This window comes from Rahnella sp. NRRL B-41462 (assembly GCF_003263525.1).
Classification (GTDB): domain Bacteria; phylum Pseudomonadota; class Gammaproteobacteria; order Enterobacterales; family Enterobacteriaceae; genus Rahnella; species Rahnella aceris.
Genome location: NZ_JYDF01000028.1, coordinates 1 through 53,837, shown reverse-complemented (window position 1 = coordinate 53,837; position 53,837 = coordinate 1). Strand labels below are relative to the sequence as shown.

Below are 53,837 nucleotides of genomic sequence, written 5' to 3'. Positions count from 1 at the left end.
TCGCAGGGGAGGGAGCCGATCAAATCAAAGCTTTTCAACTGCCCATTCAATCCCGCTGGCGTATTCTTCCGGCAGCATCGGGACCAGTGCGTTGAGATTGTCTTTCAGCAGGCTGGCGCTGGCGTCGTTGAGATTCAGGTGTCCGACTTTACGACCCGGACGCACGTCTTTCTCGTACCAGTGCAGATTGACCAGCGGCAGGCTCAGCCATTTTTCTGACACATCCGTGCCAATCAGATTCACCATCACTGACGGTGTGCTCACCACCGGTTTCGGCAGCGGCAGACCAAGGATGGCGCGCAGATGCATTTCAAACTGACTGTAAGAGGCGCCGTTCTGTGTCCAGTGCCCGCTGTTATGCACACGCGGTGCCAGCTCATTGATCAGCAAACCTTCGCTGACCACGAAACACTCCATTGCCATCACGCCGACATAATTCAGTTCGTTCATGATCGCCGACAGCATGTTTTCTGCCTGCTGTTGCAGGGCGGCATCCGGCTGCGGCAGCACAACACTGGTGCGCAGAATGCCGTCCTGATGCAGGTTATGGGTCAGCGGATAAAACACGGTTTTACCATCGTGACCGCGCGCGCCCACCAGCGAAACTTCACCGGAGAAGTTGATACCCTGCTCAACGATGCATTCGCCATAGCAATCCTGCGGCAGCGTATTTTCTTCACCAGAACGCAGACGCCACTGACCCCGGCCGTCGTACCCGCCGACGCGACGTTTCACAATCGCCAGTTGGCCAAGCCGGGAGAATACCTGCGGCCATTCGGCGGCATCGGCCAGCAATTGCCACGGCGCAGTCGCCAGACCGAGCTGGTCGAGCAACTGTTTTTGCGTCAGGCGATCGGCCAGACGCGGGAAAATGTCGCGGTTAACGAACGCATTGTGCGTCGCCAGTTCGCGGGTCAGTGCCGTTTCCGGCCAGCGTTCGATTTCAGCGGTGATCACGCTTTGCTGATACGGCACGGCTTCCGGTTCAGCATCAAGGCCGACAGGATAGACGGCGATGCCCAGCGGTTCACCGGCCTGACGCAGCATTCGGCCTAACTGGCCGTTTCCGAGTACGCAAACCGGTTTCATGCTTCCTCCCGCGGGTCGGGATTATTCAGCACTTCGTCAGTTTGTGCGGTGCGCCACGCGGCCAGGTTTTTGGCAATCTCAGCATCGTGCAGTGCAAGAATCTGTGCCGCCAGCAATGCGGCGTTTGCGGCACCGGCTTTACCAATCGCCAGCGTACCGACCGGAATACCACGCGGCATTTGCACGATGGAATAGAGACTGTCGATGCCACTGAGTGCAGCACTTTGTACCGGCACGCCCAGCACCGGCACCAGCGTTTTCGCCGCCAGCATGCCCGGTAAATGCGCTGCGCCACCGGCACCCGCGATGATCACATCAAAACCGTTAGCGGAAGCCTGCTCAGCGAAAGTAAACAATTTGTCCGGCGTACGGTGAGCGGAGACGATATCGACATGGAAAGGAATATTCAGCGTTGTGAGGACGTCGGCGGCGAACTGCATGGTCGCCCAGTCACTTTTAGACCCCATAACGATGGCGATTTTTGCCGGGGTAACGTTGGATGACATGTCTGTAAAGCTCCTGTGATTCGGAAATAGAAACTGCGAGGGCGCAAATGATAGCACGCTCCGTGAGGGAGGAAAACGGTTGCGTCGCCGGAAAACGGCGCATTTTTGATGAGAAGTTGACGGCAGATTTGTATAATCCAAACCAATATATTAATGACAAACTTCATTGGAAACTGATTTATGACGCAGGCTTTACTGGCACCGATTTATGATTTTCTTCACTGTGAAACACCCGCTCTGTGGGTGGATGTGGCGCTGGAAAATCAGACGGTGATGCTGATCGACCACGCTAACTGTGAAAAGAAAGCGGCGGCCACGGCGATGAGCCTGATGACCAAATATCTGGATCGCACCGAGCTGCTGTTTTGTGCGGCGCGTCTGGCGCGTGAAGAGCTTCATCACTTCGAACAAGTGGTGGAAATCATGCAAAAGCGCAATATTACTTATACCCAGCTTTCCCCCTCGCGCTACGCCAGCGGTATGATCAAACATACCCGTCATCACGATGATCTGAATATTCTGGTCGACCGGCTGATTATCGGGGCGTACATAGAAGCGCGATCCTGTGAGCGTTTTGCCAAAATTGCGCCGCATCTCGACGAAACCTTGTCGCGTTTTTACACCTCATTGCTGCGTTCAGAATCACGGCATTTTGCCGATTATCTGGCGCTGGCGGAGCAATATGCCGGAACGGATATCAGTGAGCGGGTAGAGGAGTTTGGCAGAATTGAAGCGGAACTGATCCTCACGCCGGACGAACAATTCCGCTTCCATTCAGGCGTACCCGTTACCCTTCATACTTCGGGCTGCTGATGCGTTGACTGCACTCATTCACCCCGGTCACTTAGTCAGCTAAGCTCCCAGGGATTCATGAGCTTGTCGCCTTCCAGCAACTCAAATTATTTTGGGTAACTTTGAGGTGACTTAAAACGGAAAGCTGATCAGCTCGACGTTATCGGCGGTGACTTTCACCATCGAGCCTTCTTCGTGCCATGCGCCGAGTACCACGCGGTGGCCGGTTTTATTCCCCAGTGGCACATCATGAATTGCCGGACGATGGGTGTGACCGTGAATCATCCACTCCACGCCGGCCATCTGCATTTCGCTGACCACCGCCTGCGGGTTCACATCCATAATTTCCAGTGATTTGCCCTGGTTTGACGCCTTGCTGTTGGCGCGCATTCTGGCGGCAATCGCCAGTCGCCATTTCAGCGGCAGCATCAGGAACAGTTTCTGGATCAGCGGATTGTGGACTTTTTTGCGGAAGTTCTGATACGCGACATCGTCGGTGCACAGCGTATCGCCGTGCAGGATCAGGACGCGGCGGCCATACAGTTCCAGCACTTTTTTCTCCGGCAGCAACGTCATCAGGCTGTCGCGGGCGAAACGTCTGCCGAGCAGAAAATCGCGGTTGCCGTGAATGAAGAAGCAGGGCACACCTTGCTGGTGTAACTGATTCAGTGCCGCCGAGATTTCAGCGTGAAGCGGCTGCGGATCATCATCGCCAATCCAGGCTTCGAACAGGTCACCGAGAATGTACAGGGCGTCGGCCTGCGGCGCATCTTCACGTAGAAAACGCAGAAAACCGGCAGTGATTGCCGGTTCCTGTGCGCAAAGATGGATATCTGCGATAAAAAACGTGGTCATCCCGACGTTGATTATTCGCTGACTGTGACGCTTTTGATCACAACATCTTCTTTTGGAACGTCCTGGTGCATACCGCTGCGGCCGGTTTTGACGGCTTTGATCGCGTCAACCACGTCCTGACCTTCAACCACTTCTGCGAATACGCAGTAGCCCCAACCCTGTGCGTTTTTGCCACTGTGGTTCAGGAAGTCGTTGTCAGTTACGTTGATGAAGAACTGTGCCGTGGCGGAATGCGGATCGTTGGTACGCGCCATCGCCAGCGTGCCTTTGGTGTTTTTCAGGCCGTTGTCTGCTTCGTTATTGATAGGCGCATCGGTGTTTTTCTGGTTCATGCCTGGCTCAAAACCGCCGCCCTGGATCATGAAACCGTTAATCACACGGTGGAAAATTGTGTTGTCGTAGAAGCCTTTACGGCAATAGTTCAGGAAGTTTTCAACCGTGGCTGGCGCTTTGTCAGCGAAAGTTTTAATGACGATGTCGCCGTGGTTGGTGTGGAAAGTGACCATAATTATCATCCTGCTAATGTTGATGTGTGCTCTTAGTAAGAGCGGCTACTATAGCCTTTTCTTATACCATAACTCAAAAGTTGCCGTCAGCAGCGGCTTTGTGACGACTAAAGCCCGTCCGGCGGCCTTATGCCGTTTCGGTGAAATCATTTTCGTTATATTATACGCGTTAGTGTCGCTTAAACGCGCCAACGTCATTTTCTACGCCCAACACACGGAATAGCCTGATGCTGAAGATTTTTAATACCCTGAGTCGCCAAAAAGAGGAATTCAAGCCAATTCATGCCGGTAAAGTCGGGATGTACGTGTGTGGGATCACTGTTTACGACCTGTGTCATATCGGCCACGGTCGCACCTTTGTGTCTTTCGACGTGGTGTCGCGTTACCTGCGTTACCTCGGTTATGACCTGAAATACGTGCGCAATATCACCGATATCGACGATAAAATCATTAAACGTGCCGCTGAAAATGGCGAAACGTTTATGGCGCTGACCGACCGTATGATCGCCGAGATGCATGCTGATTTTGCTTCACTGAACATTCTCCCGCCGGACTCCGAACCGCGCGCCACGCAGCACATTCACGAAATTATCGATATCGTGCAGAAGCTGATTGACCGTGACCACGCCTATGTCGCGTCGAACGGTGATGTGATGTTCTGGGTGGAAAGTGATCCGGATTACGGACTGTTGTCCCGTCAGGATCTGGATCAGTTACAGGCGGGTGCGCGCGTCGAAGTCGAAGCCAACGTGAAACGCAATCCGATGGATTTCGTACTGTGGAAAATGTCCAAGCCGGGCGAACCGAGCTGGACATCTCCGTGGGGCGAAGGTCGCCCGGGCTGGCATATCGAATGTTCTGCGATGAACTGCAAACAGCTCGGTGCGCATTTCGATATTCACGGTGGCGGTTCTGACCTGATGTTCCCGCACCACGAGAACGAAATTGCGCAGTCAAGCTGTGCCCATGACGGCCCGTATGTGAATACCTGGATGCACTCCGGCATGGTGATGATCGACCGCGAAAAGATGTCCAAATCACTGGATAACTTCTTCACCGTGCGCGATGTGCTGAAATATTATGACGCTGAAAGCGTGCGTTACTTCCTGATGTCGGGTCACTATCGCAGCCAGCTAAACTACAGCGAAGAGAACCTGAAACTGGCGCGTACCTCAATGGAGCGTCTGTACACCGCACTGCGCGGCACTGACGCCGCTGCAACGCCAGCCGGTGGTGAGGCTTTCGTTACGCGCTTCCGTGCGGCTATGGACGATGATTTCAACACACCGGAAGCTTATTCCGTGTTGTTCGATATGGCACGTGACATCAACCGTCTGAAAACGGAAGACCTGTCTGCGGCCAACGGTCTGGCAGCGGAACTGCGGCAACTGGCAGGTGTACTTGGCCTGCTGGAGCAGGATCCGGAGCAGTTCCTGAAATCCGGTGCTCAGGCGGATAACGATGACGAAGTGGCTGAAATCGAAGCGTTGATTAAACAGCGTAACGATGCCCGCGCCAGCAAAGACTGGGGCATGGCGGATAAAGCGCGTGATCGTCTCAATGAAATGGGTATCGTGTTAGAAGACGGCGCGGCAGGGACCACCTGGCGTAGAAAATAGTCTATTCTTTTGTTCTTAATACTGAATTATGGCTCCCAACCGGGGGCCATTTTTATAAGGATCATGCTGTGACAACCCTGTTTCTGACCTATCAGCCTCCGTATGACTGGCAATGGATGACGGCATTTCTCGGCGCGCGTGCATTGCAGGGTGTTGAACAGCAGGATGGCGAATATTACCAGCGTACGCTGGCGGTGATGCACCACGGCGAACGGCTGACCGGCTGGTTGCGGTTGCGTCCGTTGCCTGAGCGAAATGGCGTTGAGCTGGAAGTGTCGGCGTCGCTTTCGCCGGTCACGGAGAACATAGCTGCCCGGGTGCGGCGGTTGCTGGATCTGGACGCGCAACCCACGCTTATCGCCGAGGGGCTGGGGGGACTGGCTGACAATGCGCCGGGATTACGCCTGCCGGGCTGCGTCAACCGTTTTGAACTGATGGTGCGCGCGATCCTCGGGCAACTGGTGAGCGTGAAAATGGCGGCGACACTGGCGACGCGGCTGACTGAAAAATGGGGCGAACCGGTGCGTACGCCGTTTGCCGCGCTGACGCATTTGTTTCCGTCTGCAGCGGCCATCGGGCAGTTAACGGTAGACGATTTACGGGGTATTGGTGTGCAGGCCAAACGTGCAGCGTGTCTGATTAATATTGCGCAGGCAGTGGATGAGGGGCGCTTGCCGCTGGATGACATCACCGATGTGCAGGACGGAATAAAACAGCTGCAGGCGATGCCGGGGATTGGCAACTGGACTGCCAGTTATGTGGCAATGCGCGCCTGGTCTGCGCCTGATATTTTTCTCGGCGGTGACTATCTGATTAAACAGCGTTTTCCGGGCATGACGCCCGCGAAGATAGCCCGCTATGCCGAAGTCTGGAAACCTTGGCGCACCTACGCCACGCTGCATTTGTGGTTCAATAATGAGTGGCAGCCGGGCACGCCGTAGGCGGGGATTAACGTGACACTTCTGTGCCAGACTGATGGTCTTCAGGGGGGATGGCACCGCTGGTATGTGCAGTGGCCGTTTTTTGCGCCGGTTCATATTTATAAACCCGCCCGCGTCCGTTGTGTTTGGCGATGTAGCAGGCCATATCCGCCTGTGCCATGTATTCGCTGCCGGTGATGTTCGCATCGTTTATTTGCGTCATTCCTGCGCTGGCTCCGATCCGGTAGGCATTTCCTTCCCAGATAAATTTGAAATCGTTGATTTTGTCCACCAGATGCTGCAGCGTTGCCAGCCCTTCTTCCTGAGGACAATCAAATAAGATCAGCGCAAATTCATCGCCGCCCAGCCTTGCCAGCCGGTCGCTGTTGCGGATGTTTTCCTGCATCAGTGCGCTGATCTGGCGCAGCAGTTCATCCCCTGCAGCATGTCCTGCGGTGTCGTTAATCGCTTTAAAATGATCCAGATCGATAAACGCCAGACCGTGAGGCTGACGTTGCGTTGCAGTCAGATTCAGCGCTTTTTTCAGGCTCGATTCGAAACTGCCACGATTCGACAACCCGGTGAGTAAATCGTGAGAGGCGCTGTAACTGAGTTTTCGCATCAGTTCGCGGGATTTACTGACGTCCTGTAGCACCAGCACAATGCCAATCGGTTCGTCTTTCAGGGTGCGCAGCGGTGACACTGCCAGCTGAACATCAAACAAAGCCGTGTGATGGCCGTGCAGAACCAGCGAACGCTCAACGGAAGAGTGCAGATTTTCATTGATATCAAACTGCAAAAGATCGTCGATAAGCGGCCCTCCCGCTCCTTTGCTGATGCGCACGATGCGGCCTACCGGTTGCCCCTGCGCCTGCTGTTCTTTCCAGCCAGTCATTTTCTCTGCGACCGGATTCATGAAAGTGATATTCATATTCCGGTCGTGGAGATCACCGCTTCATTGATCGAATTCAGCGTGATATGCAGCAGCTCTTTTTCTTCATGCAGCGCTTCCGAAAGGCGCTTGTTAGTCATTTCGGTGTGTTTAAGCTCGTTGATATCTTCAATCTGAGAAATGAAATACATCGGATTATGGTGTTCATCACGCACCAGAGATACGGCGAGGAATGCCCAGATAACTTCTCCGCTGCGGCGCAGATAACGCTTCTCCAGGGTGTAACTCTGGATGTCATCGTTCAGCAATTGCTGCAACAGCGCCAGGTCTTTGCCCAGATCTTCATGATAGGTAATTTCCTGGAACGTCAGGGTGGTCAGATATTCCGCCTCATAACCCAGCAGATGACACAGGGCTTTGTTCACCTGCAGCAGCTTGCCTTCCGGTGATACCAGCGTCATGCCAATTGCGGAATATTCCATGGCGTTTCGGAAGCGATTTTCACTTTGCGTGATGTGAGATTTTTCAGTACGCAACGCATGCATTGCCATCGCCATGGCATTCGCAGGCATCAGAATCAATAGCAGCGGCAGGAAAATCAATCCCTGAGGGAGCTGATCCGCCAGGTGCGGCTGAACGGAAATAATGCCGCTGGTATGCAGTAACGCAATCATCAGTGTCATCGAGAGGAAAATGATGAACGATTCCATACGGGGTAAACGGATGGCGGCCGATAACAGCGGAATGGTGATAAAGGCGAAAGTGTAAGGCAGCCATTTCAGGGCCAGAAAACCGGCCGCCAGCGTCAGGATCAACGTCAGAAGCAGTCCGAAAAGACGCGGCGAGGTGATCAGTTTAACCAGGTAGCCGCGATGGTAGATAAGCCCCAGCGGCGTGAGCGCGAGGATCGCTACGGCTTCTGACATAAACCAGGTGGTAAAGCGGCTTTGTAATTCTGCCGGAGAATGAACATGCAGAATAAACAACAGCATGATTAACGCGCTGACCAGCGGGCAGAAGATCACCGCGACGAAAAGGAATTTCATCCAGGAACTCAGCCCCGAAAGCGGATCCTGCGCCGGCAATATTCTGCGCAATAAATCCGCACACAGAGAAGCCTCAATAAGGTTGTTGAGCAGATAAGGCAGATAGCGAAAGAAGGGCGTACCGAGGATCGTATGTGATGCCGCGATGCCCAGTGCGGCGGCGCACAGCAGCGGGATCCAGTCGCGATAGCGATGGTGGAATAAAACAGGGATCAGCAATGCTGTCGGTAGCCACAATCCGGCGAGGCTGGACGACTTCTGAATGATACTCAAACAGGCAAAGGCCAGCAGGCAGGTTGAGATGCCTAAAAGTAAGCAGGATGTCCAGTTTGCCCGATTAGCCCCAGTTGAGGGCGGCTTGCTATTTTCCACGGTGAAAACCTTTTTCTGGCTGACGGAGCGTTGCAGGCAGTCGCAGTGATACTTATTGATTAATGTTATCAATGCACTACCGCAGGGCGAACTGCGGCAGGGGTTAATGAGTACCGGAAAATCAGCGCTAATGATTAATATAAATTCTACATTACGCTGTAATAGATAACGAATTTTCCGGCCAGAAAGCCGGAATTCATTTCGTTAAAGCAGGAAAATGGTGGCAAGGCCGAGGAAAATGAAGAATCCGCCAGTGTCTGTCAGCGCGGTAATCATCACACTGGATCCGACCGCAGGGTCGCGGCCCAGGCGTACCATGGTGAGGGGGATGACGACACCCATCAGCGCGGCCAGCAGTAAATTTAGCACCATCGCCAGTGTCATCACCGCGCCCATCTCCCAGTTGCCATAGAGCAGCCAGGTGACAATCCCCATTAATCCGCCCCAGACGAGGCCGTTGATCAGTGCCACGCCCAGCTCCCTGAACATCAGGAATTTCAGATTGCCGAGCTGAACATGGTGCAGCGCCAGCCCGCGGACAATCATGGTGATGGTCTGATTGCCGGTATTTCCGCCGATACCGGCGACAATAGGCATCAGCGCGGCCAGCGCAACGAGCTGCGAAATCGTGTGTTCAAACAGGCCGATCACACGGGAAGCCACAAACGCCGTACACAGATTGATGGCCAGCCACGCCCAGCGGTTACGCACGGCTTTGGTTACCGGCGAGAAAACATCTTCTTCAGGGCTTAAGCCACCCATGCGGCGTAAGTTACTGTCGGTGTCGTTATTGACGAAATCGACGATTTCTTCCACCGTCAGGCGGCCCATCAGTTTACCTTTTTTATCCACGACGGCTGCGGTGATCAGGTCATAACGTTCGAACGCGCTGGCGGCGTCTTCGGCTTTGTCCTCCGGTTCAAAACTGGTGAGATCGGTGATCATCACGTCGGAAACCAGCGTATGCGGCGCGTTCAATAAAATCGTGGTCAGCGGCAATTCGCCAAGCAGCGTATTTTTCCGGTCAGTAATAAAGACTTTATCGGTTGCCTGCGGAATTGACTTACGTGAGCGGAGAAAGCGCTGAACGGTGCCCAGTGAGACATCCGGGCGAACGGTCAGCAACTCGAAATCCATGATACGGCCAACGCATTCTTTGCTGAATTTCATCACTTCGCGGACTTTCTCTCGCTGGCGGGGATCCAGTGAGGTCAGTACGCGGCCAATCAGGTCGCGGGGCAGATACTCCGCCAGATAAACCTGATCGTCCACATCCAGCAGTGACATGGTTTTGAGCAAATCCTTATCGCTCATTTCTTCGATCAGACTGTCCCAGACGGTTTCTGAGACTTCCACCAGCGCTTTACCGCGTGCAGCGGGTTCGACCAGCCGCCATAGCGCCAGACGCTCACGGATCGGCAGTGCTTCCAGTACGTCCGCAACGTCCGCCGCGTGAAGACTTTGTACCCGCGAGGTCAGCTCGGCGGTGTTGTCCATCAGTTGTGCGCGGGTGACGTCATCAACATCAGGTTCCTCGCCCAGAATACTGTCGGCGAGGTCATCGGTGTTCAGAAGGAGATCGAGGATCCTGCTGCGGCTTTCAGCCAGTTTCTGGCCGTAATTCTTTGGTTTTCCACCAGACATTTGTGATCCTTAGTCCTTTGAGTAACGACAGGTTTTCAGCGTGCCGGTACAGGTTTTTGCCGGAGTCTGTTCCTGTAACTCCACAGTTTGCGTATCGGTCCGGGTTTGTTTTTGATTCTGATGATGTGAATACGCACCGATAGCGGAGTAGACCAGACGCCCGAACAAAATAATGAAGCTTATCGCTAAAACGATTTTCGTCATTCTGATGTTGGTTTTTCGAGACATAATTTAATCGCTTAAGTAAATCGTTGCTCCGGTGAAGGAATGAAGGTGTGCAAATGATAACGTTTACAATATATAACACATCTAAACAGGCAGCCAGATAATCGGATTAAGGGCAAACTCGCGGTTTAAAGGGGTATAAATCCATCAAACCTAAGACTTTTCGTTCTCCTTAAGAAGGATCGCATGAAATTGCCAAAAAATTTTATTTCATGCATCACGCGATGAATTTGTCTGAGATGAATTTTTGTCAAATCACAAAGATTGTGTTTATTGATATGCATCAAGGGATTTAAGATAAGTCACATTAGAATCCAGCCATATTTTAAAATTTATATCCCGGCCTCCGCTGTATTCTTTTTTCTTCTGCGTTTTTTCTGTGAGATGACGTTTTTACAACGATAATTGAGGACGGAACCTGTGGCCATCGTCATCGGACTGTCTGTCTGATGTCTATTACACCCTGAACCCTTCACTGCAGCATGAAGTTCATGCGCAAAACTTAGATGGACTTGATGCGTAAAAAATTTTCCTGGCAAGACATGCGCCATAAATGGTGGGGCCTTCCTGCGATTTTTGCTCTGGTGCTGATCCCGGTGACCTCGTGGCTTTCTCCGATGATTTCCCTGCCGGATGGCCGTACTTATCTCATTTATATGCCGATGGCGACCTGCGTCGCGTTACTGATGGTATTTGACTGGGCCGCATTGCCGGGCATCGTCCTGACGCTTTTCCTGCGCTATTACCTGCGGATTGGCTTCGAGATGGGGATGCTGATGACGGTGATTTATTTCGCCGCGCTGTCTCTGGCCTGGCTGGGCTATCGCTGGCAGGCGGGAAGTCGCTGGTCCGCACCGCTCGGTCTGATGAATCTGGCGAAAGCCCGGGTAGGCTGGTTGCTGATTTTCCTGACATTATTCTTAGTCATCGTGCTGCAAATTGTGATTGAAAGCGGATTGCTGCCCGATTATCTCGGCATGGCGACGCGGGACTTTTTCACGCTCAGGACCCTGGTCAATTTACAGGGGATGGTCCTTGGTATTCTGCTTAACTCGCATGTGATTTATCTGGTGATACGCATTATCCGCAAGCCGCATTATTTACGTGTGATCTGCACGAGGTTGCGTCAGGAAATGGCACCAGGCGTGAAGTTTGCTGAGATTATGCTGTGGTTTGCGGTTCTGGGGGTCATGGTCACGTTGTTGTGCCTGCCGGGGCTGAGTGAACCGTTCATGAAGATTTTACTCAGCGATTACACGCTGACGCTACTGTTTCCGGTATTGCTGTTTGGAGCCTGGCGCTACGGTTATTACTTTATCAGTATCGTCTGGACCGTCACCCTGACTGTGTTATTTGAATTTTATCAGGGGTTTATCTCCGAACACGGCTTTGTTCATAATCTGGTGTTCGTGTCCGCCCTGATGTTGGTCTATACGATGACGTTGTTGCTGATGGCGGCCATCGCCTCACGTCAGCGTCTGCTGATGAAAAAATCCAGCGCCGCCGCATTGCAAGATCCGGTGTTTGGTCTGCCAAACCTGCGTGCCTTCAACCGCGATCTGGCGAGCTATCCGCGCTCCATGCTGTGTTTTATCCGTGTTTCCGACATGGACGTGCTGAGCCGTAACTACGGCATGCAGTTGCGTATCCAGTTTAAACAGCAACTGGCGCACGGGCTGAAGCCTTATCTGCAACCGGGTGAGCGGGTTTATCATTTACCGGGTTATGATCTGGTATTGCGGCTTAACTGCGAAGATTCGGATAAAAAATTGCAGAATTTGCATGACTATCTGGAAGATTTTCGCCTGATCTGGAACGGCTTGCCGCTGCATCCCAATATAGGCTTATCGTACTGTACCGTGTTTTCGCCAGTGGAACATCTGCCGATTTTGCTGGGCGAACTGAGCGGTATTGCTGAAGTTTCCCTGACCACCGGGCAGCCGGAATCCAATAAAAACGACCACAGTCAGGTACAACTGGAGATCAGAGAAAAAGTCGACATGCTGCATAAAATTCAGCGGGCACTGGATGACGATCGCTTTGTGCTGATGGCGCAACCCATCTTCGGGGTACGTGGCGACAGTTATCATGAAATCCTGCTGCGTCTGTCTGACAGCGCCGAAGGAACGCTGATCACACCGGATAAATTCCTGCCGGTGGTGCATGAGTTCGGTTTGTCGTATCAGCTGGATATGTGGGTGCTGAAACATACACTGATGTTTATTAATCAGAACCGTGTTCATTTGCCGAGTCTGCGCTTTGCGGTGAATTTCACGCCCTCGACGCTGTGCCGCCCGACATTTAGCCGCGATTTTAAAACGCTGATGCTGGAATATGAGGTAGAACCGTTCCAGATCGTGCTGGAAGTGACCGAATCCCATCTGCTGCAGAACATGAAATATGCCGACCTGGCGATGCGGGAATTGCGTTCCTACGGTTGCCGCATTGCGATTGATGACTTCGGTACGGGCTACGCCAGTTACGGTCGTCTGAAGGCTATTCAGGCCGATATCCTGAAAATTGACGGCAGCTTCGTGCGCAATATGCTCACTGATTCGCTGGACGCCTACATTGTGCAGTCAATCTGTCAGGTGGCGCGCATGAAGCATCTGTCGATTGTGGCGGAGTATGTGGAAACTGAAGAACAGAAAATCGCGTTGCACGAGCTGGGTGTGGATTACATGCAGGGTTATCTGGTGGGTAAACCGCAACCGTTAAACAAACTACTGGAATTCCCGAACGTCTGACATTGAGCGATGTCCGGAAAGAAAAAGCCCTCTGCGCATCAGATGCCAGAGGGCTCTTTTATTGCAGCGAAACGGTTAGTTTTTCACAATACCGTCTTCTTCCTCAAGCATCAGTTTCCAGCCTGTCACGTCATCCCAGTAACTCTGTTCTCTTTCGAAATCCAGCTGAACCAGGTTGTTCTGAGCCAGATATCCGGCCGGGAAACGCAGCGTCCAGTGATTATCATCGGTAGATAACCGCAGGGATTCAGGCGTTGTCGTTGACTGACGCTGATTGTTGAGCAACGCCCCTAAACGCAGAAGCTGGATCAGCGGAATGTAGTGTTTCTTCTTGAACAGATTCAGGCGCGGCAGTTCTTCCAGCTTGATGGCTTTTCGGTGGAAACGGACCAGTGTGGCCAGCAGCGTTTGCTGTTCCTGATTGAAACCCGGCAAGTTGGTATTTTGCAGGATATACGAGGAATGGCGGTGCATGCCGGTGTGGTTAATGCTCAGACCGACTTCATGCAACATGGCGCTGAATTTCAACAGTGATTCCAGCTGCGGCTGCACCAGTTTGGTATTTTGCGCCAGCCACTGGGCATACAATTGCTCTGTGGTATCCAGCACACGGCGCGCCTGTTCACGGTCAATGTTGTAATGCTCAGCCAGACTTTTGGCAGTACGGGTACGGATATCCTGATGACGGAAACGGCCTTCCATTTCATACAGCACACCTTCACGCAGTGCGCCGTCAGAAAGACGCAGCTCTTTGATCGCCAGCGCATCGAACACACCGCGCAGAATGGCAAGCCCCGGCACGAACACCGATTGCCTGTCTTCCGATAAGCCTGGTAAATCCAGGGCACTGAAATGTTTAAAGTTCAGTACCGCTTCGGACAGCATTTCCAGCCGTTCAGGGGTAATTAAGCCGTCTTTTTCGCCCATCGCGACCAGCACTTCGTGTGCCGCTTTAATACTGCCGGAGGCACCCAAAGCATACTGCCAGCCCTGCAGGCGGTACTGCCATGCCAGAGTTTCCAGCTTTTGCGCAGCAGCGAGCTGGGCACGTTTGAAGTTACTGCGGCTGATTTCGCCATTGGGGAAAAACATCTGCGCAAAACTGACACAGCCCATACGGCGGCTTTCGGCCAGCAACGGCTCGAAGTCCTCTCCGATGACCAGTTCTGTTGAACCGCCACCGATATCGACCACCAGCTTGCGGCCTTTTTCAGGCTGCGTATGTTCAACACCCATAAAAATAAGTCGTGCTTCTTCCTGCCCGGAAATAATTTCAATCGGGTAGGGGATGACTTCTTTGGCACGCTTGAGAAATTCCTCGGCGTTCACTGCCTGACGCAGCGTATGTGTACCGACGATAGTGACGTTATTTTCCGGAAAACCCTGCAGGCGTTCGGCGAATAAAGCCAGGCAATCCAGCCCGCGTTGAATGGCTTCTTCACTGAGCACATTTTTACTGTCGAGACCATCGGCCAGATGGACGCGCTGTTTCAGGCGTCCCAGGACCTGCAGCGCGCCGTTAACGACGCGTGCAATGACCATATGGAAACTGTTCGACCCGAGATCAATCGCCGCAATTTCCTGTGGCTTGGCATTCAGTGGGCTGCTTTTAAGGGGCATAGTTGTGTAACGCTCCAGGGGTTCAGGCTTGCTGACTTTGTTGTTCCAGCTCTTTCAGATATTCATAAATCGCCAGTTGCGCACGGACTTTGCGGCGATTTCCGCGTGGAACATACCGGTTGCTCAGTTCTTTATCAATCACTCTGGCTTTTACTGTGTCACTAAACAGCAGCTCAAGGATATCCAGAACGCGCTGTTTCAAACGCGGATCGAGCAGGGCGACGGCCACTTCAATACGATAATCAATATTACGCGTCATCCAGTCGGCTGAAGACAGGAAGACTTTGGAATCGCCGCCATTTTCAAAGACATACACGCGATCGTGTTCCAGATAGCGGTCAATGATGCTGGTAACCTGAATGTTTTCGCTAAAGCCGGGTAAATTCGGCACCAGAGAACACATCCCGCGGATCAGCAGACGGATTTTCACCCCGACGTTAGACGCGACGTAGAGGCGGTCTATCAGCCCTTTATCCACCAGATTATTGATTTTTAGCGTAATTCCGCCTATTCCGCCCGCCTGAACGTTGGCAATTTCACGGTCGATCAAACGGTAAAGCATGTCGCGCGAGTTTTGCGGTGACACCATCAGATGCTCGAACGACACCGGGCGGTAAGGGTTTTCAATAAAGTTGAAGACGCGGCGGACCTCGTTGGTGATCCTCGCATCGGCGGTGAGCAGTGAATAGTCGGTATAAAGGCGCGCCGTTTTCTCGTTAAAGTTACCGGTCCCGATATGAGCATAGCGGACAATCTCGTCGCCTTCGCGTCGGGAAATAAGAAAGAGTTTTGCGTGTATTTTCAGGCCCGGCGCAGAGAAAATAACGTGCACACCGGCTTCAGTCAGACGTTTCGCCCAGTGAATATTGGCTTCTTCATCGAAGCGCGCCTGCAGTTCGACGACAACAGTGACTTTCTTACCGTTGTGCGCGGCGTGGATCATCGATTCGATAATGCGGGAATCTTTCGCCACGCGGTAAATATTGATTTTTATCGACAGCACGTTCGGATCGAACGATGCCTGACGCAACAGTTCCAGTACGTGCTCAAACGTGTGGTACGGATAATACAGCAGCACGTCTTGCTCGCGGATCGCCGCAAAGCCGTTGCGGAATTTATCGAACCACAAATGGCGCAGACGTGGCAGCGGACGGTTGACCAGATTGGCTTTGCCGACGTTCGGGAAGCCGATGAAATCTTTAAAATTGTGATAACGGCCACCGGCAATCACCGAATCATAATTGGAGATGCCAAGTTTACCGCGCAGCAGTTCGACCATTTCATCCGGCATATCACGCTGATAAACGAAACGTACCGGTTCGGCGGTCAGACGCTGTTTCAGGCTTGATGACATCAGCTCAAGCAGGCTCGATTCCATTTCCGTGACCAGATCATATTCGGCGTCACGGGTCATTTTCATGGAGTACGCGTTCAGTGCATCGTAATCGAAGAAGCCTTTGAAAATATCATCCAGACAATAACGCAGGATGTTATCCAGCAGGATCATAGGCTTACGACGGCGTGGTGCTTCCGGCGGCAGGTTAACGAAACGCGGCACTTTATCGGACGGGATTTCCAGCAGCGCGTAATGGATCTCTTCGCCACGGATAATTTCCACTGCCAGATAGGTGTAATCGTCTTTGAGGAATTGCACCAGATTGGTATCGTGGTTAATCAGAATCGGTGTGATGTACTGGCGCAGCTGATGTTTGAAGTACTGACGCAGCCAGGCTTGCTGGTTTTCAGAAACCTGGCGTTCGTTAATCAGGAAGATCTGATTACGCGCCATTTCCAGAAGCAAATCGTTGTAAAGACTGTCGAATTCCTGATCAATGCGCAGCACCTTCGCCTGAATTTTTTTCAGCAAATGACGGGACGCGCCCAGAAAACCTTGTTCTTCACTGATGAGGATCCGTCGTTTTAAATCGGCAAAACGGACTTTATAAAACTCATCCAGGTTATTGGAGTAGATCCCTAAAAAACGCATCCGTTCGATCAGGGGATTGCTTTTGTCAGCCGCTTCCTGCAACACGCGCTCATTGAAGGACAGCCAGCTTAGTTCTTTCTCAATATAAAGCTTTTCCTGACCCATTTTCACTCCGTTCATTTAGCTTGCAACCTGGCCCATACAGGCAAATTTGCCTGAAAACACCGCAATGTAGCTCAACATATTCTTCGTGTTGCCCGCCTTTTAAGCGGCCAGCGCAGCAGGAAGTCATCTGTGAGAGGGGCCTAGTGTCTACTATCAATATTGCGAAAGATTGACAGGAAAGTCCAACATAACAAGGGATGATTTCAGGAGAGTCTTTAACGGGGAGTCAAAAGAGAGAAAAGTGTTACCGATGAAGGACATTTGCATCCTTCACCGGTCATTATTTTACCGATTTATGTCGCGGTGGAATTAAACCGCGCTGGCGCCAATCAGGGATTCCGGTTTGACCTGAACAGGCTTGGTTTTGTATTTCGCCAGAAACTGCGGCTGGAAAATACACATGCGGATGGCGCTGCGATATTCGCCGTTCACAAAGAATTCCTGTTTCAGTTCACCTTCAAGCTCGAAGCCTAATTTGCTGTAAATGTGGATCGCCTTTTTATTTTCTTTATCCACGATTAAATACAGTTTGTAGAGGTTCAGAACGGAGAAGGCATAATCCATCGCCAGACGGACAGCGTCACCGGCAAAGCCTTTGCCCTGATGCTGCGGGTCGATGATGATCTGAAATTCCGCGCGGCGGTGAATATGATTAATTTCCACCAGCTCGACCAGGCCGACCGGTCCGCTTTCGTATTCAATAATAAAGCGGCGTTCGCTTTGGTCATGGATATGCTTGTGATACAAGTCGGTCAGTTCGACGAAAGCCTCGTAAGGTTCTTCAAACCAGTAACGCATGATGCTGGCGTTATTATCAAGACGATGAACAAACGACAGATCGTCCTTTTCCAGTGGACGTAATCTGACGCTGTTATGGCTAAACATGGGGTGTTCCTCAACTATAAAAGCCGTTTTATGAGGGTAACCTTCGTAAATATGAAATCGGAAACAACCGTGTTTCCGATGAAGGTCGCGCACAAACGACGTTTAAACGTGCGCCGGGATGTGCATTATATCGGACGAAATGTAAACAAATGTCAAATGACGGAAAATAAAAAACCGGCGCATGGCCGGTTTATAGTGAAATCATGATGCAGTGGTAGATTAATCTTCTGCATATCCGCGTTCAGAAAGCGGATTGTTATCCAGCAGCGCCTGACCCTTTTGCAGCGACAAACGTCCGTCAACGAACCAGCTGACGACCAGCGGATAAATGCTGTGTTCCTGCGTTTGTATGCGGGCAATCAGCTCTTCTTCTGTATCGTCAGCAAACACCGGGACTTTGGCCTGTAAAATCACCGGACCGCTATCGAGTTCTTCAGTCACAAAATGCACGGACGTACCGTGTTCCGCATCCTGATTTTCAATGGCCTGACGGTGGGTGTGCAGACCCGGATATTTTGGCAGCAGGGAAGGGTGGATGTTGATCATGCGTCCGGCAAAGCGCTGGACGAATTCAGCGGTCAGAATACGCATATAACCGGCAAGTACCACCAGATCAGGCTGGAAAGTGTCAATGGCATCCGCCAGTGCAACGTCAAATTCCGCCCGGTCCCGGTAAGCCTTAACATCCAGTGCATGCGCGGGAATACCGGCTAAACGGGCTCTTTCAAGCCCGTATGCAGCTGCTTTATTGCTGAAGACCGCACTGAGTGTTGCGTTAATTCGTCCCTGCTGGCAGGCATCAATCAGGGCCTGTAAATTGCTCCCCTCGCCCGATACCAGCACCACAATCCTTTTCATTTTGCTACCCGTCTTCAGTCAGTTGATTTACTGGTTTTATTCAATAACCACGCGTTCAGCGGAGTCAGAGGCTTTAATGTAGCCAATTTTCCACGCTTTTTCGCCATTATCGTTCAGTAATGCAATCGCCTGATCGGCCAGTTCTGCCGGAAGTGCCACCAGCATGCCCACACCACAGTTAAAGGTGCGGTACATTTCGTGACGGCTGACATTACCGGCGGTTTGCAGCCAGGTGAAGACATCCGGCCACTGCCAGCTTGATTCGTCGATAATCACCTGCGTGTTGTCCGGCAATACACGTGGGATATTTTCCCAGAAGCCGCCACCGGTCAGATGGACGATGCCGTGAACATCCACGTTTTCGATCAGGTTCAGAATCGATTTCACGTAAATTTTGGTTGGTGCGAGCAGGTGATCGGCCAGCGGTTTGCCTGCCAGATCGGTGGTTTCCGGGTCAGTCTTACTGACTTCCAGAATTTTGCGCACCAGAGAATAACCGTTGGAATGCGGGCCACTGGCGGCCAGGCCGATCAGCACATCCCCGTCAGCCACTTTGCTGCCGTCGATGATTTCTGATTTTTCCACCACACCCACGCAGAAGCCTGCCACGTCGTAATCTTCGCCGTGATACATGCCCGGCATTTCAGCGGTTTCACCGCCGACTAACGCACAGCCAGACTGTTTACAGCCTTCTGCGATACCGGTGATCACGCTGGCGGCAGTATCGACGTCCAGTTTGCCGGTGGCGTAATAGTCGAGGAAGAACAGCGGTTCAGCGCCCTGAACGATTAAATCGTTGACGCACATCGCGACCAGATCGATACCGATAGTATCATGGCGTTTCAAATCCATCGCCAGACGCAGCTTGGTGCCAACGCCGTCGGTACCCGAAACCAGTACGGGTTCACGATATTTTTGCGGCAGCGCGCAGAGGGCACCAAAACCGCCCAGTCCACCCATCACTTCAGGGCGGCGAGTCTGTTTTACTACACCTTTAATGCGGTCTACCAATGCGTTACCGGCATCGATATCTACGCCTGCGTCTTTATAGCTGAGAGAGGTTTTGTCGGTCACTGCGAAGTCCCCACGGCGGTTTGGGTTGGTGGTTGAAGAATAAAGCGGGGCAATTCTAACAGTGGAAGCAAACGTTTGCGAGCGCCTTATTCGATGATGAGTTTTAGGCTGTCTATACTCTAACCGGGTTACTGATGATCCAGATCAGGCTATTTGGTATGGCGTTCAAAAAAAATGGCGTTATAATCTCGCGATTTTTTTTTGCAGCTCAACCACCTTAGGAGAATAAATAATGAAGATCGTCGAGGTGAAACACCCGCTGGTGAAACACAAGCTGGGCCTGATGCGTGAAAACGACATCAGCACGAAACGTTTTCGCGAACTGGCTTCTGAGGTGGGAAGTCTGCTGACGTATGAAGCGACTGCTGATTTAGAAACTGAAAAAGTGACGATCGAAGGCTGGAATGGCCCGGTTGAAATCGATCAGATTAAAGGCAAGAAAATTACCGTAGTGCCTATCCTGCGTGCCGGTCTGGGCATGATGGAAGGCGTACTGGAACACGTTCCGAGTGCGCGTATCAGTGTGGTCGGCGTGTACCGTGATGAAGAAACCCTCAAGCCTGTGCCGTATTTTCAGAAACTGGTTTCTAACATTGAAGAACGTCTGGCACTGGTGGTTGATCCGATGCTGGCGACGGGGGGGTCTATGATTGCCACCATCGACCTGCTGAAAAAAGCCGGCTGCCAGAGCATTAAAGTGCTGGTGCTGGTTGCCGCGCCGGAAGGGATCGCTGCTCTCGAAGCCGCACACCCGGACGTTGAGTTGTACACCGCCTCGGTGGATCAGGGACTCAACGATAAAGGCTACATCATCCCGGGGCTCGGCGATGCGGGCGACAAGATATTTGGTACGAAATAAATAAGCGTTTAGCCGACTAATCAGTCGGCTTTTTTTTGCTCGTCATATACAACATCACACCATTGAGAGGATCACATTCATGACCCGTCGTGTCATCGGGGTAAGCGAACGTCCGCCATTGCTGCAGACGATTCCCCTGAGTTTCCAGCATCTGTTTGCCATGTTTGGTGCCACCGTTCTGGTGCCCATTCTGTTTAAGATCAACCCGGCAACGGTGCTGCTGTTCAATGGCATAGGGACTTTGCTGTATTTATTTGTCTGTAAAGGGAAAATACCGGCTTACCTTGGCTCGAGCTTCGCGTTTATTTCCCCGGTGCTGTTGCTGTTACCGATGGGGTATGAGGTGGCGCTCGGTGGTTTTATTGCCTGCGGGCTGTTGTTCTGCCTGGTGGCGCTGATTGTTAAGAAAGCCGGGATTGGCTGGATTAACGTGATATTCCCGCCTGCGGCGATGGGCGCAATCGTTGCCGTCATCGGACTGGAACTCGCGGGCGTGGCGGCGAATATGGCGGGTCTGTTACCTGCCGAGGGCGCGGCGGTGGATTCCACCACCATTACCATTTCGCTGGTGACACTGTCTGTGACCATTCTGGGGTCCGTGCTGTTCCGTGGTTTCCTGGCGATTATCCCGATCCTGATCGGCGTGCTGGTGGGTTATGCACTGTCGTTCTTTATGGGGGTGGTGGATGTCTCAACGATCGAGAATGCGCACTGGTTCGCGCTGCCAACCTTCTATACGCCACGTTTTGAATGGGTCGCCATCCTTACGATCCTGCCTGCGGCGCTGGTGGTTATTGCCGAACACGTCGGGCATCTGGTTGTGACGGCAAACATTGTGAAGAAAGATTTACTGCGTGATCCGGGCCTGCACCGTTCGATGCTGGCAAACGGTTTGTCGACCGTATTGTCCGGTTTCTTCGGCTCAACGCCAAATACCACGTACGGTGAAAACATCGGCGTCATGGCCATCACCAAGGTATACAGCACCTGGGTTATTGGCGGCGCGGCCATTCTGGCTATTCTGCTTTCCTGTATCGGCAAACTGGCGGCAGCCATCCAGGCTGTGCCGGTACCGGTGATGGGCGGCGTTTCATTGCTGCTTTATGGTGTGATTGGTGCATCCGGTATCCGCGTGCTGATTGAATCGAAAGTGGATTACAATAAAGCACAAAACCTGATCCTGACCGCAGTGATCCTGATCATCGGTGTCAGCGGCGCGAAAATCCACATTGGTGCAGCGGAGCTGAAAGGCATGGCGCTGGCAACGATCGTGGGCATTTTCCTGAGTCTGCTGTTCAAAGTTATCGAGATTTTCCGTGGCGAAGAACAGATCATTGATGTTGAAGATGAGCGGGAAAATCCGCCGGTCTGATCTGCACGTTTTTAAGTGAATCCCTGACCGGCGGGTGTATTGCCAGCCGGTCAGGTGCTCGGATCGCAAGCGGTTGCACCGGGCACAGTTCATTTCACAACGGATCCTTGCTAGAATTCGGCAGTTCCTTTTATTGACGTGACAACATCTGCGGTCATTATACCGCTTTGGTTGAGGTGCTTCTGAATACGCCGGCACAGCTTTCTTTGCCACTTTATCTTCCCGATGATGAAACCTTTGCCAGTTTTTATCCGGGGGAAAACCCCTCTCTGCTTTCTGCCATTCAGAGCGCATTGCATCAGGAACACGGCACTTATATTTATTTCTGGTCACGCGAGGGCGGCGGCCGCAGCCACTTGCTGCATGCAGCCTGCGCCGAATTATCACAGCGCGGTGAAGCCGTCGGTTATGTGCCATTAGACAAACGCGCGTATTTCGTGCCTGAAGTGCTGGACGGTATGGAGCACCTGGCGCTGGTGTGCATCGATAATATCGAAGGCATTGCCGGTGATGATGAATGGGAAGCGGCTGTTTTCCATCTCTATAACCGCATTCTTGAAACCGGCCGTACGCGCCTGTTTATTACCGGCGATCGACCTCCGCGTCAGCTCAATCTCAGCCTGCCGGATCTGGCTTCCCGTCTCGACTGGGGGCAAATCTACAAACTTCAGCCGCTTTCCGATGAAGAAAAACTTCAGGCATTGCAGCTACGCGCTAAACTGCGCGGGTTTGAACTGCCGGAAGACGTGGGCCGTTTCCTGCTCAAACGTCTGGATCGGGAAATGCGTACGTTGTTTATGACCCTGGATCAGCTCGATCGCGCTTCGATTACGGCGCAGCGGAAACTGACGATCCCGTTCGTGAAAGAAATTCTCGGGTTGTGACAGGAAGGGATGTCCGGGTTCGTTAGCACTGAACCCGAACTGAAAGCGCGGGGTTATAAAATCTCTTTGACCTGTTCCGGCGGACGCCCTAAACGCGCTTTGCCGTTGGCCACCACAATCGGACGTTCAATCAGCCGCGGATGATCGGCCATCACCTGTAACAGCGCGTCCTCGCTCAGACTGGTATCCTTCAGATTCATGTCTTTATAAATCTGCTCACCCTTACGCATCAGTTCACGTGCTGAGCTGAAACCCAGCAGGCCGATCAATTCTTTCAGCTTATCCACTGACGGCTGCGTTTCCAGATACAAAATCACTTGCGGTTCAATGCCTTCTGCTTCCAGCAACTTCAGGGTTTCACGGCTCTTCGAACATGCCGGGTTATGATAGATTGCGACGTCGTGTTGCATAAAATTCCCTCCATTTTGGCACTGAAATCAGCCTTTCTGATACTGACGGAATCGCTGCTGCAACTGACGAAGCTGGTCGATTCGTGCGTCATAACGGGCCTGTTCCAGACTGCCTAATTTTTGTAATGCGCTGGCATTGCTCAGCATTTCAATCGCCTGATCCAGACGTCCGACTAATGCCACGCTTTCCGCACGGGCAGCCAGTTCCTGCGCACGTAAACCCTGGGCGGCAGCGGCCTGAGACAACAAATCCCAACCATTCGGATCACCCGGATAATTGAAAGTATAGCGGTTGAGGATTTTCATGGCATTGGCCGGTTTCGCGCCTTCGAGATAAGCATTGGCCAGATTGAGTTGCAGCACGGCGTTGGCACTGCTGGCCGCACCGGCCTGCTCCAGACGCGCTATCGCCTGCGGCGCACGTTTGCTGTCGATATCATTATCGGTGGCTAAATCGAGTAACCATTCGTTGCCCGGATTCTGAGCCAGCAGCGGTTCAAGGATCGTCCGCGCCTGATCGTATTTTTTGGCTTTATAAAATTGCAGTGCATGGCCGTATTTTGCCGCCAGTTGCTCGCGGATATTGCCATTGCTCAGTTTCAGCAGATAGTCGTCACTCAGCGGGAAGCTCTCTGAACCGTACATCCCCAATATGCGTACTTTCGCCAGGGTATAATCTTGTGAAGATTGCACAATCGGGTGCGGCATCTGGTTGGCGCGGTTACGGATATCGGCCAGACGGCTGTCGGGCAACGGGTGCGTCAGCAACATTTCCGGCGGACGGGTCGAGTAGCTCGCCTGATCTGCCAGTTTTTGCAGGAAGGCGGGCATCGCCTGCGGATCAAACCCCGAACGCTGTAAGACCTGAATGCCGATACGGTCGGCTTCCTGCTCATTGCCCTGCGTGAAGCTGATCATGCCTTGTTGCGTACCCGCCAGCGTGCCGGTCAGTGCCGCCATGCCCATTTGCGGGCTGGCCATCGCCAGTAGAATTGACCCCAGCGCCCCCACCCAGGTGAGCGGCGCGTTACGTTGCTGGTCTTCCATCGCACGCGCCAGATGGCGCTGGGTCACGTGGGAAATTTCGTGCGCCATGACGGACGCCAGCTGGCTTTCGTTATCGGTATAACGGAACAGTGATGAGTGAAGTACCACATTGCCGCCAAAGAAGGCGAAGGCATTCAGCTCATCATTATTGACGATGAAAAAATGGAACGGCGTGCGGACGGAATAGGCATGCGCCACCAGCCGTTGCCCCAGTTCGTTGATGTATTGATTGAGCAGTGGATCGTTAATCAGCGGCGTGCTGGCGCGCATCTGACGGACATAAAAATCGCCCATCTGTAATTCCTGATTAATACTGAGCGTGCCGCCCGCAGTGGTGCCGATGTCCGGTAATTGGTCGCTCACCGGCGGGGCTAACGGCGAGTTAGGGCTTTTTACGGGGCTCACGGGGGTTGACCAGAATGAACTGTCATCCGCACCGGCGGGCGGTATGGAACCCGCCAGCAGGCTGCCCAGACACAGGGCAATCACCCTTTTTTTCAACCGCATGACCATAAACATTTGCTTCCCAATAAGTTAACCGCGATACCGATGAGCTTTGCGAGCCTTTCTTCTGCGGACAGTCAGTCAGACCATTATTTTCTTGCGCTTTTCTCTGCGCTGGTCTCTATAGTAGCTATCCGCGTGAGAGTTTAAAACACTCCGAAGCTACAGTCGTGTGACAACGAATTTTTTAAATAGTTACTTGTGTCTGAGCGCGCAGGGAACGAACAGCGCGTAGATGCCAGACCCGAAATTACAGGAGCGTTTTATTAATGTTGGATATGTTATTACAGTGGTATCGCCGTCGCTTTACCGACCCGCAGGCTATCGCGCTGCTGGCGATTCTGGTCGCAGGATTCTGCATCCTCTATTTTCTCAATGGTATCCTTGCGCCGCTTCTGGTGGCGATCGTACTCGCCTATTTGCTGGAATGGCCGACGGTGCGTCTGCAACATGTCGGGCTTTCGCGCACGCTGTCGGTCAGCGTGGTGCTGATTATTTTTGCCGGTATTTTGCTGCTCGGTATGTTTGTCATTGCCCCGGTGACCTGGCAGCAGGGTGTGAACCTGATGACCGATTTACCGAGCATGCTGAACCGCTTTTATGATTTCGCCGCAACATTGCCGAAGCGTTATCCGGCGCTGGTGGATGCGGGCATCATCGATATGATGGCGGAAAACATGCGCAGCAAATTATCCGGGCTGGGTGAGTCAGTAGTGAAATATTCACTGGCCTCGCTGGTCGGTTTACTGACGCTGGCAATTTACCTGATTCTGGTGCCGATGATGGTGTTCTTTCTGCTCAAAGATAAAGAGCAGATGCTGAGTGCCGTGCGTCGCGTTCTGCCCCGCGATCGCGGGCTGGCCGGACAGGTTTGGGTGGAGATGAATCAGCAGGTCACCAACTATATTCGCGGCAAAGTGCTCGAAATGATTATCGTCGGAGTGGCCACGTATCTGGTGTTCTGGGTGATGGATTTGCATTATTCGCTGCTGCTGGCGGTGCTGGTCGGCGTATCCGTTCTGATCCCGTATATCGGCGCGATGCTGGTGACCATTCCGGTGGTGATTGTCGCGATGTTCCAGTGGGGGCTGGGCGCGGATTTCTGGACGCTTTTCGTCGCCTATCTGGTGGTGCAGGGGCTGGACGGTAATGTGATCGTGCCGCTGTTGTTCTCCGAGGCCGTGAACCTGCATCCGCTGGTGATTATTCTTTCTGTCGTGGTGTTTGGCGGTCTGTGGGGATTCTGGGGGGTGTTCTTTGCCATACCGCTGGCGACGCTGGTCAAAGCCGTGGTTCACGTCTGGCCGGATGAATCACTCAACGAAACGGTCTGATTTTTTCTGCTTACCGCACCCAATAAAAAAAGCGCGTCTGCGCTTTTTTTGTCTCCACAATCTGACCGTGTCGGCTATTTACCGTTGAGGTAGGCCATGACGATGTCATGGTGATTGGTGGTTTTGAAATCGTCGAACACTTTCTCGACTTTGCCATTGCCGTCGAGCAGGAAGCTGATGCGATGGATGCCGTCGTAGGTTTTCCCCATAAAGGATTTTTCACCCCAGACGCCAAACTGCTCACAGACCTGATGATCTTCATCGGACAACAAGGTGAAGTTCAGCAACTCTTTCTCAGCAAAACGCGACAGTTTTTCCGGTTTATCGGTGCTGATCCCCAGCACTTCCACTCCGGCATTTTTTAACTGATCCATGTTATCGCGCAGTCCGCAGGCTTGTACGGTACAGCCCGGCGTCATGGCTTTAGGATAGAAATAGACCAGGACTTTCTGTCCCTGGAAGTCGGCCAGATTAATTTGTTCACCGTCTTGGTCGGGCAAACTAAATTGCGGCGCAGGGTCACCGGCTTTCAGTGGGCTCATTGTCTTTCTCCATATCTCTTAGCGATTACTGCAGTTTATCTTCATTCTCAGAATAACTAACCACGTTAATACTGCCTTGCGCTTTCAGTTCTGTACATAGCTGATGAAACGCCTGCTCAATAATTGCCGCATCGGTATTGGCTGCGCTGTGTGCCGTTATTTGAATCGATAACTGCGCCGGCGTGGCGGCATCTGCCGGGCGCGTTTTTGAGGCAAGTTCGGCGATATTCATCTGATGCGTATCGAATAAATCGGTAAAACGTTCGATCAGATGCGGAGAGTCTTTCACCTCCACTTTCACCCAGACCGTAGCAGGCATTGGCTGGCGTTCATGTGCACTGGTTCGCTTCATCACGATCAATAATTCCAGCTCTGCGCCTTTTTGCGGCAGGGTGGATTCGATCAGTGTAATCGCGTTCCAGCTTCCGGAAAGCAGCATGATAAACGTAAACTCATCACCGAGCATCGCCAGACGGCTGTCTTCAATATTACAGCCGCAGCTGCTGACCTGACGGGTAATGGTGTTGACGATACCCGGACGATCAGCGCCTAAGGCGGTGATCACGAGATAATGTTGTTGTGGCTGCGGCAAAATAGGTCTTCCTGTCGTGCTTGGGAGTATTCCCAAGGTAAACATAAAAAAAACCGCCGGACAAGCGGTTACCGCTCGTTGATTGCTTGCTTTTGCAGTGGTGTCAAAAGTACCATGAGTGACCTGTTTGTGGAGGGGAAGGTCAATGTTTACGGGAAGTATTGTTGCACTGGTTACGCCGATGGACACCAAAGGTGCTGTCGATCGCGCGAGTCTGAAAAAACTGATTGATTATCATGTGTCCAGTGGTACTGCGGCGATCGTTTCCGTTGGCACGACCGGCGAGTCGGCCACGTTGAGCCATGAAGAGCACGGTGACGTGGTCTTACAGACGCTGGAACTGGCTGATGGACGCATCCCTGTTATCGCAGGCACTGGCGCAAACGCGACTGCTGAAGCGATTTCTCTTACGCAACGTTTTGAAAAAAGTGGCGTTGTTGGTTGCCTGACAGTCACCCCTTATTACAACCGTCCGACGCAGGAAGGTCTGTATCAGCACTTCAAAGCCATCGCTGAAAATACCTCTTTGCCGCAAATTCTCTACAACGTGCCTTCACGTACCGGCTGCGATATGTTGCCGCAGACTATCGCGCGTTTAGCAAAATTGAAGAATATTGTTGCTGTTAAAGAAGCAACAGGGAACTTAAGTCGGGTTAGTCAGATCCAAGTGCTGGTTGATGATGAAGATTTCATTTTGCTGAGCGGCGATGACGCCAGCGGTCTGGACTTTATGCAACTCGGTGGTAAGGGCGTTATTTCCGTCACGGCTAACGTAGCTGCCCGTGAAATGGCCCAACTTTGTGAGCTGGCAGCGCTTGGCAACTTTGCCGAAGCGCGTCGCCTGAATCAGCGCCTGATGCCTTTGCATCAGAATTTGTTTGTAGAAGCAAACCCAATCCCGGTGAAATGGGCCTGTAAGGCACTGGGGTTGATGGCAACCGATACGATGCGTCTGCCTATGACGCCGTTAACAGATGCTGCCCGTCCGGTCGTGGAAGAAGCATTAAAAAGCGCCGGTTTGCTGTAACTCTTAGGAAGATTTGATGGCCTCTTTATTTGACAAGAACAGTTTCCAGATGACCCGATTGCAGAAAACGGCCGTAGCAAAAGTGGTCGGGGTTTCCCTGATCATGCTGCTGGCCGCCTGTTCAAGCGATCAACGTTACAAACGCCAGGTAAGTGGCGATGAAGCCTACCTGGATGCGTCAGGTCTGCATGAGCTGAAAGCGCCGGTCGGGATGATTCTTCCCGTGCAGAACGGAACGTATGAAGTTCAGGCAGGATCAATGCAGGGCGCCGTGGGCAAACAGCTCGACATCCGTCCACCATCCCAGCCACTGGCGCTGCTGAGCGGTTCCCAGACGCAATTCTCTGGCAACAGCAGCACCGTGTTGCTGGAAAATACCGCGCAGAACCGTGATCTGTGGAATAACGTCGTGAAAGCGGTTGAGCAAAATAATTTCAAAATTGCCAACCGTGATGATGCTAACCAGACACTGACCACCGATTTCGTTGACTGGAATCGTGCGGATGAAGACTTCCAGTATCAGGGGCGTTATCAGATCAGCGTGAAACAGCAGAGTTACCAGTTAGCACTGACGGTGAAAACGCTTGAGCTGAAACAACAGGATAAACCTGTGACCTCTTCTGCTGAAATCCAGCGTTACAACAGCCAGATGATGAACGCCATCACGGCGAACCTGGATAAAGTGCAGCAGGATACTCAGGCACGCCTCGACAACCGTCGTGTTGGTGAGATTGATGTTCAGAGCGGTGCAGATGATACCGGCCTGCCGGTGCTGATTGTTCGTGAGAGCTACGGTGTTGTGTGGGATCGCCTGCCAAATGCCCTGACAAAAGTCGGCATGAAAGTGACCGACAGCAGCCGTCCGCAAGGCACATTGTCTGTGACCTACAAACCGCTGAATGACGATGCGTGGCAGACACTGGGTGCGAAAGATCCGGGGCTGACTTCCGGTGATTACAAACTTCAGGTTGGCGACCTCGACAACCGTAGTAGTTTGCAGTTCCTTGATCCAAAAGGACATGCTCTCAGCCAGTCGCAGAACGATGCGATGGTGGCGGTCATGCAGGCCGCGTTTAGCCAGAGTAACGCAAAATAATACCAAGGGGCTCCGGCCCCTTTTTACATCTGTTTTTTCCACTGGAGTAAGTAAAGATGCAAAAGTTAGCTGAGTTGTATCGCGGCAAGGCGAAAACCGTCTACACCACCGAAAACCCGGACCTTCTGGTACTGGAGTTCCGTAACGATACGTCAGCACTGGATGGTCAGCGTATTGAGCAGTTCGACCGTAAAGGCATGGTTAACAATAAATTTAACCATTTCATCATGGCTAAGCTGGAAGAAGCCGGTATTCCTACTCAAATGGAACGCCTGCTGTCTGACACCGAAGTGCTGGTGAAAAAACTGGATATGGTCCCGGTTGAATGCGTGATCCGTAACCGTGCTGCTGGTTCGCTGGTAAAACGTCTGGGCATTGAAGAAGGTCTGGAACTGAACCCACCGTTGTTCGATTTGTTCCTCAAAAATGACGCCATGCACGACCCGATGATCAACGAATCGTATTGCAAGACGTTTGGCTGGGTGAACGAAGAAAACCTCGCGCGCATGAAAGAGCTGAGCTACAAAGCCAACGACGTGCTGAGCAAACTGTTTGATGATGCCGGTCTGATCCTGGTCGACTTCAAACTGGAATTCGGTCTGTTCAACGGGGAAGTGGTGCTCGGTGATGAGTTCTCTCCTGACGGCAGCCGCCTGTGGGATAAAGAAACCCTGAACAAAATGGACAAAGACCGTTACCGCCAGAGCCTGGGTGGCCTGATCGAAGCTTACGAAGAAGTCGCTCACCGTATCGGTGTGAAACTGGACTAAGCTGCACGTTATTTTTTTAGCCAGACTACGCAATCGTTTACGCGGTATGCACTAAACGGGTGATGGCCTCCGTCACCCGTTCTCTTTCCTGCATTTAATTTTCTTGTTTTAACACTGATTCCTTTCATTTAATTCCTCCGCCACTAAACTTACGTCCTTTCGCAGATGGTATTAACTGCGTGTGCTGGCTAGTCTTAAAAAAACAGGTTGGAGGTATCTATGCGTTGGCAAGGGCGTCGCGAAAGCGACAATGTAGAAGACAGACGCGGACAGGGATCTAACGGCGGCGGTTTAGGCGGCGGAGGAATGCGCCTGCCGATCCGTGGCAAAAGCGGTATCGTGATCATCATCGTGGTGCTGGTGGCCGGGTATTACGGTATCGACCTCACTCCGCTGATTGACGGCGGTCAGTCCGGCGGCATGCAGCAAACACAGTCACAATCCATCAGCCCGAAAGATGACGAGCAGGCAAAATTCACCTCGGTGATCCTCGCTTCGACGGAAGACACCTGGAAAGAGATTTTCCAGCGGCAGGGCATGACTTATCGTGAACCCAAACTGGTGATGTATCGCGGCGCGACCCGCACCGGTTGTGGCACCGGCCAGTCAGTGATGGGGCCGTTCTATTGTCCGGCGGACAGCACGGTGTATATCGATCTGTCGTTCTATCAGGAATTGCAGAACAAACTCGGCGCGGGCGGTGATTTTGCGCAGGGCTATGTGGTGGCGCACGAAGTCGGCCACCATGTGCAGAATTTGCTGGGCACCGAACGCAAGGTTCGCGAGATGCAGCAGGGCGCGTCGCAGACTGTGGTAAATCAGTTGTCGGTGAAAATGGAATTACAGGCTGACTGTTACGCCGGTGTCTGGGGGCACGCGATGCAGCAGCAAAATGTTCTCGAAGAGGGCGATCTGAAAGAAGCGCTGGATGCCGCGCAGGCCATCGGCGATGACCGGTTGCAACAGCAAAGTCAGGGGCGCGTGGTGCCGGACAGCTTCACTCACGGTACTTCCCAGCAGCGTTATACCTGGTTCAAACGCGGCTTCGATACCGGTAATCCGGATCAGTGTAATACCTTTGCCAGCCGCTGATTAAGTGGCAGGAAGCGCTGGTCTGCTGCTAAAAACTGTTCAATAATCAATGACCGATCCAGAGAGGCTCCCCGGGCCTCTCTTTCATTTTCATGTTGAACCGCTGGGAATGCCATGGCTTTTCTCGATCCAACCCTATTGATCTTACTTGTTTTCGCTGGTCTGGGCATTATCAGCCACAACAGCGCCGTCACCATCGCAATGTTCTTCCTCCTCACGGTGCGTATTACGCCACTGAACAGTTTTTTTCCGTGGATAGAAAAATACGGCCTGACTATCGGCATTATTATTCTGACCATTGGCGTGATGGCGCCGATTGCCAGCGGAAAAATCAGCGCCAGCACCATGGTGCATTCTTTCCTCCACTGGAAATCTATTGTCGCCATTCTGGTGGGTGTGCTGGTGTCGTGGCTTGGCGGACGTGGCCTGACGCTGATGGGTACGCAGCCGCATCTGGTGGCTGGCCTGTTAGTCGGCACCGTGCTGGGCGTGGCGTTGTTTAAAGGCGTACCGGTCGGGCCGCTGATTGCTGCCGGTCTGTTATCGATGATTGTCGGGAAAACCTGACATGTCTGCGACGTTGCTACAGCAGCAGATGCAGCGGCTGGGTGTCCGGCGTTTGCTGGTGTTCAGTGGCGGGACGCAGTGGTGTGAACAACAGGCTGTTCTGTTCGCTGCCCAAAGTGCCGGTGACTGGCTGTGGCTGAGTGATTCACCGCCTGATGGCGTCACATCCTGCCCGCCTTCAGTTGCGCAGACGTTGCTCGGACAGGACATTTTTCACGGTGTGTTTGATGCGCGTTATGGCCTCAATGCCGAGGCGCTGGCGGTATTTTCCGGCACATTGAAAGCCGGAAGCTGGCTGATTCTGCTAATACCGGAATGGAACGCCTGGTCTGACACGCCGGACGCGGACAGCCTGCGCTGGAGCGAACAACCGCAGGCGATCCCGACGCCGCGTTTCATCCGCCGTTTCCGATCTTTGCTCGAACAAGATCGCAACATTACGGTTTGCCGGCAGGATCAGCCTTTTGATATCCCCCCGCTGCCAGCAGCACCCGACTGGCTGCCACCCGACGGTCAGCCCACCGCTGAACAATCGCAGATTTTACAACAACTGATGCAGGCTCAGTCCGGCGTATGGGTGCTGACGGCTGCCCGTGGCCGTGGCAAATCGACGCTGGCGGGAATGCTTGCCAGACAGTGGCCGGGCACCTGTTGGGTAACCGCACCGGCGAAAGCCTCAGCCAGCCAGATTCTCAATCATCAAACAGAGTCTGCCCGCTTTATCGCGCCGGATGCGTTGCTTTCATTATGCCGCGAAGGCGCGGTAACGGACATTGACTGGCTGATTATCGACGAAGCGGCGGCAATTCCGACGCCGATGCTTTCGGAAATTATCGCGGCTTTTCCGCGTGTGTTACTGACCACTACGGTTCAGGGATATGAAGGCACCGGACGCGGGTTCTTACTTAAATTCTGTGCATCCCTGCCGCGGTGGCATGACCTGCGTCTGAATTCCCCGGTCCGCTGGTCATCATCCGACACGCTTGAGCCGTTTATCAGTCAGTTATTGTTGTTTGACGAGCATTTGCCTGTAGCAGAACAGACGGGCGGCACATCAGAAATTTTCTCCATTGATGCCGACGACTGGCTGAGTGAACCGGCGCTGTTAGAGGAATTCTACGGCCTGCTGACCAGCGCGCACTACCGCACGTCGCCGCTGGATCTGCGGCGTTTGCTGGATGCGCCGGGCATGACATTCAGTGCGTCACGACAGAAAAACACCCTGACCGGCGCATTATGGCTGGTGGATGAAGGCGGGCTGAGTGCTGAACTGGCGCAGGAAGTCTGGGCGGGCAGGCGACGTCCGCGCGGTAATCTGGTGGCGCAGTCTCTCGCCGCGCACGCGGGTTTCCCCGAGGCTGCCGTTATGCGTTCACGGCGTGTCAGCCGGATTGCGGTACATCCCGCGTTTCGCCGTCGGGGTATTGCCCGTGATTTGTTAGCAGCGCAAAAACAGCAGGCGGGGCTGGATTTCCTGTCGGTGAGTTTTGGCTACACGTCAGATCTGGCGTCATTATGGCAACAGGCCGGATTCCGGCTGGTGCGCGTCAGTATGCAGAAAGAAGCCAGTAGCGGCTGTTATGCCGCGATGGCGATATTACCGCTGAGCGCGGCGGGGCAGGCACTGGCGGACAGAGCCGTGCATCAGCTTGACCGTGACTGGCGCTGGCTGGCGCCTCAGATGGATTTAACCCTGCCGCTCGATACCACTGCGGATACGCAACCCGATGATGCCGACTGGCGCGAACTGAACGGATTTGCGTTCGCCCATCGTCCGCTGGAAAGCAGTTTACCGGCGCTCAGTCGCGTGCTGTTGCACAGCACTTTGCCACTGACGGCGTTGCGTGCGCATCTGCAACAGGGGCAAAGTGTCGCGCAAGTCGTCATGTCGCTGAAGCTTTCCGGCCGTAAAGCGCTGGTTTCGCGCTGGCGTGAGGAGACACGACAGGCGCTGAAAGCCGCGGGAATGGCTGAATAAATCAGCGGTTTCATTGCAAAAAATGGAAAGACTCGTTCAATAAAACCCGATTTCACTGACCGGCGGGCGGCGTATAGTGAACTCATTAAATGACAACGGGAGAGAGCAATGAGCTCAGAACAAATTATCGTCCAGCAGCCGGAAGAAATCGCTAACCAGCTGATTTTATTATTTCATGGCGTGGGTGATAACCCGATTTCTATGGGCGAAATCGGTAAGTTTTTCGCTGTTTCATTCCCGCAGGCGCAGGTGATAAGCGTCGGCAGCCCGGATATTTGTGATTTTGGCCGGGGCTTCCAGTGGTTTTCCGTGCAGGGCGTGACCGAACAAAACCGTCAGCCGCGAGTGGATGCCGCAATGCCAGCTTTTGTGCAGATTGTCCGTGACTGGCAGCAAAAAACCGGCGTTACGCCGGAACACACCACATTAGTCGGCTTTTCGCAGGGCACCATCATGACGCTGGAATCGACGAAAGTGGAAGAGCATCTGGCGTCGCGCATTATCGCGTTCAGCGGGCGTTTTTCAACGCTTCCGGAAAAACCGATTGCCGCCGGTACGGTGGTGCATTTCATTCATGGCGAACAGGATCCGGTGATTAATCCGTTCCAGTCGAAAAGTGCGGCAGAACGTCTGAAATCATTGGGCTGTGAATGTACGCTCAATCTTCAGCCAGGTATGGGACACGGGCTGGATTCGCACATGATTAATACGGCGATAGCGCATTTGCAAAATTACGAACCGAAGTCGCATCAGCACTGATTTTATTGCCACTTTTATTGAAAAACGCCCCCGGCTGCATCACAACCGGGGGCGTTTTTTTAATGTCTGACTGAGGCGATTATTTGCGGTTTTTACGCATAAAATCATCCATGAAGTTCGTCAGCTTTTCTGCCGCTGGCAGTGACAGGGCGTTGTAGATAGAGGCACGGATGCCGCCAATCGCACGGTGCCCTGCCAGACCTGAGAAGCCAGCTTCCTGGCTTTCGGCCAGGAATTTCTTCTCCAGATCCGCATCCGGCAACTTAAACGCAACGTTCATGTGTGAACGGTCGGCTTTGCTGCTCCAGCCATTGTAGAAACCGTCGCTGTTGTCGAGCATTGCATACAACAGTTCTGCTTTATGGCGGTTGGTTTGTTCCATATTTTCCAGACCGCCGACGTCGTTAAGCAGCCAGCGGGTGACCAGCAGCACCACATAAATCGCAAATACCGGCGGCGTATTGAGGTTGGAATGAGATTCCACCTGGCGGCGGTAATTCAGGAATGATGGCAATTCGTCAGATGACGCTTTCACCACGGTATCGTGCACCAGCACGATAGTGACGCCCGCCGGGCCGATGTTTTTCTGCGCATGAGCGTAGATGACCGAAAACTTATTGGCATCGCACGGTTTGGACAGGAAATCGGAAGACATATCGCAGACGCGCGGTACGTCGTCGCGGCCTAAAACGCGCTGAAACTGTAACCCTTCCACTGTTTCGTTCGAGACATAATGCAGATAGGGCGCATCAGGCGAGAATGCCAGTTCTTCGTCAGAGGGCAGACGGTTGAATCCGCACGATTCGCCGCTCCACAGCACTTTTACCGGCCCTTCGCGACGCGCTTCGGTCACGACTTTACTGCTCCAGTAACCGGTATCCAGATATTCTGCCGCCTGCTTCTGACCGCGCAACAGCGTCATCGGCACCATCGAAAACTGCTGCGTTGCGCCACCCTGCAGGAACAGGATATGGAAATCTTTCGACAAGCCGAGCAGGGTGCGGATGTTGTTTTCGGTTTCCTGCACAATGGCGGCAAACCAGTCTGAACGGTGGCTGATACCGAGGATCGACAGGCCGACTTCCGGCACTTCTTTTATCGCGGCTTCAACCTGAGTGAGAACGGTTTCCGGCAATGCGCCAGGGCCACCGGAGAAGTTCAGGGCGTTACGTGAAATCATGTTTATTCTTGTCCTTTAAACGCATCAGCAGAGGTGTCGGTGTGCGCAAAGGCACGGGATAACAGCAACTCGCGGCATGCTGTTTTAACTTTATTCATGTGGATTTTTTTGTGCGGGAACATCACTTCCAGATCCATTGCGTGCACCACCATCGCCGGATCAATTTCAAACACCAGCAATTCGCCGTCCGGTGTTTCGCTGCAATCGATGCCGAGATAGTCGAGCTGCGTGGTGTCATAAATCGCTTTCAGCGCCTGCTGGTGGCGGGTGGCAAATTCGTAGAAGTTGTTCAGGAATGCGGCTTCTTCTTCACGCTTTTGGATATCTTCGTACATAAAAGCGTTAACGTAATGCACCATCCAGTGGGATGAAATCGCCATATGACAGGCATACGGCACGCCGTCGATCAACGAAATGCGGTACTTACGGAACTGACCGTCTTCATTGCTGTAATCAATAAACTGCGACAGGAAATAATCTTCAACCTGCACGCGGGTCAGATAATCAGCCAGTTCTTCCTGACCGGTGATTTTTTCCAGACCGTGACCACCGTGCGAACCCGCAGGGCGCAGGATCACCGGATAACTGCTGTCAGGCAGCGCAGCGTGCAGCGTGGTTTCTCCGGCAGCGACGGCAGATAACGCCGCAAACGTCATCGCATGCGCCTGGGCAATGGCTAAACCCGGTTGGTTTTGCAACAGGCGGCTGGCGGTTTGGCGTTCAGAACTCGGGATATGCTGTGGCGCATTGATCACCGGCACCGGCCAATGTTCCGTGACATCTTCCAGTTGCTGCAACAGGAACAGATTTTCGGTAGTGGCGCTGATGCCGACCATCAGTAAATCATGTTCAGGGATCGGGGCTTCAAAAGGGGCTTCGGGCGTGATGTAGTAATAAATCAGCTCGATGTCGCTGTTTTCCAGCAGGCAATCCAGCGGCACATTCGCGGAAAGCGTACCGGGCACCATGAGTATCAGTAAGCGTAACTTCGCCGGTTGTAGCGCGGGGCAAAGGGTATAGACCTGCTGCATCGCCAGTGCCTGATTCTGAATCGTCAAACCCAGTTCAGTGCGTTGCAGGCACAGCATGACAGTGGAAAGGTTCATCCACAATACGGCGTCATCCGGGGTCTGTTGCGCACGGGTGATCAGTATCTGCGCGATGTCAGACCATTCCTCGCCCGCGATGCTCATACGTAGAAACGGAGCCAGACCCAGAAATTTCGACGCGTCAAAGCGTTCAGGCACTGCCTGATCCGCCCGGGTAATAGGTAATGTTTGCAAAGACTTGTTCTCTCCGTGCATCAGTTTCATGTTGAATGATAACGGCAGGAGGTAAAGTCAATCGGCGGAGAATCGCTAGATTATCCGCGACTAATATTGATTAAAAGTGAGATGCTACCGGGGTGGGATTACTTTTTCTTTGGCCAGTCGTCATCTTTATCCCACTCGGCATTGTTGTCGCGATGCGGCGGGATCTCAGGTTTATCTTTCAGGAACTTTTTCACATCAACGCGGTTCAGCTCTTTGATGCCGCTGATAAACATGCCGACCAGAATGATCAGAACGATCCACCAGTAATCTTTAATCCACTCCATGGTGTACTCCTTAAAAGGGTGAGAGGGCGATAAATCGCGGGAAAAGAGTGTCCATTTGCCCGGCTAACCAGTCTGCAGCAGCGACGTCTTTTCCGGTCCAGGAACTGATCAACACCTGCGGCGTAAGCTGTTTTTCACATTCTGCCGCCAGCGGGCGGTAACTCAGATGCCAGGGTTCGACAGCCACACCGCCTCGATCTTCCGCATACGGCCGGTAAAAACCATATTCTGTCATATGCGCTGACATCCATTGGTTCAGCGGATAAAAATACCCGCCTTCTTCATATTCCCACGGCTCCAGTTGCAGCGTCTTACCCGCCGGTAACAATGAAGGATCGTACACATCCAGGTCACTGCCCCAGTGGTGACGGCTTGCACCCGGCAGCGCAGACCAGCGCAAAATCAGCTCGCAACGTTCTGCTGTCGTCAGCGCGCTGACATCCACCGGCTGACTGTTCTTATCTAATACTGGTCGCTCGCCGCGAAATTTGCCATTCCAGATAGCCAGTTGCCGATCGAAATCACGAAAGGTGCTGGCCGGTTGCAAGTCAAAACCTGCTTCACGGGCTGCCAGACGCATTTTTTCGAATGCCTGCGCCGCTTCCTTCTGCAAACGATGCGGCCCGTCGCCGATAATCACCAGATGTGCAGCGGAGCGCCCGGTCAGCATCTCGTGAGTGATCATGCGACTAATTGTTCCATGATGCGCTGATACATGCGGCTGAGCACTTGTAGATCAGCGGCATGGACGCATTCATTGATTTTGTGGATAGTCGCGTTGACCGGCCCGAGTTCAACCACCTGCGCCCCCATCAGCGCGATAAAACGCCCGTCAGAGGTACCACCGGTAGTTTGCAGTTCCGGCGTGATTTCACTGTAATGGCGCACCGCATTGACTACGGCATCCACCAGCTCACCGCGTGATGTCAGGAATGGCTGGCCGGAAACCACCCAGTTCAGGGTGTATTGCAGGTTATGGCGATCCAGTAATTCGGCGACGCGCTGTTTGATGATGGCATCAGTCAGCTCGGTGCTGAAACGGAAGTTGAACTGCACATAAAGTTCGCCCGGAATGACGTTGTTGCTGCCGGTGCCCGCGTTGATATTGGCAATTTGCATGCTGGTTGGCGGGAAGAATTCGTTTCCGTTATCCCACACGGTGGCGACCAGCTCATTCAGCGCGGGCATGGCGCGGTGTACCGGATTATCCGCCAGATGCGGATACGCCACATGCCCCTGAACGCCATGCACATGCAGGTTGGCGGTCATGGAACCGCGACGGCCATTTTTCACAATATCGCCGACGCGCGTGGTGCTGGAAGGCTCGCCGACCAGACAGTAATCAAGGCGCTCATTGCGTGCCATCAGCGCGTTGACCACTTTGACGGTGCCGTTGACGGCGCTGGCTTCTTCATCAGAAGTGATGAGAAAAGCCAGACGACCCTGATGATGGGGATTGGCGGCGACAAACCGCTCTGCTGCCACTACCATCGCCGCCAGTGAGCCTTTCATGTCTGCCGCGCCGCGACCATACAGCATGCCGTCGCGCAGCGTTGGCTCAAACGGGCCGGTAACCCACAGCTTATGATCGCCGGTAGGGACCACATCGGTATGCCCGGCAAAGGCCAGGGTTTTGCCTTCACCACGTGTCGCCCAGAAATTCAGGGTATCGCCAAAATGCATCGGCTCAATGTGAAAACCAATGGCCTCAAGGCGGGCAATCATAATCTCCTGGCAACCCGCATCGTCCGGGCTGAGGGAAGGGCGGCGGATTAACTGTTGCGCTAAATCGAGAACCGGACAACTCATGTTACTTCACCTGTGCAAGGAATTGCTGATAGCTTTCTGGTTTGAATCCCAGCAGAGACTGGCCGTCTGGCGCCAGTAAAAACGGACGTTTGATGACAGCCGGATGTTCGAGCATCAGCGCTTTGGCGCTGGCTTCGTTATCACAGGCTGCGCGTGTGGCCTCATCGAGCTTGCGCCAGGTGGTGCCACGGGTATTGAGCATCGCTTCCCAGCCTTGTTTATCTAACAAATTCTGCAGCAACGCGGCATCCAGCCCTTCGACCCGATAATCATGAAACTGGCATTCAACACCGTTTTCTTCCAGCCAGCGGCGGGCTTTCTTAACGGTGTCGCAATTTTTTATGCCGTAGAGAATAAATGAGTTTTGAGCTGAAGTTGTTGCCATAGAAAAACGTAACCTGTCAGTAAAATAAGCGCTTTTTAGCTGCGCTGATAAGTGGCGTCAGAGAAGGACACATAATGAGGCAAAACGCCGGCAGGATCCAGACGGGGCGGGATTGTGATCGCGCTTAAAAATTAGTCACGGAGTTTTTGCATGGTCAAAAAATAAACGTATACTGCCAGCGTCCAATCAAGGGGAGTAAAATGTTAGAGCAAGAATTAGGTCACTGGAAAGACTTTATCGACCGTATGTTGAAAGCGTAATTGCCCACATCGTTACCGACAAAGCAAAGAAAAGATTTATTCTCAGTGCAGCACGTCATTATAAAAAACGTTTGTTCAGGAAGACCATTACGTTGCATTTAGCGACGATTCTCACAGCCAGTAAATCATGAATAAAAAAGGCGTTAATGTGAATTAACGCCTTTTTTGTTGCCTGCGATCCGGCGTTTTTACCGGTGTTCGGCGGGGACTGTTTCCACGATATCAGCAATTACCGGTGCAGTGTGTTTGCCCGGGAAACGACGGCGAATCAATACAAAGAACAGCGGTACGAAGAAAATCGCCAGCACCGTGGCGGAAATCATCCCGCCGATCACACCGGTACCGACGGCGTGCTGGCTGCCTGAACCTGCCCCCATGCTGGTCGCCATCGGCAGAACGCCGAAAACAAATGCCAGCGAGGTCATCAGAATCGGACGCAGACGCATTCTGGCGGCTTCGAGCGTGGCCTCCAGCAGTTCCTTCCCGCGAACATTCAGGTCATTGGCAAATTCGACAATCAGAATGGCGTTCTTCGCTGACAAACCGATGATGGTCAGCATACCGACCTGGAAATACACATCGTTTTCCAGCCCGCGCAGCCAGGTGGCAATCACCGCGCCGAGCACGCCGAGCGGCACCACCAGCATGACGGAGAACGGAATGGACCAGCTCTCGTACAACGCCGCCAGACACAGGAACACCACCAGCAGGGAAATCGCATACAGCGCCGGTGCCTGAGAACCTGACAGTCTTTCCTGATACGACAGACCTGTCCATTCCAGACCAATACCCACCGGCAACTTCGCGACCAGTTTTTCCATGTCATCCATCGCAGTACCGCTGCTGATGCCCGTTGCCGGTTCACCGACAATTTCCAGCGCGGAATAGCCGTTGTAACGCTCAAGACGCGGCGAACCTGTCAGCCATTTCGACGTGGCGAAAGCGGAGAAGGGCACCATGGTTCCGGCGGAGTTTCGCACATACCAGCGGTCAATATCGTCCGGCAGCATGCGGTATTGTGCAGCGGCCTGCACGTAGACTTTCTTCACACGGCCACGGTCAACGAAGTCATTGACGTAGGTTGAGCCCCACGCGGTACTCAGCGTGCTGTTGATATCAGAGATAGCCACGCCCAGCGCCTGCGCTTTCACCTGATCGATATCGATCTGCAACTGCGGGCTGTCATCCAGACCGTTGTGACGCACGCGGGTCAGGTTGCTGTCTTTGGATGTCATGGCCAGCAACTGATCGCGCGCCGCCATCAGCGCATCATGACCAAGCCCGGCGTGGTCCTGTAATTCCATATCAAAGCCGGTGGCGCTGCCCAGACCGTTGATTGCAGGCGGGCTGCTGGCGATCACGCGGGCTTCGGTTATCTTGTTAAACGCTTTGGTCGCCCGCTCAATCAGTGCAAAGGAAGAATCGTCGGTGCCGGTGCGTTCATCCCATGGCGTCAGGCGCACGAACATACGCGCAACGTTTTGCCCGTTACCGCCGGGGCCAGCACCGATGGTTGAGAACACCGAAAGCACGTCTTTCTTATCTTCAGTCAGGAAATACTTTTCGACCTTTTCCACCACTTTTTGTGTCTGCTGCAGCGTTGAACCCGGCGGCAACTGAACCTGAACAGTGAACACGCCACGGTCTTCCATCGGCAGGAAGGAGGTGGGCAGTTTGATAAACATAACGGCCAGCAAGGCGACCAGTGCGGCATATCCCAGCATATAACGCAGGCTGTTACGCAGAACCCTCGCCACGCCATTTTCGTAGCGACGCGCGTTGCGGTCAAACATGCGGTTAAACCAGCCGAAGAAACCGCGTTTACCGTGATGATGTCCCTGCGCGACAGGTTTGAGAATGGTCGAGCACAGCGCTGGTGTCAGCGTCAGCGCGACGAACACTGACAGCACCATCGCCGAGACAATGGTGATGGAGAACTGACGGTAAATCGCGCCGGTAGTGCCGCCGAAGAATGCCATCGGCACGAACACCGCCGACAGCACCATGGTGATACCGACCAGCGCACTCTGAATTTGTCCCATCGATTTTCGCGTGGCCTCTCTGGGGCTGAGGCCTTCTTCACTCATCACGCGCTCGACGTTTTCCACCACCACGATGGCATCATCCACCAGCAGGCCGATGGCGAGCACCATCGCGAACATCGTCAGAGTATTGATGCTGTAACCGAACTGATGCAGCACGGCGAACGTCCCCAGCAAGACCACCGGCACGGCAATTGTCGGGATCAGCGTAGCGCGGAAGTTTTGCAGGAACAGATACATCACCAGGAACACCAGCACGATCGCTTCAAACAGCGTTTTCACCACGTCGGTGATCGCCGCTTTAACAAACGGCGTGGTCTCGTAAGCGATTTCGGCTTTCAGACCGTGCGGATAATAGTGAGAAAGCTCATCAAGGCGCGCACGGACGGCTTTGTCGGTTTGCAGTTCGTTGGCACCGGACGCCAGTTTAACGCCCATCCCTGACGCAGCCTGTCCGTTATAACGGCTGAGCAGGGCGTAGTTTTCCGCGCCGAGACCGATGGTGGAAACATCCCCAAGTTTGACCTGCGAACCGTCCTGATTCACTTTCAGGGTGATCTGGCGGAACTGTTCCGGCGTCTGTAACTGTGCCTGGGCATTAATGGTGGCATTCAGGGCCTGAAAATCCACCGAAGGTGCGCCGCCGAGCTGACCGACAGCGACCTGACTGTTTTGCGCTTTGATGGCGGTGACCACATCGGCGGTGGTCAGCTGGTAATTATTGAGCTTGTCCGGATCCAGCCAGATGCGCATCGCGTACTGTGAACCGTAAGCATCAATGCTGCCGACGCCGGGCACGCGGCTCAGCGGATCCTGAATGTTGGACGCCACATAGTCGGCGATATCCTGCTTATCCATGCTGCCGTCGGTGGAGACAAACGCCACCATCATCAGGTTGGTATCACCGGTTTTTGACACCGTCACACCCTGCGTCTGCACGTCCTGCGGCAGGCGTTTCAGCGCCTGCTGCAACTGGTTTTGCACCTGTTGCAGCGCTTCGTTGGGATCGGTACCGGCGGTAAAGCTCAGGGTTATCTGCGACTTACCGTCATTACTGCTTTGCGATGACATGTACATCAGATTATCGAGGCCGGTCATGTTCTGTTCGATAATCTGGGTAACGGTATTTTCTAATGTTTGTGCTGATGCGCCGGGATAGGTTGCAGAAATCCTGACGTTTGGCGGAGCCAGATCGGGATACTGTTCAACCGGCAGAAAATAGATAGCGAGTGCGCCGGACAAGGAAATGATGATCGCTAAAACCCAGGCAAAGATTGGGCGATCGATAAAAAAGTTAGCCATGCTTCAGGAACCTCGTTGTCACTCTGGCGTGAGTAACTAACATCAGCAAACAAACAGAACGTCAGTAATCTGACAAAAAAATCCCCTGAGCGCTATTTTCTCATAGGCAGTCTCAGAGGCGGAACCGTCCCGACGGGACTGAGCAAGTGTTAGAGTGGAGTTCTACGTCAATGCACTTTACCTTCTCATGTCGCATAAAACGTGGAGAAATAAAGGAGATAATGTAAAAAAAACCTCCCTGTACACAGGGTTATGCCGCAGACAGATTCGCTGATACCGTCTACGCTTTGACAGCCTGCTTTTTTATGACACGCATTCGTATGTCCACACTGGAGCCGTTCAGATGAGTTTGATGTTAAATTCGGTTTTCGCCCGTCGTCTCTACCTTTGCTGGTTGCTGGACTCTGAACAAAAACCGAACGTACCAAAACTGATGGAAATCACCGGCTGGCCGCGCCGCACCTTGCAGGACGTACTGAAAGCGCTACCGGGTATGGGTGTCGAACTGGAATTTGTGCAGCAGGGTGTGCGCAATAATGACGGTTATTATCAGCTTTCCGGCTGGGGGCCGCTGGATGCGAAGTGGGTTGAACGCCATCGGGAACAACTGCTTAATGCAATTGAGCACGGCTGAATCTGGCGTGCGCGGTGTAATGCCGCTATGATGTCTGGCTTCTCTCACCCTCTGAGCGGAGGCACGCTTTATGTCATCTGATGACAAGTCATCCCGGATCGAAAACGTTCAAAACCAGTTACTCTCTGATAACTGGTATGTTCTTCGCAAATACACCTACGATTTAATCAAACGTAATGGCGAACGCCAGCCGCAATCCCGTGAAGTGTATGACCGGGGAAATGGCGCGACTATTCTGCTTTATAACCGTCCTAAAAAAACCGTTCTGCTGATCAGACAGTTCCGTATGCCGACCTACGTCAATGGCAACCCGACCGGTATGTTGCTGGAAACCTGCGCCGGTTTGCTCGACAACGATTCGCCGGAAGATTGCATCCGTAAAGAAGCCATTGAAGAAACCGGTTTTGCAGTGGGCAAGGTAGATAAACTGTTTGAAGCCTATATGTCGCCGGGCAGCGTGACCGAAATCGTGCATTTTTTCGCGGCAGAATACGATGAGTCGCAGCGTCAGAACGCCGGTGGCGGCGTGGAAGACGAGGACATTGATGTGCTGGAGGTGCCGTTTACCGAGGCGCTGGCGATGATCAAAGATGGGCGCATCAGAGATGGTAAAACCATTATGTTGCTGCAATATGCGCAGATTCAGGGCTGGCTGGCGTAAAGATGACCGGCGAAAATGCATCTGAGGCAAAGGCACCCGCGGGTGCCTTTGTTATTTCAGTGTTCCAGGTTTATTGCGGTGCTGCCCGCGTGGCCTTTCATGGCAGACCATGGCAGAACGGACCATTCCGGGCCTTCGCATGAACGCATGACACGGGCAAACGTCGGATCAAAATACAGCCCTTTTTGCGTGAAATACCAGGCCGGGAATTGCCAGACCGACGGGTCTGAATAATCACAATCGTCTTCGCTTTCTTCCGTCGGCTTTTTCATCTGTTGCGGATAAGCCGCAGTCAGTTGTTTCACCAGCCACGGCGCCCATTTCTTATCGCGGTACTGCGCGAAGGTATCGAAATCCACATCGTTTTTACCCGTAAGGGCGCGATCTTCAGCATTCAGATAGTGGAACGGTGCGCCATCGCCCACCCAAATCACATCTTCCAGCGTCAGCGTTTCTGCGGTTTTGGCGTTCAGGTTGATCGGCGCTTCGCCGAAATCAGGATGCGCACCGCCGCAGTCATAAGAGGTAAATACGCTGATGCTGACCACATCGGGACTCATGAACTTCGGCGTCACCGTTTGCTGATATTCTCCCTGACCAAAACGGCTTGCCCCGAGCATACAGGCATGCCAGCCGCTGACTTCCTGCCATAGACGGGCGCGCAGCTTCTGGTTAATGGCTGGTAAACTGGCTTCCGGATAACCGGAGACAATCTCAAAGAAACTGATTTTTGATTGCGGTTCCGTCCACCATTGCAGCTGATAGCCCATGAAGTTTTCGTTTTTGCCCGCTTTCAGTTGCAGCGCGGATAAACGCAAATACTCGTACGGATCGGTGTGGATCAGCGAACTGAGATAGCCGTCGTCCGTGGCGGCTGCCGGTAACTGCGCGGGTTGCAGCTTAACCGGCAGTGTTTTGCCCTGCGGGTTGGTCCAGTTGCCTTGCCAGTCACCGTTTTCATCTTTGGTCAGCGTCAGTTCAGGGCGCGGTGTATCGTCGAAATCATCCAGACCTTCCTGTAATTTCAGTTCCTGACCATCCAGCGCTCCGTTGAGCGGCAGATCCAGACGGTATTTTTGGTAGAAATACCGTCCGGTCACTTCGTCAGGTTTATTTAAATCGAGTTCGACGACAATGCTGGTTTTACCCAGTGTGCCGGCGTACACCACCGGAGGCTCTTCAGCCAGCGCCGGCAGTGATAACAGCGTTATCATCAAAATCAATAACTTCATCCGTATCTCCCAGAGAAATGATCTTCATCCTTTTCGCCATTATTGTTTGTTTTTGGCTCAGCCAGTGTACTGAAAGTTTCCCTGCGTCACCATTGCGGCTTCTCGTATGTCATGAAAAATTATTGTCTGCCGCAAACCCTGCGGGTGGAGTATCTCTTTATAATTTCGGGTAAAAAATGCTGCATTGAAGGCAGTCTCCTGGCGAGGGTTACGCTATTATCAGAAAGATAATTTCGAACAGAGCTGAAACTTATAATGTGCAGATGGATAACCGCCCCTTTATGCCTGCTGGCCACCATGCTGGCTTTTAGCGCCCAGGCTGAGCCGTTGCAGGCTATTTATAACGACTGGCAGGTCAGCTGTGACAACCTGAATCACTGCGTCGCGCGTAATTCGCAGGACGGGCAGGAACTGGTAATGAAAATCACCCGTGAAGCCGGGCCGGAAGGGAAATCCTCCGTCAGCATTGATTACCAGCGTAACAGTGATGAGCAGACGACGGATGCGCCGGTTGCCAGCCGCTTGCAGATGAACGGTAAGACACTGAGTTTTAATCACCGTGAATGGGATGTCAGTAAAAAACATCTTTCCACCACTAACCGTCTGGTGGTGAATGATTTTATTGCCGCGATCCGCGAAGGCAGCAGTATTCAGCTGGCAGTGAAAGCTGACCCGGCTCAGCCCGTTAAACCGGAAGTTTCACTGAAAGGGATCAAAGCCGCGTTGCTGGCCATTGATGCGCAGCAGGGGCGCGTTGGCACCAAAACGGCCTGGATTAATCGTGGTGCGAAACCGGCGAATACCGTGCCGCCCATTCCTGCCACGCCGGTTCTGCCGCGTTTCAGTGAACCGCATGCATTATCCGAAACTGAGATTTCGGCCATCACGCAGAACGCCGCCGCCACCATTGAGAATAATGATTGCAGCCTCGACCCTTCCGAACGGGAAGTGCATATTTTCGCGCTGAGCAACGATAAAGCCCTGATGACTGTCAACTGCGACATGGGCGCGTATAACCTGTATGCGCTGGGCTTCCTGGTTTCGCGTCAGGCGCCTTATAAAATGGACAATCTGGCGCTGAATATGCCGTTCAAACTGGGCGAAGATGATGATTCGCCGGAACTGATCAACGCTGATTTCGACCCGAAAACCGGTATGCTCTCGACTTACGATAAAGGGCGCGGCATCGGTGATTGTGGCGTGTCTTCACGCTGGGTGTTTGATGGTAAACAGTTCCGGCTGGCGGCATTTGCCTCTGAACCCAGTTGTGACGGTTACAGCAGCGGTGGCGAATGGCCGGTGTTGTGGGTGACGCAGCAGTAATTTGCCTTCGGCCTGTTCACTCTGCCGATAAATAAAAAAATGCCCTGTGAGCTTTCGCTTGCAGGGCATTTTCTTTTGTCGTGCAACGCTACCGGAAAGATTATTCGGACGCTTTCACCACGACTTTGTTGCTGGCGAACTCGACGTTCATATCAGCAACGATTTTGCAGCGCTTACGGGTTTCGACTTTACCGTTGACCTTAACCTGGCCTTCGGCAATCACTGCTTTCGCCGTACCGCCGCTGTCACACCAGCCCATAAATTTGAGCAGATCGCACAGTTCAACGTGCGGGTGTTTTTCGAGAAAGAAAGTTTCCATGTATTCCTGACTTTTTGTGTAGTGCAAAGGGTTTAAGACTTACTGGCGCTGACGTCATGATATTCCTCGCACGCCTGCAAGGTATTCTGAATCAGCGTCGCGACCGTCATCGGGCCAACACCGCCCGGCACCGGTGTGATAAAGGAAGCTCGCTCGGCGGCGGCATCATATTCCACATCGCCGACAACTTTACCACTTTCCAGACGGTTAATACCGACATCAATGACAATCGCGCCCGGTTTAATCCATTCGCCGGGAATAAAGCCCGGTTTACCCACAGCGACAACCACCAGATCGGCATTCTCAACATGATGGCGCAGATTTTTGGTGAAACGGTGGGTGACGGTGGTGGTGCAACCGGCCAGCAGTAATTCCATGCTCATCGGACGGCCCACAATGTTGGATGCGCCAATCACCACGGCGTTCAGGCCGAAGGTTTCAATACCGTAACGTTCTAACAGCGTCACAATGCCGCGCGGCGTACAAGGGCGCAGCGTCGGCGCGCGCTGGCACAGACGGCCGACGTTATAAGGATGGAAGCCATCGACGTCTTTATCCGGATGAATACGTTCCAGCACTTTGATGTTATCGATACCGGCAGGCAGCGGAAGCTGAACCAGGATGCCGTCGATTTCGCTGTCGTTATTCAGTTTTTCGATCAGGTCCAGCAACTCACCTTCCGTGGTGGTGGCGGGCAGATCGTAAGAGCGGGAGATGAACCCGACTTCTTCACAAGAACGGCGTTTGCTGGCGACATAAATCTGTGACGCCGGGTTTTCACCGACCAGCACCACGGCCAGACCGGGCGCACGCTTTCCTTCAGCCAGTCGTTGTTGAACACGCGCTGCAACTTCGCTTCTGACTTGCTGCGCAATCGTTTTACCGTCAATAATCTTTGCTGCCATCAGGGAATAAATCCATTAATTAATAAATGCAGGGGGATGCGCCTATTTTGTCAGAAGCCGCGGGCGCTGTCAGGCGTTGAATGCGAATAACTTGTTATCTGCGGATGAGAATTTAACCTGCGACAGTGGCGAAAAAAGTGTCTATTTTAGGTATGACTCTTTTTAAATCATAAGGAAAGAAACAAATGACACGCAAAGTGGGGATCATCGGTGCCGGTCATGTGGGCGCTGACGTTGCATTCTCTCTGGTCACGCAGGGGCTGTGTGACGTGATTGTCTTGCTGGATGAAAACGAACCTAAAGCGGCCAGTCAGGCGCTGGAGTTGCGGGATATGGCGTCGCTGACGACCTCACGCGTGCAGGTTATCGCCAACGACTACAGCGAACTGCATGATGCTGATGTGCTGGTCATCGCCGTCGGCCCGAAAACCTTGCTGCGTGAAGATCGTCTGGAAGAACTTGCTGAGACCCGTGCCGCCGTGCGTGAAGTGATCCCGCGCGTGATTGCCAGCGGCTTTGGCGGCGTGATCGTCAATATCACCAATCCGTGCGATGTCATTACTCAGATTATTCAGCAGACCAGTGGATTCCCTGACGCACAGGTGTTCGGCACCGGCACCTCGCTCGATACCGCGCGCATGAAACGCGTGGTCGGTGAGTTCTTCGGTTTCGATCCGAAAAGCGTCACTGGCTACGTGATGGGCGAACACGGCGAATCACAGTTTGTGGCCTGGAGCACCGTGACACTTGGCGGCTGTCCGGTGGCAGAACTGGCAGGCGACCGTGACGTCGACTGGGCAACAATGAACGACGCTGTGCGCGGCGGTGGCTGGGAAATCCTGCAAGGCAAGGGCTGGACCAGTTTTGGCATCGCTACTGCAACAGCGCGGCTGGTGGATGCCATTTTGTCCGACGCCCGCAGTGTCTGGCCGGTGTCTGCCCTCGATGAACAACTGGGCGTTTATATCGGCCAGCCAGCGGTGATTGGTAAAAAAGGTATCGTACAAACATTACGACCGGAACTGACGGCTTACGAAGGTGTCGCTTATCACGCGTCTGCCCGCGTGATTGCTGCCGCGCTGAAATCCGAAAAATAGCCGATACTGATCACATAACGTTGCAAGACAGTCCGGGAATATCGGCAAATTGTTCAGGCATTAAGCAGTGAGTTCGAAAGCCATTGACTCATCCCGGTCTGCCCGTATAATCCGAACCCGCAACGCTCCCGAAAGGGACAAGCAATGCGCCCTTAGCTCAGTTGGATAGAGCAACGGCCTTCTAAGCCGTAGGTCACAGGTTCGAGCCCTGTAGGGCGTACCATTTCAAGTCAACACACCTCTGCTGAATTCGCCTTTTCTCCTTTATACTCCCTGAAATTACTGAATTTTTCTGTCCCGGGTTCTATCGAAGTCAACTCAGTTATACCCAAATCAAGTGGTATTGTAAGTATCTCTGCTTTAGTTCCACGCGCTTTTTGAGATTTCCGGTTTCTCAGCCATAAGCCGATATTCTTCCCGCGTCCAGGGTTGTTTGCCTGTGATTTGCGTAGCGATATGTTCGAGAAGCTGCTGTGTGGGTGCTTTCTTGCCAAAGCTCATCAGTGACAGAGGGAGAATAAGCAGAATAGCTAATGGAGTGAATGTGAAATAGCGCATGTTGCGGTCGTGTTGTGTATATAAAAAGGTTACGCTGCAAAGACTGCCGAGAATTAATCCTGAGATCACTTCGCTGACGGAATGAGCATGCAGTGCGAGCCGGCTGATACCCACCATAATGGCAATGAAATACCCAGCAGTAATCATCAGCCTGCGTCCGTCAGGTTGAAAACGTTGGCCTATCAGCCAGAACATGACCGGCCATAAAGTGGCTGACATCGTGGTATGCCCGCTGAAGCCTGTAAAATTAAATGTACTGCTGCCAATGCCCCAGGCGAGAAACAACAGCTTTGAGATGCTCACCGCGAGGCCAGAAATACCCAGTATAATCAGCCAGATTAATGCTGTGACTGGGTTGTCAGCCTTCCATAACATAAATAAAGCGAGGGTTATTCCGGTTGGCAAAATGAGCATGCTGTCGCCAAAATAGGTCAGGATATTCCAAAGCAAAACGTAGCCCTCGACGATAAATAGTAAATTTTTAAAAAGAATCAATCGGTAAGTGTATCAGCAGGTTTTTTTTACCAAAAGGGATTAGCTTCTCTCATTTAATTTTCAGACTGCAACCCGATTTATTTCTGTAGGGTGAACTCACCCTTGGAGTATCAGCCGCATATTCTGGCGCTGCGATAAAAGTATTAAAGAAACGCAATGAAGACCAGGCAGAACTTATCGCTACTTTGTCTGAACGTTTGAAAGCGAACGAAACAACGCTTGTCATCTTTCTGCATGTTGGGATGTGTGAGCGGGGCTATATGCGGTAAGTTAATGATTTATTCCATGGTTCTTAGAGATTCTAAGCCGCAGGTCACAGGCTCGAGCCCTGTAGGGTTCAGGTCAATAGACGTCAACTGACGTCTATTTTTATGCATGAAATTCAGTGGGTTAGCAGGTTTTAGCGCTTCATGGTTCAAGCTGATTTTACCTATATCAACCGACATCAAGTACTATCTGTTGGTACATGTGTTGGCATCGTAAACATCCCCTCAAAACGTACGACTAGCCTGTGCCCACACCCGGGGCGTGCGATCCGTGTCGCTTTGTGCATCGGCATTACCCAGTTTCCATGCCGCGACCGCCATCAGATGCCAGTTGCCGGCAGACAATGTCGAGCCCACACCCGTAGCAGAAAGGCTGCGGTGATTTTCGCCGTCAGCCCAGGTGTCTTTGTTCAGCCGTACTTCGCCATGATCGACGAAGGTGAACAACTGCACCATCTCGGTCAGTGCGTATCGCAGTTCGGCGCTGGTCACATACCCCTGGTCACCCTGCGCTTCGCCTTCCGGATAAGCCCGTACGCCATACGCGCCGCCGAGGCTGATTTTTTCAGAGGAATCAAGGTTGCCGTCAGTCCATTGGCCCTGGAACTGACCATAAAGACTGATCCGATCCGTCAGGCGCTGCAGGCGCACGATGCCAGGATTGATCTTCTGAAAGGTGCCGCGAGTCCTGGCTGTGAGATCATCCAGCACTTTGTCTTGCGGGTTATCCAGCGTCAGGTTGCCCTGGCTCCAGGCCAGCGAGAATGCATTCGAACCGCCACCCAAAAAATTGTCGCGGGAGTTGCCGTTGAGACTGGCAGTCACGACATGCGACTGTTTGTGACTTTTATAGTCGTAAAGATCGATGTCATCTCTTAAGCGTTTGTCATCGAATTGCAGTTGCGCAGTCAGGCTGAAATCCCGGAGGCGAATCAATGGCTGCTGCACAAACACGCTGGCAATCTTCGCGTTACCCGAAGCATCAAGATTGTCAAAGTTCCTGGCTAACTGATAATTCATGTACGAGTAAGCGACACCGACTTGCGTCGCCCACGGACCGATCGGCAACTGATACGCCGCCCGGAAGTAATGCTGATCTTCATCAGAACCCATGATCCGCATGCTGGCCTGATCACCCATGCCTGACGGGCTGGCGAGGTTCAGCGTACTGCCCAGACGGTATTCACCGGTGAAGCGGTTGCCATAGTTGTCCAGATCCACCTGACCCGAAACCATCGGCGCCGAGCGGGCATCGACCACCAGGTCGCTGGCACCCACGGCGGTACCGGGTTTCAGCGTGGACCGGACTTCAACGCCGGGGATTTCCTGAAGCAACAGCAGACTGCGTTCCAGAGGGCCGGCGCGCACCGCTTCACCGTTTTTCAGCGCGCGGAGCGGCGCAGCCAACGTGCCGTCGCTGATGCGCGAAGCGTTATTAAGCTTCACTTCGCCAAAATGACCTTCGAGGACGGCAATGGTGACGACGCCATTCTCCACGTCCTGAGCCGGCAAATAAGCCCGTGCCAGCGGGTAATTTTTCTGTCGATAAAACAGGGTGATACGCCCGGCCGCAGCCTGCAACTCACCAAAGCTGACCGTGCGATTTTGCAGATCAGCCAGCAATGGCAGCAGATCGGCGCTGCTGATCGCCTGATTGCCTGTCAACCTGAATTGCGCAACCTGCATCGTTGGCCCGCGGGCAGTCGGATGAGTGTCCGGCGTGTCGGGAAGGTTCAGTTCCAGCGTCTGGCGCGGCGGTAAAACCGGCGGTTTAGTTTGGATCTCACGGATTGACTGACCCGCGTCCGGCACAATTTCAGCCCGGGCCGTACTGGCAGTTAACGTCAGGAGAGCCAGGGCAATGGGAGTAAGACGGATACGCATAAATCAAAGTCCTTCCGGAAGGCGCAAGCCTTGCTCAATTACGCTATAGAGGCCGTCGGACGGCAACTGCACCGCCAGAGACGTGGTGGGGGTCGGCAATTTACGCAGAGGTTGGGTGGTCACCGCCGCTATGTTTTCGGGGGCACTGAGCAAGCTGAGCAATTGGTTTAGCGGCGTTACACCGATGTTGAACGTACCGTCAGTGAAAGCGATGGCGTAATTGCTGTTGTTTAGCGAGCCTTGTTCAATCCTGTACTGACCGGCTGTTTCGCCAGCACTGCGCGTCAGATTGCCGTTGAGGTGGTCACCGTTAACCAGATTTCCATTGGTGAACCAGGTCAGTGCCGGGTCGCTGGTGTTGACGATTTTGCCAAGGTTGTTAGCAATAACGGCCAGGGCGCGGGGAGCGACGATCCATTGGCCATCGGATGTTTGAGTCACGCGGTAATTGCCATTGGTCAGTACGCCCTCCACGCGCACCACATGGGTGCCGACGTTGGTGGTGCCGCTAATGCCTGTGCTGCTCAAACCGCTCAGTACCGACACATCCTGGCCGTTGACCAGGCCGATGGCGCTCAGGGCTGGCTGAACAGGGGTCGCGCCGTACGTTGAACTGCCACTGCTGGCCGCCACGGTGATGTTTCTGGCATTGACAGTTAAGTTTCCGTGGCTTGCAAGTGCGACCAGGTAACCCTGCAAACCGCTTAAAGTACCCTGGCTTGCCAGGATGGCGTAACTGCCTGCACCCGCAGTAGCCGCTGTTCCCGTTGAAGATATCGCTAAAGTGCCCGCTACCACGTTAGCCAGGGTATCGGCTGCAAATGCTCCTGTAACCCCGGCACTTACTCCAGAGGTTGTATACGCAGAGCTGACATCTGCCGTATCACCATAGGTCTTGCTGACATTTGCCGGGGTGTAGGTGACCGTCGGTTGATAGCGGAACACGTACCGGTTACCGGTTACGGAGCTCGCCGGAAGGGTATTAATGCTGGCATTCCAGATAGCAGTATTGTTGCTGTTCAGTCCGGCAAAGGTACCGGTGGCGGGGGTATTGGAATAAATCACCCAGTGGTGTCCGCCGACAGTTGAGGCGGTAACGGCATGACTGCCCGCGTTGTTAATAAAGGCACCCGTGGCGGATAACACCACATCAGACCCGCTGACATGCTCGCCCAATGCGATGGTCAAATCCCCTGCGACGCTCACGTTGCTGTTGCCGACCGCGCTCAGGGATTGGTCAAAAATGAAACTCCCGGCCCGGGTGAATTGCACATTCCGGTGGCGTTCAGAACCACTGGCGATCGAGGGTAAAC

Annotated in this window: 48 protein-coding genes, 1 tRNA gene and 1 pseudogene; 20 read left to right on the top strand and 30 right to left on the bottom strand. The window is 53.1% G+C overall.

Annotated elements, in window-relative coordinates; translation table 11 throughout:
* Window positions 1-24: 24 nt before the first annotated feature.
* Window positions 25-1,089 carry a 5-(carboxyamino)imidazole ribonucleotide synthase gene (gene purK / locus UC14_RS08245; RefSeq protein WP_112197539.1) on the bottom strand — a complete coding sequence of 355 codons (1,065 nt, stop codon included), beginning with the start codon at window positions 1,087-1,089 and terminating at the stop codon, window positions 25-27.
* Window positions 1,086-1,595 carry a 5-(carboxyamino)imidazole ribonucleotide mutase gene (gene purE, locus UC14_RS08240; RefSeq protein WP_013576579.1) on the bottom strand — a complete coding sequence of 170 codons (510 nt, stop codon included), beginning with the start codon at window positions 1,593-1,595 and terminating at the stop codon, window positions 1,086-1,088. The genes purK and purE overlap by 4 nt, the downstream gene beginning before the upstream one ends.
* 180 nt (window positions 1,596-1,775) lie before the next feature.
* On the opposite strand from purE, the gene UC14_RS08235 reads away from it, so the two are divergent.
* Entirely contained in the window at window positions 1,776-2,408 is a 633-nt protein-coding gene (locus UC14_RS08235) for a tRNA-(ms[2]io[6]A)-hydroxylase (RefSeq protein ID WP_013576577.1), read from the top strand.
* A 111-nt stretch (window positions 2,409-2,519) separates the two neighbouring features.
* Here UC14_RS08235 and lpxH read toward each other — a convergent pair whose 3' ends face one another.
* Window positions 2,520-3,242: a UDP-2,3-diacylglucosamine diphosphatase gene (gene lpxH, locus UC14_RS08230; RefSeq protein ID WP_112151702.1), complete on the bottom strand. Its 723-nt coding sequence runs from the start codon at window positions 3,240-3,242 to the stop codon at window positions 2,520-2,522.
* Window positions 3,243-3,253: 11 nt separating this feature from the next.
* Window positions 3,254-3,748 carry a peptidylprolyl isomerase B gene (gene ppiB / locus UC14_RS08225; protein ID WP_013576575.1) on the bottom strand — a complete coding sequence of 165 codons (495 nt, stop codon included), beginning with the start codon at window positions 3,746-3,748 and terminating at the stop codon, window positions 3,254-3,256.
* A gap of 227 nt (window positions 3,749-3,975) precedes the next feature.
* Between ppiB and cysS the strand changes: the two genes are divergently transcribed.
* Window positions 3,976-5,367, top strand: a complete 1,392-nt coding sequence (gene cysS / locus UC14_RS08220) for a cysteine--tRNA ligase (protein ID WP_013576574.1) — start codon at window positions 3,976-3,978, stop codon at window positions 5,365-5,367.
* 68 nt (window positions 5,368-5,435) lie between these two features.
* On the top strand, window positions 5,436-6,308 hold the full coding sequence (alkA, locus tag UC14_RS08215; RefSeq protein WP_112197538.1) for a DNA-3-methyladenine glycosylase 2: 873 nt from the start codon (window positions 5,436-5,438) through the stop codon (window positions 6,306-6,308).
* Window positions 6,309-6,315: 7 nt separating this feature from the next.
* On the opposite strand, the gene UC14_RS27050 is transcribed toward alkA, so the two are convergent.
* The 4 genes from UC14_RS27050 to UC14_RS08200 all read right to left on the bottom strand — a co-directional run bounded on the left by UC14_RS27050 (window position 6,316) and on the right by UC14_RS08200 (window position 10,469).
* The gene (locus UC14_RS27050; RefSeq protein ID WP_232829657.1) at window positions 6,316-7,218 is read right to left on the bottom strand and encodes a diguanylate cyclase domain-containing protein; all 903 of its coding nucleotides are present in this window, start codon (window positions 7,216-7,218) and stop codon (window positions 6,316-6,318) included.
* Entirely contained in the window at window positions 7,215-8,498 is a 1,284-nt protein-coding gene (locus UC14_RS27045; RefSeq protein WP_232829656.1) for a PAS domain S-box protein, read from the bottom strand. The genes UC14_RS27050 and UC14_RS27045 overlap by 4 nt, the downstream gene beginning before the upstream one ends.
* Before the next feature lie 303 nt (window positions 8,499-8,801).
* Window positions 8,802-10,241: a magnesium transporter gene (mgtE, locus tag UC14_RS08205; protein WP_015690293.1), complete on the bottom strand. Its 1,440-nt coding sequence runs from the start codon at window positions 10,239-10,241 to the stop codon at window positions 8,802-8,804.
* A 9-nt stretch (window positions 10,242-10,250) separates the two neighbouring features.
* Window positions 10,251-10,469, bottom strand: a complete 219-nt coding sequence (locus tag UC14_RS08200) for a YfgG family protein (protein WP_013576570.1) — start codon at window positions 10,467-10,469, stop codon at window positions 10,251-10,253.
* 512 nt (window positions 10,470-10,981) lie between these two features.
* On the opposite strand from UC14_RS08200, the gene UC14_RS08195 reads away from it, so the two are divergent.
* Window positions 10,982-13,213: an EAL domain-containing protein gene (locus UC14_RS08195; RefSeq protein WP_232829655.1), complete on the top strand. Its 2,232-nt coding sequence runs from the start codon at window positions 10,982-10,984 to the stop codon at window positions 13,211-13,213.
* Between the two features lie 75 nt (window positions 13,214-13,288).
* On the opposite strand, the gene ppx is transcribed toward UC14_RS08195, so the two are convergent.
* The 5 genes from ppx to purM form a co-directional block, all read right to left on the bottom strand.
* Window positions 13,289-14,833, bottom strand: coding sequence for an exopolyphosphatase (gene ppx / locus UC14_RS08190; protein WP_013576567.1), 1,545 nt, complete (start codon window positions 14,831-14,833; stop codon window positions 13,289-13,291).
* Window positions 14,834-14,855: 22 nt separating this feature from the next.
* On the bottom strand, window positions 14,856-16,925 hold the full coding sequence (gene ppk1 / locus UC14_RS08185) for a polyphosphate kinase 1 (protein ID WP_112197536.1): 2,070 nt from the start codon (window positions 16,923-16,925) through the stop codon (window positions 14,856-14,858).
* Window positions 16,926-17,234: 309 nt separating this feature from the next.
* Window positions 17,235-17,810 (bottom strand): spermidine N1-acetyltransferase, encoded by a 576-nt coding sequence (gene speG / locus UC14_RS08180; RefSeq protein WP_013576564.1) that lies wholly within the window; start codon window positions 17,808-17,810, stop codon window positions 17,235-17,237.
* Between the two features lie 219 nt (window positions 17,811-18,029).
* Window positions 18,030-18,668, bottom strand: a complete 639-nt coding sequence (purN, locus tag UC14_RS08175) for a phosphoribosylglycinamide formyltransferase (RefSeq protein WP_112197535.1) — start codon at window positions 18,666-18,668, stop codon at window positions 18,030-18,032.
* Between the two features lie 36 nt (window positions 18,669-18,704).
* A complete protein-coding gene (gene purM / locus UC14_RS08170) occupies window positions 18,705-19,742 on the bottom strand; it encodes a phosphoribosylformylglycinamidine cyclo-ligase (RefSeq protein WP_015690292.1) in 1,038 nt (345 codons plus the stop codon).
* 232 nt (window positions 19,743-19,974) lie between these two features.
* Between purM and upp the strand changes: the two genes are divergently transcribed.
* The 3 genes from upp (at window position 19,975) to hda (ending at window position 22,857) form a co-directional block, all read left to right on the top strand.
* A complete protein-coding gene (gene upp / locus UC14_RS08165; protein ID WP_013576561.1) occupies window positions 19,975-20,601 on the top strand; it encodes a uracil phosphoribosyltransferase in 627 nt (208 codons plus the stop codon).
* 79 nt (window positions 20,602-20,680) lie between these two features.
* On the top strand, window positions 20,681-21,973 hold the full coding sequence (gene uraA, locus UC14_RS08160) for a uracil permease (protein WP_013576560.1): 1,293 nt from the start codon (window positions 20,681-20,683) through the stop codon (window positions 21,971-21,973).
* Between the two features lie 176 nt (window positions 21,974-22,149).
* On the top strand, window positions 22,150-22,857 hold the full coding sequence (hda, locus tag UC14_RS08155) for a DnaA inactivator Hda (RefSeq protein WP_013576559.1): 708 nt from the start codon (window positions 22,150-22,152) through the stop codon (window positions 22,855-22,857).
* Between the two features lie 53 nt (window positions 22,858-22,910).
* Here the strand turns inward: hda and arsC are convergent, their stop codons facing one another.
* Together arsC and UC14_RS08145 are read right to left on the bottom strand one after the other, a co-directional pair.
* On the bottom strand, window positions 22,911-23,267 hold the full coding sequence (gene arsC / locus UC14_RS08150) for an arsenate reductase (glutaredoxin) (protein ID WP_112197534.1): 357 nt from the start codon (window positions 23,265-23,267) through the stop codon (window positions 22,911-22,913).
* Window positions 23,268-23,294: 27 nt separating this feature from the next.
* Window positions 23,295-24,671 (bottom strand): annotated as a pseudogene (locus UC14_RS08145) (M48 family metalloprotease); the annotation flags it as partial.
* A 416-nt stretch (window positions 24,672-25,087) separates the two neighbouring features.
* Here UC14_RS08145 and UC14_RS08140 point away from each other — a divergent pair.
* Window positions 25,088-26,152, top strand: coding sequence for an AI-2E family transporter (locus UC14_RS08140; protein WP_013576556.1), 1,065 nt, complete (start codon window positions 25,088-25,090; stop codon window positions 26,150-26,152).
* A gap of 74 nt (window positions 26,153-26,226) precedes the next feature.
* Here the strand turns inward: UC14_RS08140 and bcp are convergent, their stop codons facing one another.
* A complete protein-coding gene (gene bcp, locus UC14_RS08135) occupies window positions 26,227-26,694 on the bottom strand; it encodes a thioredoxin-dependent thiol peroxidase (RefSeq protein WP_013576555.1) in 468 nt (155 codons plus the stop codon).
* A 25-nt stretch (window positions 26,695-26,719) separates the two neighbouring features.
* Window positions 26,720-27,286 (bottom strand): glycine cleavage system transcriptional repressor, encoded by a 567-nt coding sequence (locus UC14_RS08130; RefSeq protein WP_013576554.1) that lies wholly within the window; start codon window positions 27,284-27,286, stop codon window positions 26,720-26,722.
* 145 nt (window positions 27,287-27,431) lie between these two features.
* On the opposite strand from UC14_RS08130, the gene dapA reads away from it, so the two are divergent.
* The 7 genes from dapA (at window position 27,432) to ypfH (ending at window position 34,575) form a co-directional block, all read left to right on the top strand.
* On the top strand, window positions 27,432-28,313 hold the full coding sequence (dapA, locus tag UC14_RS08125) for a 4-hydroxy-tetrahydrodipicolinate synthase (RefSeq protein ID WP_013576553.1): 882 nt from the start codon (window positions 27,432-27,434) through the stop codon (window positions 28,311-28,313).
* A 16-nt stretch (window positions 28,314-28,329) separates the two neighbouring features.
* Complete coding sequence (gene bamC / locus UC14_RS08120; protein ID WP_013576552.1) at window positions 28,330-29,409, top strand: outer membrane protein assembly factor BamC; 1,080 nt, start codon at window positions 28,330-28,332, stop codon at window positions 29,407-29,409.
* A gap of 56 nt (window positions 29,410-29,465) precedes the next feature.
* Complete coding sequence (purC, locus tag UC14_RS08115; RefSeq protein ID WP_013576551.1) at window positions 29,466-30,179, top strand: phosphoribosylaminoimidazolesuccinocarboxamide synthase; 714 nt, start codon at window positions 29,466-29,468, stop codon at window positions 30,177-30,179.
* A 219-nt stretch (window positions 30,180-30,398) separates the two neighbouring features.
* A complete protein-coding gene (locus tag UC14_RS08110; RefSeq protein ID WP_013576550.1) occupies window positions 30,399-31,271 on the top strand; it encodes a neutral zinc metallopeptidase in 873 nt (290 codons plus the stop codon).
* A gap of 114 nt (window positions 31,272-31,385) precedes the next feature.
* Entirely contained in the window at window positions 31,386-31,838 is a 453-nt protein-coding gene (locus UC14_RS08105; protein ID WP_013576549.1) for a DUF441 domain-containing protein, read from the top strand.
* Between the two features lies 1 nt (window position 31,839).
* Window positions 31,840-33,816: a tRNA(Met) cytidine acetyltransferase TmcA gene (locus UC14_RS08100; protein ID WP_112197533.1), complete on the top strand. Its 1,977-nt coding sequence runs from the start codon at window positions 31,840-31,842 to the stop codon at window positions 33,814-33,816.
* Window positions 33,817-33,924: 108 nt separating this feature from the next.
* On the top strand, window positions 33,925-34,575 hold the full coding sequence (gene ypfH / locus UC14_RS08095; protein ID WP_013576547.1) for an esterase: 651 nt from the start codon (window positions 33,925-33,927) through the stop codon (window positions 34,573-34,575).
* A gap of 79 nt (window positions 34,576-34,654) precedes the next feature.
* Here the strand turns inward: ypfH and UC14_RS08090 are convergent, their stop codons facing one another.
* The 7 genes from UC14_RS08090 to acrD form a co-directional block, all read right to left on the bottom strand.
* Entirely contained in the window at window positions 34,655-35,755 is a 1,101-nt protein-coding gene (locus tag UC14_RS08090) for a phosphoserine transaminase (protein ID WP_112197532.1), read from the bottom strand.
* Between the two features lie 2 nt (window positions 35,756-35,757).
* A complete protein-coding gene (locus UC14_RS08085; RefSeq protein ID WP_232829654.1) occupies window positions 35,758-37,038 on the bottom strand; it encodes a RimK family alpha-L-glutamate ligase in 1,281 nt (426 codons plus the stop codon).
* A gap of 128 nt (window positions 37,039-37,166) precedes the next feature.
* Entirely contained in the window at window positions 37,167-37,352 is a 186-nt protein-coding gene (locus tag UC14_RS08080; RefSeq protein WP_013576544.1) for a YpfN family protein, read from the bottom strand.
* 10 nt (window positions 37,353-37,362) lie between these two features.
* Entirely contained in the window at window positions 37,363-38,037 is a 675-nt protein-coding gene (locus UC14_RS08075; protein WP_037036933.1) for a M15 family metallopeptidase, read from the bottom strand.
* Window positions 38,034-39,161 carry a succinyl-diaminopimelate desuccinylase gene (dapE, locus tag UC14_RS08070; protein ID WP_013576542.1) on the bottom strand — a complete coding sequence of 376 codons (1,128 nt, stop codon included), beginning with the start codon at window positions 39,159-39,161 and terminating at the stop codon, window positions 38,034-38,036. Before dapE ends, UC14_RS08075 begins: the two co-directional genes overlap by 4 nt.
* A 1-nt stretch (window position 39,162) precedes the next feature.
* The gene (locus UC14_RS08065) at window positions 39,163-39,546 is read right to left on the bottom strand and encodes an ArsC family reductase (RefSeq protein WP_013576541.1); all 384 of its coding nucleotides are present in this window, start codon (window positions 39,544-39,546) and stop codon (window positions 39,163-39,165) included.
* A gap of 448 nt (window positions 39,547-39,994) precedes the next feature.
* Window positions 39,995-43,150 (bottom strand): multidrug efflux RND transporter permease AcrD, encoded by a 3,156-nt coding sequence (acrD, locus tag UC14_RS08060; protein WP_112197530.1) that lies wholly within the window; start codon window positions 43,148-43,150, stop codon window positions 39,995-39,997.
* Window positions 43,151-43,493: 343 nt separating this feature from the next.
* On the opposite strand from acrD, the gene UC14_RS08055 reads away from it, so the two are divergent.
* Together UC14_RS08055 and nudK are read left to right on the top strand one after the other, a co-directional pair.
* Window positions 43,494-43,784 carry a helix-turn-helix domain-containing protein gene (locus tag UC14_RS08055; RefSeq protein WP_112197529.1) on the top strand — a complete coding sequence of 97 codons (291 nt, stop codon included), beginning with the start codon at window positions 43,494-43,496 and terminating at the stop codon, window positions 43,782-43,784.
* A 70-nt stretch (window positions 43,785-43,854) separates the two neighbouring features.
* Complete coding sequence (gene nudK, locus UC14_RS08050; RefSeq protein WP_013576538.1) at window positions 43,855-44,445, top strand: GDP-mannose pyrophosphatase NudK; 591 nt, start codon at window positions 43,855-43,857, stop codon at window positions 44,443-44,445.
* A 56-nt stretch (window positions 44,446-44,501) separates the two neighbouring features.
* Here nudK and UC14_RS08045 read toward each other — a convergent pair whose 3' ends face one another.
* Entirely contained in the window at window positions 44,502-45,677 is a 1,176-nt protein-coding gene (locus UC14_RS08045; RefSeq protein WP_013576537.1) for a hypothetical protein, read from the bottom strand.
* Between the two features lie 255 nt (window positions 45,678-45,932).
* On the opposite strand from UC14_RS08045, the gene UC14_RS08040 reads away from it, so the two are divergent.
* Window positions 45,933-47,000: a DUF1176 domain-containing protein gene (locus UC14_RS08040; RefSeq protein ID WP_037036947.1), complete on the top strand. Its 1,068-nt coding sequence runs from the start codon at window positions 45,933-45,935 to the stop codon at window positions 46,998-47,000.
* 100 nt (window positions 47,001-47,100) lie between these two features.
* Here UC14_RS08040 and ybcJ read toward each other — a convergent pair whose 3' ends face one another.
* Together ybcJ and folD are read right to left on the bottom strand one after the other, a co-directional pair.
* Entirely contained in the window at window positions 47,101-47,319 is a 219-nt protein-coding gene (gene ybcJ, locus UC14_RS08035; protein WP_013576535.1) for a ribosome-associated protein YbcJ, read from the bottom strand.
* A gap of 32 nt (window positions 47,320-47,351) precedes the next feature.
* Window positions 47,352-48,224: a bifunctional methylenetetrahydrofolate dehydrogenase/methenyltetrahydrofolate cyclohydrolase FolD gene (gene folD, locus UC14_RS08030; protein ID WP_013576534.1), complete on the bottom strand. Its 873-nt coding sequence runs from the start codon at window positions 48,222-48,224 to the stop codon at window positions 47,352-47,354.
* 185 nt (window positions 48,225-48,409) lie between these two features.
* Between folD and UC14_RS08025 the strand changes: the two genes are divergently transcribed.
* Complete coding sequence (locus tag UC14_RS08025) at window positions 48,410-49,321, top strand: L-lactate dehydrogenase (RefSeq protein ID WP_112197528.1); 912 nt, start codon at window positions 48,410-48,412, stop codon at window positions 49,319-49,321.
* A gap of 146 nt (window positions 49,322-49,467) precedes the next feature.
* Window positions 49,468-49,544, top strand: a tRNA-Arg gene (locus UC14_RS08020).
* A gap of 137 nt (window positions 49,545-49,681) precedes the next feature.
* Here UC14_RS08020 and UC14_RS08015 read toward each other — a convergent pair.
* The 3 genes from UC14_RS08015 to UC14_RS08005 all read right to left on the bottom strand — a co-directional run.
* A complete protein-coding gene (locus tag UC14_RS08015) occupies window positions 49,682-50,329 on the bottom strand; it encodes a phosphatase PAP2 family protein (RefSeq protein ID WP_112197527.1) in 648 nt (215 codons plus the stop codon).
* A gap of 536 nt (window positions 50,330-50,865) precedes the next feature.
* Entirely contained in the window at window positions 50,866-52,524 is a 1,659-nt protein-coding gene (locus UC14_RS08010; RefSeq protein ID WP_112197526.1) for a ShlB/FhaC/HecB family hemolysin secretion/activation protein, read from the bottom strand.
* 3 nt (window positions 52,525-52,527) lie between these two features.
* The coding region (locus UC14_RS08005; protein WP_305000111.1) for an MBG domain-containing protein at window positions 52,528-53,837 on the bottom strand (1,310 nt) is incomplete at its 5' end.

Bases quoted from the DNA above. Each gene is read 5' to 3' on its own strand.
- purK (WP_112197539.1), bottom strand. From the start codon at position 1,089: ATGAAACCGGTTTGCGTACTCGGAAACGGCCAGTTAGGCCGAATGCTG.
- purE (WP_013576579.1), bottom strand. From the start codon at position 1,595: ATGTCATCCAACGTTACCCCGGCAAAAATCGCCATCGTTATGGGGTCT.
- UC14_RS08235 (WP_013576577.1), top strand. From the start codon at position 1,776: ATGACGCAGGCTTTACTGGCACCGATTTATGATTTTCTTCACTGTGAA.
- lpxH (WP_112151702.1), bottom strand. From the start codon at position 3,242: ATGACCACGTTTTTTATCGCAGATATCCATCTTTGCGCACAGGAACCG.
- ppiB (WP_013576575.1), bottom strand. From the start codon at position 3,748: ATGGTCACTTTCCACACCAACCACGGCGACATCGTCATTAAAACTTTC.
- cysS (WP_013576574.1), top strand. From the start codon at position 3,976: ATGCTGAAGATTTTTAATACCCTGAGTCGCCAAAAAGAGGAATTCAAG.
- UC14_RS27050 (WP_232829657.1), bottom strand. From the start codon at position 7,218: ATGAATATCACTTTCATGAATCCGGTCGCAGAGAAAATGACTGGCTGG.
- mgtE (WP_015690293.1), bottom strand. From the start codon at position 10,241: ATGTCTGGTGGAAAACCAAAGAATTACGGCCAGAAACTGGCTGAAAGC.
- UC14_RS08200 (WP_013576570.1), bottom strand. From the start codon at position 10,469: ATGTCTCGAAAAACCAACATCAGAATGACGAAAATCGTTTTAGCGATA.
- UC14_RS08195 (WP_232829655.1), top strand. From the start codon at position 10,982: ATGCGTAAAAAATTTTCCTGGCAAGACATGCGCCATAAATGGTGGGGC.
- ppx (WP_013576567.1), bottom strand. From the start codon at position 14,833: ATGCCCCTTAAAAGCAGCCCACTGAATGCCAAGCCACAGGAAATTGCG.
- ppk1 (WP_112197536.1), bottom strand. From the start codon at position 16,925: ATGGGTCAGGAAAAGCTTTATATTGAGAAAGAACTAAGCTGGCTGTCC.
- speG (WP_013576564.1), bottom strand. From the start codon at position 17,810: ATGTTTAGCCATAACAGCGTCAGATTACGTCCACTGGAAAAGGACGAT.
- purN (WP_112197535.1), bottom strand. From the start codon at position 18,668: ATGAAAAGGATTGTGGTGCTGGTATCGGGCGAGGGGAGCAATTTACAG.
- upp (WP_013576561.1), top strand. From the start codon at position 19,975: ATGAAGATCGTCGAGGTGAAACACCCGCTGGTGAAACACAAGCTGGGC.
- uraA (WP_013576560.1), top strand. From the start codon at position 20,681: ATGACCCGTCGTGTCATCGGGGTAAGCGAACGTCCGCCATTGCTGCAG.
- arsC (WP_112197534.1), bottom strand. From the start codon at position 23,267: ATGCAACACGACGTCGCAATCTATCATAACCCGGCATGTTCGAAGAGC.
- UC14_RS08140 (WP_013576556.1), top strand. From the start codon at position 25,088: ATGTTGGATATGTTATTACAGTGGTATCGCCGTCGCTTTACCGACCCG.
- bcp (WP_013576555.1), bottom strand. From the start codon at position 26,694: ATGAGCCCACTGAAAGCCGGTGACCCTGCGCCGCAATTTAGTTTGCCC.
- dapA (WP_013576553.1), top strand. From the start codon at position 27,432: ATGTTTACGGGAAGTATTGTTGCACTGGTTACGCCGATGGACACCAAA.
- bamC (WP_013576552.1), top strand. From the start codon at position 28,330: ATGGCCTCTTTATTTGACAAGAACAGTTTCCAGATGACCCGATTGCAG.
- purC (WP_013576551.1), top strand. From the start codon at position 29,466: ATGCAAAAGTTAGCTGAGTTGTATCGCGGCAAGGCGAAAACCGTCTAC.
- UC14_RS08110 (WP_013576550.1), top strand. From the start codon at position 30,399: ATGCGTTGGCAAGGGCGTCGCGAAAGCGACAATGTAGAAGACAGACGC.
- UC14_RS08105 (WP_013576549.1), top strand. From the start codon at position 31,386: ATGGCTTTTCTCGATCCAACCCTATTGATCTTACTTGTTTTCGCTGGT.
- UC14_RS08100 (WP_112197533.1), top strand. From the start codon at position 31,840: ATGTCTGCGACGTTGCTACAGCAGCAGATGCAGCGGCTGGGTGTCCGG.
- ypfH (WP_013576547.1), top strand. From the start codon at position 33,925: ATGAGCTCAGAACAAATTATCGTCCAGCAGCCGGAAGAAATCGCTAAC.
- UC14_RS08090 (WP_112197532.1), bottom strand. From the start codon at position 35,755: ATGATTTCACGTAACGCCCTGAACTTCTCCGGTGGCCCTGGCGCATTG.
- UC14_RS08080 (WP_013576544.1), bottom strand. From the start codon at position 37,352: ATGGAGTGGATTAAAGATTACTGGTGGATCGTTCTGATCATTCTGGTC.
- UC14_RS08075 (WP_037036933.1), bottom strand. From the start codon at position 38,037: ATGATCACTCACGAGATGCTGACCGGGCGCTCCGCTGCACATCTGGTG.
- dapE (WP_013576542.1), bottom strand. From the start codon at position 39,161: ATGAGTTGTCCGGTTCTCGATTTAGCGCAACAGTTAATCCGCCGCCCT.
- UC14_RS08065 (WP_013576541.1), bottom strand. From the start codon at position 39,546: ATGGCAACAACTTCAGCTCAAAACTCATTTATTCTCTACGGCATAAAA.
- acrD (WP_112197530.1), bottom strand. From the start codon at position 43,150: ATGGCTAACTTTTTTATCGATCGCCCAATCTTTGCCTGGGTTTTAGCG.
- UC14_RS08055 (WP_112197529.1), top strand. From the start codon at position 43,494: ATGAGTTTGATGTTAAATTCGGTTTTCGCCCGTCGTCTCTACCTTTGC.
- nudK (WP_013576538.1), top strand. From the start codon at position 43,855: ATGTCATCTGATGACAAGTCATCCCGGATCGAAAACGTTCAAAACCAG.
- UC14_RS08045 (WP_013576537.1), bottom strand. From the start codon at position 45,677: ATGAAGTTATTGATTTTGATGATAACGCTGTTATCACTGCCGGCGCTG.
- UC14_RS08040 (WP_037036947.1), top strand. From the start codon at position 45,933: ATGTGCAGATGGATAACCGCCCCTTTATGCCTGCTGGCCACCATGCTG.
- ybcJ (WP_013576535.1), bottom strand. From the start codon at position 47,319: ATGGAAACTTTCTTTCTCGAAAAACACCCGCACGTTGAACTGTGCGAT.
- folD (WP_013576534.1), bottom strand. From the start codon at position 48,224: ATGGCAGCAAAGATTATTGACGGTAAAACGATTGCGCAGCAAGTCAGA.
- UC14_RS08025 (WP_112197528.1), top strand. From the start codon at position 48,410: ATGACACGCAAAGTGGGGATCATCGGTGCCGGTCATGTGGGCGCTGAC.
- UC14_RS08010 (WP_112197526.1), bottom strand. From the start codon at position 52,524: ATGCGTATCCGTCTTACTCCCATTGCCCTGGCTCTCCTGACGTTAACT.